Below are 57671 nucleotides of genomic sequence, written 5' to 3' on the forward strand. Positions count from 1 at the left end.
GCCCGACAAACGCTTCGTAGGTGCCTTTCAGGCGACTCCGCTTATCGGGCCGCCACATTTTGAGGTCATAGATCAGGTCCATGTCCTTCATAATGCTCATCTCCTGCGCTGCGGCGGCCGGACGCCCCTCGTAATCATCGAAAAAAGTATCGGGAAGCGGAAAGTCCAGCTCTTCGTAAAGCGCCAGATTGCAGGTGTCGGCCATCCAATTGCGGTGCTGGGCCTTATGATGCACCAGCAGGCAGAAAGGTTTCTCCGGATCACGCCCCGAACGCAGCCAATCGAGACTCTTGTCGGTAATAAGGTTGGTTATGTACCCTTCGGAACGCACCGTATCGCCCGTCTGGCGGATAAAATCGGGATTGTAGTAATCGCCCTGTCCGGGAACGATCTCCCAATGGTTGAACCCGGTGGGCAGACTTTCGAGATGCCATTTGCCGACGACAGCCGTTTCGTATCCGGCCTGTTGCAACAGCTTGGGGAAAGTCTGCTGCGTATTGTCAAAGACGCAGGTCGTGTTGTCGTAAAAACCGTTTTTGTGGGAATGCTTGCCCGTAAGCATACAGGCGCGGCTGGGACCGCTCAAGGAATTGGCGACGAAACTGTTGGTGAAACGCACGCCCTCGACGGCGATGCGGTCGAGATTGGGCGTCGAAGCGTAACGCGTATCGTAACAGCTCATCATTTGCGCCGTATGGTCGTCGGTCATGATATAGAGGATGTTCATCGGACGGGCCGGCGCTTCGGACTGCCGGGCGCATCCCGTCGCAGCGACGGCGGCCAAACCGCCGAACAGAAAGAGTCTTTTTTCCATATTCCAGTAGTTTTTATCGCTGAAAAAGCGCAGGGGCGTATTGCAGGGCCCCTGCGCTCCATTAACTCGGTTCTAAATTAGCAAAAAAGAGCGAACGGAACAAGAGTTACATATTGTCCATATCGGGCGCCCATTCCAATCCGGTCGCAGGGCCGTAAGACTGCGGGTCCCACAAGTCGCCGGCACGCGAATATTCGCATTCGGCGGTATTGCCGTTGCCAGTGGCGTCCTCAAACGTGTACCCATGGCCTTCGTTCATCTTCCAGTAGCCCAGCAGGCCTTCGCTCTTGGGATCGACGTTATTCACGTTGTTCTTGAGCTGAGTGGAGGTGCGGGCCACGTTCCACAGGCGCACTTCGCTGAACGAGATGGTCGTATTGCAGTAGCTGGGCTGCGGCAGCAGGGCAAAATACTTGAACGTAACGGTATTGCGCGGAGCCGATTTCTGTACGACCTGCTCGCCATCGAGGTAAAGGCTCGTCGCGGAGCCGTCGAAGACGATGGCCACATGCTGCCACTTCTTCGCCTCGCAGGGCGTCACGGCAGTTTGGCCGGGCTGGGCCATGGTGTTCATCTGCATCCAACGGTTCACCACATCCGAAGTGGTGGACGAAGCCTCGAAGCGGACCCACATACGGTTGTTGATATTTCCCTCGCCGTTGTCGAAACCGACGATCATGTAGTTACGGGCCGTGAACTCCTCTTTGTACATCTTGAACTCGATGGTATAGGCATTGAAGGTGATGGGCGCATCCTTCATGTTCAGCATCACACGGTTCAGTTTGCTGGAGCCTCCGGTCCGGTATTCGCTATTGAAGATCGGAACGGGAATGATCTTCTTTCGCTCGCAGACGATCAGGAAATCGGATGCATCGCCCAACATCTTCATACCGCCGCTTACACAGCGCAGCGTCACGGGCAGAGCGTAGACAGAACCCGAATCATCCATCTCTTCGGAGAAGGGCAGGATGTCGATTTGCGCAGGTGCGGCAGTCACTTCGCCGGCCGGAACTATGACAGGATCGGCAGGCAGTTCAAAACAGGTTTCCGGCAACTGTACGTATGAAGTTCCGTTAAGTGCATTATAACGCTCCAGCACGTCGGGATTCATCTCGAAGCGGAAAGCGGTCTCTGTATCGCCCTTGCCGCCCAGACGAACGGTAAGCGAAGTCTTACCGCCGTCATCCTCGACCTTGACGGTCGTACTCGACGCTTTCTGAGCCTCTTTGATATAGGCGGCATTGTCGAGCGCACCGAGATCGGCATTGTCGCAGCCGGTAACGAGCCCGGTCAGCAGCGCACCTGCGAATAAGGCCCGGCAGGTGCGGATATTCAGCATATTTTTCATAATCTCATTCGGTTTTATTATTGCTGGTCGTCAGCTTCCGTTCCGCCCTTTTCCAACTTGTCCATGGCGTTGATGGCGGCGCGGAAATATTTGTAACAGTCATTCTTGAAGTCGTTCTGCATCTGGTAAGCGCCGATGCCGCCCTTGCGAAATCCGTTGGCCGGCTGCCAGAGCGCCATGGCCTGCAGCGAATTGGTGTAGGTCCCGTCCGGAAGGCGACAGCTCGTTCCACCGTATTTCCACATCGCCTCGGGTTCGAAATTCTCGGTAACAAGAGTGCGGTTGGTGATGGTCTCCTCGTCGATTATGTCACCGAAGGCGTTGACCAGCCCGGCCAAACGGTAGGAATCCAGCGAAGACTGGGCTGTCAAAGCGTATGTCTGCAGAATATAGTAATCAAAGCATTCGATTGTCTCCTTAGGCATCGACGACACCAGTCCGTCAACGATCAGCAGTTTGCCGCTTCCCGATTTCGGACCGAGACGTTTGGAGCATTCATCGACGAACCACGTCGTACGCTGCGAGGGGGAGGTGCCGGCATAGATATCGCCCTGCTGGGACTGATTCATCACGATATTGCCGTTGTGGTAAGACCCCAAACCGGGTTCATAGTCGAGGTCGAGACCCGTATAGCCGTACTTGAGCACCTCGTCGACCAACCCGTTGGCGTATTTGCGGATGGCCGCCTCGATCTGGGCGGCATCTGCATCGTCCGTCCAGCCCCAATACTCGCGCATCAGGCGCACCTGCTCCCATGTATCCTCGACACCGGCGGTCACCTCTTCGGGCGTCGCCTTGGCGCCGACGTTGGTCAGCAGGATGGTCACGACCACGTCGGTACCTTTCAGCTTCTTGACCTGAACAACCTCTTCCATCTGTTCGGGCGTAAGGGAAAAAGTCGCCCAGTTGGCCACCAGCGAAACGCTGTCGGGAATCCCCATCAGGCTGGTCGCCGTCGTGGCCCCCGTGGGGTCCCAGCCGCCGAACCAACCGAAGGCGATGGGATGGCTCTTGTCGGCTTTCCATGCACGCAGGTTCTCGTAATAGGATGCGGGCTTGTGCTGCGTGAAGTCCCGCGCTTCGGGTTCGGTCCAGTCGCTGCACGAGACAAAGGCCCCGGCCGCGAGGACCGCTATCATCAGGGAAATTATCTTCTTTTTCATATCACACTTGGTATTTTCATTTTAAGGTCTTATTTCTTCGCCCACCACACATCGGTGCCGTGCAGGTCACTGCCGCCGAGCAATTCGACGCCCCTGAGTACGTTCTCGCGGTTGTTGTCGTACTCCGACTGGGGATAGTGCAGGCGGCGCATTCCCTTGCTGCTGTCTACATTGCCCCACATGCCGCCGCTCAGGTTGTTGACCACCTGCAACAGGCGGGGATAGCCCGTCCGGCGCACGTCAGCCCATGCTTCGTGGCCGATCATATGGTTGGCGATCCATTTCTGGGTGATGATGCGCTCCAGTTCGTTGCCGTCGTCAGCCCATTTGACCGATACGGCCGTACCGAAATCCGAAACGTTATGCTTGTTGCGCGGATCCGCATAGGAGAGCGCGGGAGCCGTTTCGGAAGCGATATAAGTCTCGTACGAAGAGCCGTTTCCCCAAAGTTCGAGCGAGGTTTTGACACCCGTGTTATAGAGGTTTTCGGCCGTGTCGCCCATCGTCCAGCCCAGCAGAGCGCCCTCGGCACGCAGGAACCAGCTTTCCGAAGCGTACATCACCGGCACGGGGTCCTTTTCGGCGAAGAGCGGATAAGAGTAGGTCGCATAGTCGGTCGGCGTCACATTCTGAATGCCCGCACGCACACCGACGTAGATCCCGTCGTAGCCCGACTTCGAAAAATAGGAAGCCCGGCGCGGATCCTCGTAGGCGTTCATGTACATCACGATGCTGGCGTTCGACCGCAGGTCCTGCCAAGAGGTGCTCGTCGCTTGCGTGTAGAACGGATTCTGACGGGAATCGGACGAGAAGCTCAGGTTCTCGGCATTGGCGTCTATCAGACCGTATGTCGCCATATCGCGCACAGCCTCTTCGGCGATGCGGCGCGCTTCCGGCTCCACACCGCTCATGCGAATGGCCATCCGCAGTTTGAGTGTATTGGCGAAGCTCACCCACAGCCGCGAATCGCCCTTGAAAGAGCTGATATCGAAATCGCGCATCAGAATGCCGTCACCGGCCGACGCGAACGTGTAGAGCGTCTCCATCGCCGTATCCAAATCGTCGATCATCGCCATGTAGACATCGCGCTGGCTGTCGTAAGGCACCGAGAAGGTGCCGTTCTGCATCTTCGAATAGGGAATCGGACCGTAGGCGTCGGTCACGCGCAGCATGGCCGCCACGCGCAGGATACGGGCCAGCTGGTAAACGGGCCCCTCGCCGCCAGTCTGGGTCTCGACCTTGAAGTAGTTGCCGTAGAAATTGGCGAATGTCTGCTCGAAAATATAGTCGTTGAATTTGTCCGACGGATTGTAGGTAGCGATGTTCTGTCCTTGGTAGGACTTCACGGCAGAGGTGTAACCGCCCAGTTCGTCGGCCACAAGCACGTCGTGCATCTGCGAAGCATTGACCTGAAAATGGGTGACGAACTCCATCATCGCGGGAAAAAGAATGCCCACGCCGACGTTGTCGCCATTCAGGTCGTCGTCCGACGGGCGGAAAGGTTTGGTATTGTAATCTTCGAAATTACCGGTGCAGGCCGCGGCGGCGAGCATGGCCACACAAGCCGCAAAACGGCCGAATCGACGAATTATAGTGTTTGCTTTCATCTTGGTCAGGATTTTAGAATTGTAACTTCACGGTAAATCCGATGTTCCGTAAGCTGGGCAGCATGAAGTAGTCCACGCCCTGCAAGAAGTTGTCGGCCGTCGAGGGCGTCAGTTCGGGGTCGAACGGAGCCTTGTTGTAAATCATCCACAGATTGCGGCCCACAAGAGAAACGGTCATTGCCATCTTCTGACGGAACCAGCGCTTGGGCAGCGTATAGGCCAGCGACAGCTCCTGCATACGTACGTTGGTCGCATCGTAAATGTAGTATGCGCCGGCACCCGTGCCGGCACCGATGGTCTGATAGTAATTCTGGGCATCGACCATGCCGTTGTTTATCCGCACGCCGCCGGCCTCACGGGCTGCCGCCGAACGTTCCGAAACGCCGTAGTAATCGAGGAACGCCTCGGTATTCGAAACGACAGAACCGCCCAGACGGGCCGCGAACATCACATTCAGGTTCAGTCCCTTCCATGCAAAACTGTTGCTCCAGCCGATATTGCCCTTGGGCAGCAGGCTGGCGACCTTGCGGCGCTCGGTGGTGGTCAGTTCTACCTTGTTGGTCTGCGGATCGACATAAATGTTTCCGTTGAGGTCGGTGCGCAGTTCGCGGTTGATGTAAAGGTCGCCCATCGTGCCGCCTTCGTAGAGGATGACCTGCGGCGAACCGGCGTCGCCGAGGGTCGCCTTCTCCAGATAGGGCATATCGATAGGCTGTCCGTCGACGGGGCTGATGACGCCGTTGGCGAGCCTGATGATCTTGTTGCGGTTCATCGTGTAGGTCACGCTCGTGTTCCATGTGAAGTCTCGCCACGTATTATGGTAGTTCAGCAGCATTTCGAGACCCGAATTGCGGACCTGACCGGCCTGCACGAGTACCGACGAATAACCCGACGTGGACGAAGGGGTCGATTCGAAGGTCTGGTTGAAGGTATCCGAGCGGTACCATGTAGCGTCGAAGTTGAGCTTGCCGCCGAAGAAACGGGCATTGAGACCTACTTCCCACGACTTGGTCTTCTCCGGCTTGAGGTTCTCGTTGGGGAAGCGGTGAAGCGAGTCCCACTCGTGCGTCTGTCCCTTGTAATCATAGTAGGGTTTGGTCAGGTAGGCCGCATAGGAAGAGCCTACGGCCGAATAGGAACCGCGCACCTTGAGGAAGGAGAACCATTCCGGCATATCGACCATCTCGGAAACGACGGCCGAAAGTCCGACCGAAGGATAGAAGAACGACTTGTATTTCGAGAAGGCGAGAGCCGATTCCCAGTCGTTGCGGCCGGTGACGGTCAGGTAAAGCATACTCTTCCACGCCAGCTCGACGTTGGCGAAGATGCTCTGCGACTGAATGTGCGAACCGTCCTCACGCTCCTTATAGTTGGTGGTCGATATATTGGTAATCGAGAAGAAGTTGGGAATCTTGCGCAGGTCGCCACCCCAGCCCATGAAATCCATGCGGACGTCCTTGAGCGACGCACCGACATTGGCGCTCAGGTGGTAGTCCCCGGCGAAGGTAAGATCGATGTTGGCGATGGCATCGGCATAGATCTGACGGTCGTTACGCTTGATGATCGAATACATACCCTTCTCGCCTGCGAAGTTGGTGTCGGTGCCGGCATAGCGCTTCTCGGTAATGTCCATATCGGCGTTATCGACCTTGACGCGGCCCGTCACGTCGAGCCAATCGGTTACGTCGTACTTGAGGTTGGCACTGAGCATATAACGACGCTTTTTAGTCTGGTTGATCATCTTATTCATGATCCAGTAGGGGTTCTGGAACGACATGTCGCCCGAACCGTAATCCCATGCCTGCGTATAGAGGTTGCGCGATTCGTCCCAACGCTGGTAGAGACGCACGTTGTCAAAGTCGTCGCCGCGCGGAAAGAGATAGAGCGCCGGCAGCGGGTTGAAGTATTTGCCCGCTGCGATCATGTTCTTGTTGTCCTGCAGGATGTAGCTCGCACTCAGATCGACGGTCAGCTTGTCTTTGAGGAACTTGGTGACGTCGCGGAACGTGAAGTTGTAGCGGTTGTAGCCGCTGTTGGGCAGGATGTTGCGGGCATTGGTCGTCGCGGCCGAAAAATAGGTCTGGTGCTTCTGCGTACCCGTCGAGAAGGTCAGGGAGTTGTTGACGTTCGACCCCGTGTTGAAGAATCCTTCGGGATCAAAGCGGCGCAAGGTTTTGTCGCCCCAGCTCTGGTAGGACCCGGAAACATTGCCGTAGGTATTCTGGAAGCGGGGCATCACGAAAGGCGACGAGAAGGTGGTGTTGTTGGAGAAGGTCACCGACGTTTTGTCGGCCTGTCCCTTCTTGGTGTTGATGAGCACCACGCCGTTGGCAGCGTCCGAACCGTAGAGAGCCGCGGCTGAAGGGCCGGTCAGTACCGAAATCGACTCGATGTCGTCGGGGTTGATGTCCGCCACGCCGTCCGACCCCATGTAATTGCCCTGCAGGCCGTCGTCATTCGAGCCGAAGCTGACGTTCGACATCGGAATACCGTCGATCACATAGAGGGCGTTGTTGTCCTTGTAGAGCGATTTGGCACCGCGCATTACCACGCGGGCCGCGCCGCCGACGCCCGCCGCCGAGGAGTTGATCTGCACACCGGCGACCTTGCCGTTGAGGGCATTCATGAAGTTGGCGTCCTTAACCGTAACGATGTCCTCGGATTTCACCTGCTGGACGTTGTACGAGAGCGCCTTTTCCTGACGTTTGATACCGAGGGCCGTCACCACCACGTTATCCAGCGCGACGGCCGATTCGACCATCGTGATACGGAAATCGGCGCGGCTTCCCACAGCGATCTCCTGCGGTTCGCAGCCCAAATAATTGACCACGAGCACCGGGTCCTTCACCGAAGCGGGAATCTGCAGTCCGAAACTGCCGTCGACATTGGTGCTGATACCGATCGTCGTACCTTTGATAACGACCGACGCGCCGATAATGGGTTGTCCGTGTGCATCGAGCACCACACCCGCGACATTGCGCAGGGATGAGGATGCCGCCGCATCCGCCGAACGCTTCGAAAGAATGATGTTCGAACTGTTGATCTCATACGTCAGATCGGTGCCTGCGAGCATTTGCGCGAGAGCCTCGGCAACCGGCTGTTCGCGCACCTGCACGCTGGCCGTGCGGTCAACGCTGATATTCTTGTCGTAAATAAACAGAAATTTGGTTTGTTTTTCGATCTCATCCATTATCTGCGTCATTTTCACCTGTTGCATATCAATAGTCACACGGCCTGCCTGCGCCCGGACGGTCCCGGCGGCAAGGCACAAAAACGCAGCAAAAAGGGAGATTATCAGGTTCTTTGATTGCCTGATACTTTTTTTCTTCATATCTTTGTAGATTAAAGGATAATAGTTTTGGTTAGTCGCAAATCATGCGAGAGACCGTTGTCCTTTCCGCCCGGAACTGCTCCAACAGTTTCGGGCTTCCTTTTCCGGGATAACGGCAAAAGACAAAATGCGGGATTATCTCATAGGCAGGCAAAGTTTTAAAGTTATACGTTCGGTCAGTATATGGTTATCGTGCTGGTTTCTTGGTCGTATGCGTAGTGGAAAGAACAACTGCGCTGCAGGATGCGCAGGGCGTGTTCGATGCCGTCCGAAATGCGGATCTTACCCATCGCTTCAATATCGGGCATACGGTCGAGCTTCACATCGAAACGCACGCCGTAACAGTGTTCGAACCGGTGGAGTATATCTGCAAAACTGCGGCCGCTCACCGAAATAAGGCCCTCGGCCCAGAGATATTCGTTGGGATCGTCCGACGTACGGAGCGACAGTTGCCCGCCGCTCAACTGCACTTTTTCGTGGGGTTTGAGCACGACCTGCTGCTGCGGGTCGGCAAGGGAACTCACCCGGACGCTGCCGCGCATGAGCGCCGTAGAGAATACATCGTGCCGCTCGTCAGCATTGACGTTGAAGCGCGTGCCGAGCACCTCAACCTTACAGGCGAACGTCTCAACCACGAACGGCCGGCGGGTGTCACGGCTGACATCGAACAGCGCCTCGCCCGAAAGCCGTACCTGCCGGGAATTTCCTGCGAAAAGCGACGGATATTCGATCTCGGCCCCCGAATTGAGCCACACATTGGTACCGTCCTGCAGCGTGAGATTGATGCGCTGTCCTTCGGGCGCAGCCACGCGGGTCATAAGATTCGCCCAGCTCCGCTCCTTATAGGAAACATATCCCCAACCGATGCCGACGGCCAATATAACGACGGCCGCCGCCTGTACGGCATACCTCGTTACACGGCGCCAATTCAGCAGACGGCCGCGCGCGGCCTTTTCCTCCGGAGCGAACAGCAGCAATGCATTGTACATTCCGCGTTCGCGGTCGAAGATACGCCGGTTTTCCTGATCGGCATCGAGCCACTCCATCAGACGCCGCTGTTCGTCGGAGGTGGCTTCGCCTTTATAAAAACGATATAAGGTTTCTTTTTCCATATTACGACACGCCCGTTCCGGGGCTTTACATTAATAAAGCACCCCGGCGGCCCGGTTTCCCGGAAAAAAGAACATTTTTTTTGATTTTATCGCAGAATGCGCTCCAGAACGCCTGCGGCAAGCACCAGTGGCAGGTAATCACGCAGGACTTCGCGCAGTTTTCCGAGCGCTTTCTCAAGCTCGGTCTCCACACGGCGCTCGGTGATCCCGCACTCGGCCGCGATTTCGCGGTAGGACTTGCCGTGGATGCGCCGGGCCGTAAAAACCTGCCGCGTCAGTTCCGGCATTTCAGCCATGCAATCACGCACCAGTTTCTCGATCTCGCCGGCAAAAAGGTGTTGAGGATCACAAAGCTCCAGCGAGCGGATATTCTCGCTCACCACGCGACGCTGAAGGTCCCCCACTTCGTTGTGGACCCGCATCCGCACCTGCAGGGCCCGCAGGTAATTCAGGCATTTGTGGCGTATGGTCGTGAGGATATAGGCCGCGGCATTGCAGTCCGCATCGAGCCGGGAGCGGTTTTCCCAATAGTAGATGAAAGCATCCGTGACGACATCCTCGGCGATGAGCCGGTCCTGCACATATCCGACGGCAAAACTTTCGAAACGGGCTTTGTAGCGTTTATAAAGCTCGCCGAACTCGGCCTCCTTATGCAGGGGGGGGGTAATGACGTTGCGGTCTTTCATCGTGGGATTGCAAAATTCAATGGAGTAAAAATAGCTTATTATTTTCAGACTAGAAAACCCGGTTCCGAAAAAGTTGCCCCCAAGAATCTCCGCCGGCCCCCTCCCCGACAGGATAAAGCGGCACGGAAGGTTCCTGATTTCCGCCTGAAATCGCTGAATGGCATGCGTCCGTCCACTTCCCCGTCCCACTCTTATATATATGATAACCGCTTCCGGTTCGTCCGGCGAAAAAAAGCTGCGGCGATCCGCAGTCAACTGCAAAATACCGGCTATAGACCCGGATTCTGCCGATAAAAAAACGCTGCGGCCGGAATACCGGAGAAAACGATATGCGGCTGCAGACGGAAGCCTACATCTGTAAAAAATTTGCGAACCGGAATAAAATAATTAAATTTGTAATTACCCTTATGCGATCTAAGGGCCGATCCATGACAAAAAAAAGTGCACAAATAGCGTTCGACGACGTTCTCCGGCAAGTCACCGAAGGGAACGAAGAGGCATTCCAGCAACTCTACCTGCACTATCACGACCGGCTTTTCCAGTTCGCACGCATGTATCTGCACCAGCAGCAGGCGGCCGAAGACGTCGTCGCCGATCTCTTTTTTCAACTGTGGAAAAGCCGCGGAATGCTCGGCGGCATCGAAAACTTCAATGCCTATATCTACCGCGCCGTGCGCAACAGTTGTACCAACTACCTGCTGAGCGGCTACCGGAACCGTATGTCCGGCTTTACACAGGTACAACTGCAGGTCAGCATCGATCCTGCGGTCCCGGCGGACGAGGCGGTTGACTTCCAACTGCTGAACAGCGCGCTGACCGACGCTGTGGAACAGCTCCCCGAACGCTGCCGCATCATCTTCAAGCTGGCCAAGGAGGACGGCATGAGCCACCGGGAGATCGCCGCGGCACTCGACATCTCCCCAAGCACCGTCGAAGGACAGCTGGCCATCGCCATGCGCCGTCTGAAGGCCGCCGCAGCCCCTTTCCTGAAAAAAATCTGAAAAAATCGCAAATCGGCTTAGTGGTTTCTCAGGTCCGTCTTGTCTTATTTGTAAACGGACAATAGACGGAACCCAATGACTGATTCGAAACATACGAACGACAACAATTCATTATTCACCCGTATTCAGGTAAAAAGTCCTTGTGCAGACGAGCGTTACAGCGCAGGGAATTCCCTCGCGCGCCTGATGACGCGCATCCACGCCGACGCAGTCAATAAGGCTCGGCCGGAGCGCAACTACACCAAAGCCTACCGCATCTGGCTGGCCGCGGCATCGCTCATGATCGTTTTCCTCACTTCCGGCTGGCTGGCGACCGCCCTGCGTCCCGCACCCGAAATGCTCATCCGCAACAACGCATGGGAAAAGGTGGAGAACCTGACGCTGGCCGACGGCACGCAGCTTACGCTCAACCGCGGCGCACAACTGATCTATCCCGAAAAATTCGCCGGCCGGACCCGCGAGATATTCCTGTCGGGAGAAGCCTATTTCGACGTGGCACACGACAAAAAACATCCTTTTATCGTTCGGGCCGGGGATCTGAAGATCAAGGTGCTGGGTACGAAATTCAATATCGAGGCCTACCCCGATTCGGAGACCATCACCACCACGCTGCTGGAGGGTTCCGTCGAAGTGGAGAGCCGGCTCAGCCGAGAGTGTATCCGCATGGTTCCCAGCCAGCAGCTCTCGTATGATATTCAGAGCGGCGAAATGAAACTCAGCACGATCTCCGACTCGAAAGAGCCCGTACGCTGGAAAGACAACGTCTGGGTGCTGCACCAGACGCCGTTCACACAAGTATGCCACCGGCTGGAACAGATGTTCAATGTCAAGATCGTGATTATGAACGACAAGTTCATCGGGAAGAAATTTACCGGAGAGTTCCGTTTCGGGGATTCGCTGGAATCGATCCTCGAAGTCATCCGAATAACCACACCGTTCACTTACGAACGCGAGGAGGATACGATCATCCTCAAATAAAAACCGAACCTACTGCAAACAACCTAAAACCCGAACCTGCCTATGAAATAAGCCTGTCATAAAAAAAACACGGGAACCTCTGCCGAAGTTCCCGCTCCCTTAATGAATCAAAAACAAACCCGGCGGGCCGCTACCCGCACGGATCTATCAATCCATCAATCAGTAAAGGTATGACAAATTTTGATAAGTTCAAGACTTATTGCCGAAAATTTTGCGTTCAGACCCGACTCGCTGTTCGCATCTGCCTGTCAATTACAGCAATAACAACTTTCGCCACACAAGCCGCCGCGCAGAATAATCCGCAGGAAATACGGCTCGACTTCAACGATGCGGCGTTGTCGCAGGTGCTGAAAAGCATCGAAACGCAAAGCCGCTACACCTTCTTCTACAACAACGACATCGACGTAACGCAGAGCGTTTCGGCGCACATCGCCAGCAGCGACATCAATTCGGTCGTCACGGCCGTCCTCAAGGGAACCGACATCGCCCATAGGATTACGGACAACCGAGTAGTCCTGTTCGTGGGGGGGGGTGACGCCGCAGACGATCAGGAGCGTTCGATCTCCGGCAAAATCACCGACGCGGCCGGGCTGCCGCTGGTCGGCGTGACGGTTCTGGTCACCGGCACTAATTTCGCCGCCGTGACCGACGTCAACGGCGGCTATACGGTCCGAGTTCCGGGCAGCGGAGCCGAAATCGTCTACTCCTATATCGGCTACCAGAGCCAGCAGCGGATCGTCGGTTCGCAGACGGTCATCAACCTTGCGCTGCAGGAAAGCACCGCAGAGATCGGCGCGGTCGTGGTAACGGCGCTCGGCATCAAGCGCGATCAGAAATCACTGACATACAACGTACAGCAGATTGCGGGCGACGACATCAGCATCGTCAAGGACGTAAGCGTGGTGAACAGTCTGGTCGGCAAGGTGGCCGGCGTGCGCATCAACCAGTCGTCGTCGGGTACCGGCGGTTCGACCCGCGTGGTAATGCGCGGCGCCAAATCGCTCTTCGGCGACAACAACGTGCTCTACGTACTCAACGGCATTCCGATGATGTCGCTCCGCTCGACCCAGTCGGACAACTATTACGAAGGTGCGGGCGTCGGCGACAGCGACGGCATTTCGAGCATCAATCCCGACGACATCGAGTCGCTGTCGGTGCTGACGGGTGCTTCGGCCGCAGCGCTCTACGGCAACCGCGGCGCCAACGGCGTGATCCTCATCACTACCAAGAAAGGCAGTGCGGACCACTCGACGCACGTCTCCTACTCCAACAACACGACCTTTTCGAATCCGTTCGTCACCCATCAGTTCCAGAACACCTACGGCCGTCAGTCGGGCGATTTCAAGAGCTGGGGCGAGAAGCTCGGCAAGCCCTCGTCGTACGACCCCAACGATTTCTTCCAGACGGGTTACAACACGCAGAACACCGTCAGCGTGGCATCGAGTTCGGAGCGCAGCCAGTCGTTCGTTTCGGCCGGTTCGGTCAATTCGCGCGGCATCATTCCCAACAACGAATATTCGCGTTACAACTTCACGATCCGCCACGGACGCGAGCTGGTCAAGGACAAACTCGAACTCGACACCGACTTCTTCTTCACCAAGAGCGAGTCGCAGAACGGCGTGGCGCAGGGACTCTACTACAATCCGCTGCTGCCCGTTTACCTCTTCCCGCCTTCGGAGAATTTCGAGCGTCTGAAGACCTACGAAATCTACGACTCAGGCCGCAACTTCGCCACGATGTATTGGCCCTACAGCAATACGGGACTCGACGCCCTGAGCCAGAACCCCTATTGGATCACCAACCGCAACATGTTCAACACCACGCAGAACCGCTATATCGTCAGCGGCTCGCTCAAGTGGAAGATCACCGACTGGATCAACCTTTCGGGCCGTATCCGCATGGACCATGCCGACACCGACTACGAGCGTAAACTCTACGCATCGACGCCGGGACTGTTCTGCCAGTCGAAAGGGCACTACCGCGAGCAGAAGATGACCAATAACGCGCTCTACGCCGACGTACTGCTCAACATCGACAAACAGCTCAGCGACGATTTCCGCCTGACGGCCAACATCGGCGCCAGCCTCTACGACGAAAAATACGACATGATGGGACAGAGCGGCAACCTGCTGCGTCTTGCCAACTTCTTCCACGTCAGCAACATCAACATGTCGGACCCGACGACCGAAATGACCCGTGAACACATCCGCCAGCAGACGCAGGCCGTCTACGGATCGGTGCAGGTAGGCTTCCGGAATTTCGTTTACGTCGATGCGTCGGTCCGCTCGGACTGGTTCTCGACGCTGGCCGGCACGCCCTCCATGTCGTCGGTCTATCCTTCGGTCGGTGCATCGCTGATCCTCTCGGAGCTGATTCCGCAGAACAAGATCCTCAACTATTGGAAAATCCGCGGCTCGTACGCCGGCGTGGGCAATCCCCCGTCGCCCTACCTGACCTACACCTACATTCCGCTGGAGGACCAAAACATCAGCACCGACGGTTTCGCTGCCGCTTCGCACCTCAAGCCGGAGCTTACCAAATCGTTCGAGATCGGTACGGAGCTGCGCATGTTCAACAACAAGCTGAGTCTCGAATTCACCTACTACAACACCAACACCCACAACCAGCTCTTCAAGTACGAGATTCCCTCGTCGTCGGGTTACTCCTATGCCTACGCCAACGCCGGCAAGGTCAATAACCGCGGTATCGAGCTGAAAGCGGGCTTCAACCAGAACATCGGTCCCGTAAAATGGGAGACGACGCTGACCTACACGCGCAACCGCAACGAGATCAAGGAACTGCTCGACGAATATGTGACCGACCCCGTAACGGGCACCACGGTCAAGGCGCCGCAGGAATTCATCGTTTCGACGGCCGAGTCGTACCGCATGGTGCTGACCAAAGGCGGCACGATGGGCGACATCTACGCCACACACCTCAAGCAGGACCCCAACGGCTACATCTATGTGAACCCAATGACCAACGGCATCGAAATCGAGCCTAACTCCTATGTCAAGGTCGGCTCGATAGACCCCAAATACACGCTGGGATGGCACAACTCCTTCTCATGGAAGGGGCTGAACCTCGGATTTTTGATCGACGCCCGCGTCGGCGGCGTGGTCGTGTCGGGCACCGAGGCGATGATGGACCAGTACGGCGTATCGAAATCGACGGCCCGCGACCGCGACAACGGCGGCGCGATCGTCAACGGCGGACGCATGGACGCCAAGACGTTCTATTCGGTAGCCGCCAGCGGCACCACGGGCGTACTTTCGAACTACGTCTACAGCGCGACCAACGTCCGCCTGCGCGAACTGTCGCTGAGCTACACGCTCCCGGCACTGGCCCGCGAACGCCTGCGCATCACCCTTTCGCTCATTGCCAACAACGTGCTGATGCTCCACAACGAGGCGCCGTTCGATCCAGAACTGACCTCTAACACCGGGACGTACTATCAGGGCTTCGACTATTTCATGCCGCCGTCGCTGCGTTCATGGGGTTTCGGCGTAAAAGTTAATTTCTAAATCAGGAGAGACAGGTTATGAAAAAATTACGCAATACGATCGCTTGCGGAGTTGCGGCACTCGCACTCTTGGCAACGGGCCTGACTTCGTGTACGGGCGACTTCGACAATATCAACACCAGCAAAGACAAACCCACCCCAGAAGACGTGGACCGCGACAACGCATGGGCGGCGTTCATCCAAACCATGCAGCGTAACGTCTTCGCCGAGGGCGCCAACGCCTACCAGCTGGCCGACAACCTGCTGGGCGACAGCTATGCCGGATATTTCGGGCAGGCGCAGGACTGGGACAGCGGCAGCAACTCGACCTGCTACGCCTTTCCCACGGCCAAATGGAAGGACGAACCCTACAAGCAGGCCTACAATAACGTGATGAGTTCATGGAACATCCTGCGCCAGAAGGTCGATTCCGCATCGGTGGTCTTCGCGCTGGGAGAGGTGGTCAAGGTGCAGGCCATGCACCGTGTGACCGACATCTACGGTCCGCTGCCCTACACCGCCTTCGGCAAAATGTCGAGCGGCCTGCCCTACGACTCGCAGGAGACCGTCTACCGCACCTTCATCAAGGAGCTGGACCATGCGCTGAAAACGCTCAAGGCCGCATACGAAGCCGATTCGGGCGCGAAGCCCATCGCCGACTTCGACGTGGTGTTCGATTCGGATCTGGAAAAGTGGATCCGCTTCGCCAACTCGCTCAAGCTGCGTCTGGCCATGCGCGCACGCTTCGCCGCTCCCGGCGATGCCCAGACTTGGGCCGAGGAGGCCGTAAATTTCCAGTTCGGAGCCTACAACATCGGCGTGATGACCGACAATACCCACTCGGCCCAGCTGCTCACCCGCACGGGCATCGGCTTCTCGTACAAACACCCGCTCGAATACCTATGGGGCGAATATAACGAATGCCGCATGGGCGCAACCATGGAGAGCTACCTGTCGGGATACGGCGATCCGCGTCTGGAAAGCTACTTCTCGCCCGCCGAAAAGGACGGCGCCTACCACGGAATCCCCAACGGCATCATCTCCAACCCCAAGGACTACCAGTCGCTGGCCAGCTGTCCCAAAGTGGGCTTCACCTCGCCGCTGACATGGATGTGCGCCGCCGAAGTCTGCTTCCTGCGGGCCGAGGGTGCACTCCTCGGCTGGAACATGGGCGGCACGGCCGAAAACCTCTACAACGAAGGTATCCGCACGTCGTTCTCCCAGTGGGGCGCGCCGAACGCCGACAAATATCTGTCCGACAGCAAAAGCACTCCGGTGAAATATCCCGGCTTGGGGCAGGTCGGCTCGATCGAGAGTCCGAGCAGCGTCACCGTCAAGTGGGCCGCCGACGGCCGTGAACTCGAACGCATCATGGTGCAGAAATGGATCGCACTCTACCCCAACGGACAGGAGGCGTGGAGCGAAATCCGCCGTACGGGTTACCCGAAGGTATTCCCCTCGCAGACCAACCGCAGCGGCGGCGTACTGCCCTCCGGCGCGACGATCCGCCGCGTGCCCCTGCCGCAGCAGGAGTACGACGGCAATGCCGAGCAGGTGGCCAAAGCTGTAAATGAATTCCTCGGCGGCAACGACAACTGCGCGCAGAAACTCTGGTGGGATGCCAAATAAATTACGAACCTCAAAAAGTCTGAAAACCATGAACAAACTCATAAAATTAGGATGTATCGCATTGGCAGGCACCCTGTTGTTCTCGTGTGAGACCGATCCCGAAAAACTGGAGATTGTCAAGCCCTACCCCAAGTCGGATCAGTACTACGCCGATCTGCGCGACTATAAGAACAGCGACCATGAAATCGTCTTCGGCTGGTTCGGAAACTGGAGCGCCACGGGAGCCTCGGCGTCCAACTACATGAAATCCCTCCCCGACAGCATCGACATGGTCGGTCTGTGGGGCGGCTGGCAGACAATCACCGAAGCCCAGCGTAAGGATATGGAGGATTCCCAGCACAAGCGCGGTCTGAAAGTGATCGCCACTTCGCTTTTCGACGGATTCGAAATGGGCGTGGCGCCCGACGGCGCGACGGCGGCCACCGAAGAGGAGATGCTGGCCTACTGGGGCTGGGAAGGTCCCTACCGCTCATACGGCAACGACAACCTCACGGAAGGCAATATCGCGGCCATCCAGCGTTTTGCGCATGCTTTCTGCCAACGCATCATCGACAACGGATACGACGGACTTGATATCGACAACGAGCCGAACATCGGCACCGGCAAGAAACCCTACGGCATATCGGGCTTCCCCAACCGCTACAAAGTCTTCATGGATGTCGTAGTCACCTATTTCGGCCGCACTTCGGGCACGGGACGCATACTGGCCATCGACGGCGAGCTGAACGCCAACATGCCCCGCGAATTCGGCAAGTGTTTCGACTACTTCATCTCGCAGGCGTACGGATGCAGCGGCGATTCGAACCTCGACGGACGTCTGCAGAGCTGTGCCAACTACTTCTCGGAGGTTCCGTTCAAGGACGTTGCCCGCAGGTTTATCGTTACCGAGAATTTCGAGAACATCACCTACCGCACCAACGGCGGTGCCAACTACACGACCCGCGACGGCGAGTCGATGAAATCGGTGGCCGGCATGGCGCAGTGGCAGCCGATCATAGACGGAGAAAAGGTGATGAAAGGCGGCTGCGGAACCTATCATATGGAGTACGAATACCGCAATCCCGAACCTTACAAGTTCCTGATCGAGGCGATACAGATTCAGAATCCCGCCCGGAAGTAATCGTTTAACGGACAAAAAAAGAAATTGCCATGAAACTGAAATATAGTTTATTCGCACTGATCGCATTGGCGGTCTCAGGCTGCCAGAAAGCTCCGGTTTACGACGATGTGGTCTACATCGCCGGAGCCGAAGGCGAAGTCCCCACCCTGTCGCTCACACTCGACGACCAGTTTCCCAAAGAGCTGAGCGTAAAGGTCTCGTCGTCGATCGTCGTCGGACACGACACCAAAGTCCGGCTCGTAACCGACCCTTCGAAAATCGAAGAGTACAACACACAGTACGGTAAGAAGGGCGTAATGCTCCCCGAAACGAACTTCGTGCTCAAGAACACCGAACTGACCATTCCAGCAGGTTCGTTTTCCACAGCCGAACCGCTCGTAGTGAGCGTAACCAAAGACGAAGGGCTTAAGGAGGGCGTCAGCTATGTCATTCCGCTGAGCATCGAGAGCGTGGACGGCGATTTGAAAGTCAAGGAGGGATTCCGGACGGTATTCGTCGAAATCGGCCGTATCATCATCGGCCCGGCTGCCGACTGTTCGGGCAGCACCTATTTCAAGGTCGATTTCGCCGAGGGCGAGCAGGACAAATACGACATCTACAACTTGGGCGAAGTCACTTACGAAGCCCGCATCAACCTGCAGCGCTGGGGCGGCTGGTGCAATACGGTGATGGGCCTCGAAGAGAACTTCTGCCTGCGTTTCGTACAGGACGACTTCAAAGGTCAGCTGCAGCTCTCCGGATGGGGCGGCACACTGATGGTTCCTACGGGCGGAATCGCCGTGAGCCTCAACAAGTGGACGCATGTGGCGGCCGTATTCGACGGTCCGAACAAGAAGGTGAGCATCTACATCGACGGCGTACTCGCCTGCTCGGCCGACACCAACAAGACTTCGCTGGACCTCACGCAGGTATATCAGGACGACTCGTTCCGCATCGCCAATTCGTGCAACGACGGCCGCCAGCTGAAGGGTTACATCAGCGAAGCCCGCGTATGGGCCAAGGCTCTCAACGGCAACGACCTGAAGAACAACATGTGCTATGTAGACCCGGCGACGGACGGCCTGCTGGCATACTGGCGCTTCAACGAAAAAGCCGACGGCAAAAAGGTGGAAGACGACCTGACCGGACACGGATACAAGGCGACCTACTCCAGCTCGGCCATGAAATGGGTGGACAACGTCCGCTGTCCCGAATGACGACCGACGTAATACGAACAACAAACAAGCTGCCTTTTCGGGCAGCTTGTTTATTTTTCCGATTTCCGGCTTCGGATTACTCGAAGCGGCCGCGCACCCGGAGGTCGCACAACGGACTGAGCGCATCGCTCACCAGCAGTTCGACATGCACGAAGTAATTCCCGCTCCCGGCCGTGCGGCCGTCCACGCGCAATACGAACGTTTTCGCCCGGCCCGCCGCAATCTCTTCGCCCGCCGCAATCTGCCCCGTCACCCCTTCGGGATATTTCACCGCATAGATCCTAAGCGGCGAACCGCCCTTGTTTTCCAACGTAAACCGGCACTCGGCCGTGCCGTCGGCGGCGCACGTTCCGAAATCCAGCAACGATTCGGCAATTTCCGCCTGCGGACGTTTCCCGCGCGGCATTTCGCGCAATTCGGCCAAGTCACCGATACCGGTTCCGCGCACCACGACCGCCCCTTCGAGCCGCCGTCCGGAAACGGTCAGATAACACGAATCAACGAACGTTCCCCACACCTCGGCAGCGGACAAGTCACAGATGAAAGCGATCTCTCCCTCCGCACCGGGCGCCAGTACGGCAGGAGCTTCGGCCCGCAGAAAGGGAAGCGGTTCAGCGAATTCCGCCCTCAGCCGCACCTCGTACGGTGACGTATTGAGACAGCGCAACGTCAGACGCCGGTCATGCCGCTGCTCCACCATGCGGAAGTTGACCTCCTTAACGCTAAGGCGGATTCCGCCGCCAAACTCCACGGGAAAGCGGTCGGCAGCCGTTTCGGGACGCGCCGCCACACTGCCGCGGATACGGAGCGGCATCATGCGGCTGCCGTCGGTATAGACGTATACCGCCTTGTCGAAAGCTCCCGGACGGTCCGCCGGATCGTAAGCTATCCCGATTTCGCCGCTGCCGCCGGGAAGGACCGGCGCCTGCGAAAAGGTCGGTTTCATACATCCGCAGGTCACGCCGACACGCTCGACGACGACGGGTTTCGTACCGCTGTTCGTGAAGCGGAACACATGCACGACAGGACCGCCCGTTTCGGGAATCGTCCCGAAATCCCACGTTTCATGGCCGAACGCCAAAGGCGGACGTGCCACCGTATCGGGCCGGATCGTCTCCGCGGAGTGATTTCCGGCATTGGCAACGATATTGGCATCGGCCGGAGTTCCACCCCGCTGCCTGCAGGCAACGGAGGTCAATAGACAAGCAATCAGCAGAAAAGTTCTAATCATAAAAACAGCCGGGAGCCGTTTTGCGCTCCAATCTTCAAAATTAGCAATTTTCCGCGTCAGACACAAGCATCCGGTCCGAATTGATCGCGCCGGGTGAGATCGAAATAGTCCGACAAGTTTTTTTCAGCCAAGGTGAGACCGTAAAACCGCCTATTCGTTCACGACCAGCAGCATCGTCAGCAAAGGCAGGTAATCCTTGAGTTTGACACGAAGGATTTTCAGACACTGCTGGATGCGGTAATCCACCGTTTTGGGCGAAACTTCCAGCACGGCGGCGATTTCTTCATAGGTTTTGCGCTGGAAACGGCTCATTTCGAACGCTTCACGGTAGGAGGCCGGGAGATCGGCCACGGCCGCCCGGATATTTTCGCGCAGTTCCTCGACGACGTCGAAGTCGGGGACTTCGAACTGCTCGCACATCTTATTGCGGATATTGCCCAGCACGCGCCGCTCGATGGACTCGTGCCCCAGATAGGTCAGGCAGTTATTGCGCACGGCGCCGAACAGATATTTTGGGAGCGAAGTGCTGATACACAATACCGTGCGGTTTTCCCACAGCCACAGCATCAGGTCCTGCACGATATTCTCGGCGGTCTCCTCCCGCTTGACATACATGCGGGCGTAGGTGCAGAGAGTCGGATAATAACGTACGAAAATCTCTTCATACGCCTTCATCTCACCATCGACCAACCGGTTCAGCAAGCAGGTGTCGGATATCTTTTTCCGTTCGGGCATGATGCGAAATTAATAAAAATTCGGATTTAGATTCCCCGGAATAAAAAAAATTGAAATTTTGTGGTTTTCGTTTAGGAACTTTTGTTTTTGAATAGTCTGTAATATAAAAAGCAGAAAAAACATGAACACCCCGAACATAGAAAAACTCCTTGTCAGATATTACAACGACGAACTGCCGTTCGACCAGACGGCCCGCGTCGCGGCGTGGATCGCCGCCAGCGAGGAGAACCGCAAAATCGCCGAACAAATCTATTACATCTGTTTCGCCGCCGAAACGCAGGAGGCGAAAGCCGCCCTCGACACCGCCGGCGCACTGCGGAAGGTCAAAGGCCGCATCCGGGCCGAAAAATGGCGCCGGACACTCCGGCAGGTCGAGCGCGCGGCCGCCGTCATGCTGCTGCCCTTGGTCGGCCTGTCGGCCTATCTGCTGATGCAGGTGGGATACAAATACAACAGCATGGTCGAAATCCGCTCCACAACGGGTATGGTCAGCTCCGTCACCCTTCCCGACGACACGCGCGTATGGCTCAACTCCAACTCCTACCTGCGCTACCCCGCCAAATTCACCGGCAAGGAGCGCCGCGTGGTGCTCTACGGCGAAGGCTACTTCGACGTGACCAAAGACCCCGAACGCAAATTCGTGGTCGAAGCGCAATCGACCGAGATAGAGGTTTACGGCACGGAGTTCAACGTGGAAGCCTATGACGACGAATACATCCGCGCGACACTCGTGTCGGGGCGCATCGGCATGAAGTACGACGACGCCAACCACCGCAGCCAATTGGTGCAGATGATGCCCGACCAGCAGATAACCTACAACGCCCGCACGGGGGTAATCTACCTCAACACGGCCAACATTCCGTGCAATACCTCGTGGAAAGAGGGCAAGATCGTCCTCAGCAACACCCCGCTCAAGGACGCCCTGCGCATGATCGGCAACAAATACAACGTCTCGTTCAACATCCGCAACGACGAACTGCTCGGAAACACCTTCACGGGTACGTTCTCGAACCAGAGTCTCGACCTGATCCTCAAACACTTCTCCATTTCGTCGAAGATCAAATTCCGACGGATCGACCAGACGGCCGGCGACAAAGCCTCGGCGGGCCGGGCCGTATTCGAAGTCTACTGAAAAACCGCACGAACCGATTTACCTACAACCATAAACCAAAAAACCGAATGACACCATGACACCGACCTGACACAAAAAAACATACGGAAAGACCTGCACGTCCTCCCGTATGCCGAATCGTTAAGATCACCCGGCCGCATGAAACGGCCGGACTAACCTAAAACTCAATTCTTACAAACTTATGAAAAAAATCTTTTCCACCCAAATTATGGGGGGGGGAAATTTACACCGTACCCCGGCAGCCGGAGTCAGCCGCTCGGTCCGGTCGTATGCACTGGCGTTGTGCATGGCGTTCGCAATCGCCGCCGTCCCCGTACAGGCTCAGGTAAAAAACATCACGCTCAAGGCTTCGAACACCCCCGTTTCGACGGTGATGCAGCAGATCGAGGAGCAGAGCGGCTACACCTTCTTCTACAACACCAAGGATATTCCGCTCGACCGGAACGTCACCCTTTCGGTCGCGAACAAGGACATCCGCGCCGCACTCGACGAACTGTTCCGCAACACCAACGTCAGCTATTCGATCGACAACAAGAGCATCATCCTCTCGGCCCGCGGGGGCGCGCAGCCGCAGCAGGCCAGCCAGATCACCGGCAGGATCGTCGATAAGAACGGCGTGCCCGTCATCGGCGCCACGATCATGATTTCGGGCACCACGCAGGGCACGACCTCCGGCGTCGACGGAACGTTCGCACTCCAGTCCAACGTCTCGCCGGCCGGCATGATCCTCGACGTTTCGTTCATCGGCTACAAGCCGCAGCGCATCTCGGTGAACAACCGCACGTCGCTCTCCGTCACGCTCGAAGAGGACGACCAGCAGATCGAAGCGGTCGTGGTGACGGCGCTGGGCATCAAACGGCAGGAGCGCGCCGTATCCTACAACGTGCAGAAGATATCGGACGAAGTATTCCTGACGCGCGACGCCAATATGGTCAACAGCCTCGCGGGCAAGATCGCCGGCGTAACCATCAACGCCAGCGCCGCAGGCGTCGGCGGCGAAACGAAGGTCGTGATGCGCGGTTCGAAATCCATCGCCGGCAGCAACAACGCCCTTTACGTGCTCGACGGCATTCCGCTGCCGTCGCTCTCGCTGACCAACCCCGGCGACGAGTTCACCATCATGCGCGAGAACAACCTCACGGGCGACGGCATCTCCAACTTCAATCCCGACGACATCGCGTCGATGGCCGCGCTGACCGGCCCTTCGGCCGCCGCGCTTTACGGTTCGCAGGCTGCCAACGGCGTGCTGATGCTCACCACACGCAGCGGAGAAGAGGGCGTCTCGGTCAATTACAGCAACAACACGACCTTCATGTCGCCGTTCCTAACCCCGGCCTTCCAGAACACCTACGGAGCCAAGGACGGTTATTACGCTTCGTGGGGTTCGAAGCTCGTCACCAAGCAGTCGTGGACGCCGACCGACTTCTACCAGACGGGATACAACACTTCGAACTCGGTGGGACTCTCCTTCGGCGGTAAGAAGAGCCAGACCTATGTTTCGGCGGGCGTGGTGACGGCCGAGGGCATCATTCCGAACAACGAATACAACCGTTACAACTTCACGGCCAACCACAGCTCGTCGTTCCTCGACGAGCGCATGCACCTGAGCGTGCTGGGCATGTACATGAACGTCAATGAGCAGAACATGCTCTCGTCGGGCCAGTACTACAACCCGATGATACCGGTTTACCTCATGTCGCCGAGCGACGACATCCGCAAATACGCCGTCTACGAGCGTTACAACGCTTCGCGCAACTTCCCGGTGCAGTACTGGCCGTGGGGATCGCAGAGCCTGCAGATGCAGAACCCCTACTGGATCACCAACCGCAACATGTTCAACACGGGCAAGGACCGTTTCCTGTTCGGCGCCTCGCTCAAATACGACGTGACCGACTGGCTCGACATCACGGGACGCGCCCGCATCGACTACACGCACATCACGGCCGAGCAGAAGAACTACGCTTCGACGCTGGGACTCTTCGCCGGCGACAAGGGCCGCTATTACAACAACACCTACACCACCTCGCAACGTTACGCCGACGTGCTGGCCAACGTCCACAAGACCTTCGCCGACGGAGCGTTCTCGCTCAACGCCACCCTCGGCGCCTCGATCGAGGACTACAAGCACCGCGCGATACTGCTCGGCGGCGACCTGACGGGCGTGCCCAACCTCTTCACGCTGGCCAACATGACCACCAACAAGAGTCAGGCGAAGGAGACCATCAACGACCAGACGCAGTCGCTTTTCGCCACACTGCAGCTGGGTTATAAGAATATGGTATTCCTCGACGTGACGGCGCGCAACGACTGGGTGACGGCGCTGGCCAATACCTCCAAGACGTCGATGTTCTACCCGTCGGTAGGTCTTTCGGCCGTGCTGACCGACATCTTCAAGGTCGATTCGCGCGTACTGTCGTTCGCCAAGATCCGCGCATCGTACGCCGAAGTGGGCAACGCCCCGATGCGCTGGATCACCATTCCGACCTACCCCGTATCGGACGGCACGCCGCAGACATCGACCTACCTCACCTCGGACGACTTCAAACCCGAACGCACCAAATCGTGGGAGGTCGGCGCCGACGTCCGTCTGTGGGGCAACAAGCTCATACTCAACGCAACCTACTACAGTTCGCGCACCTACAATCAGGTTTTCAACCCCGACATCTCATCGACATCGACCTACAGCAGCCTCTACGTCAACGCCGGCCGCGTGGACAACAAGGGCGTCGAGGTGTCGGCCGAGCTGAACCAGAACCTCGATCCCGTGAAGTGGTCTTCGAACCTCGTCTACTCGCGCAACCGCAACAAGGTGGTCGACATGCTCGACTCCTACAAACTGTCGAACGGCACGGTGATTTCGCAGGATTCGATGGTCATGGGCGGTACGACGGGCGTCAAGATGGTGCTGCGCGAAGGCGGCCAGATCGGCGACATCTACGTCAATACGCTCAAGACCGACGAGCACGGCGCAATCTGGGTATCGCCCACCGGCAGCAACGTCGCCCCGGCCAAGGACACATGGATATACGCCGGCAACAGCAATCCGAGCTACACGCTTTCGTGGCGCAACGAATTCAACTGGAAAGGTCTCTCGCTGGGCTTCATGTTCAACGCCCGCGTAGGCGGCGTAGGCGTATCGCTCACGCAGGCCGCGATGGACTACTTCGGCGTCTCGGAACGCACGGCCACGGACCGTCTGAACGGCGGCGCGCTCGTAAACGGCCAGCGCATTCCGGCCGAAAACTACTACCAGACCATCGGCGGCAACGGTGCCGACGCCATCGGCGCCTGCTATGTCTACTCGATGACCAACGTCCGGCTGGGCGAGCTGACCCTCGGCTACGACATCCCCGTCCAGAAGTGGTGCAAGTGGATCAAGGGACTCAACGTCTCGTTCATCGGCCGCAACCTCTGGATGCTCTACTGCAAAGCGCCGTTCGATCCCGAAACGGTCGCCGGTACGGGCACCTTCTCCTCCGGCATCGACTACTTCATGCAGCCGAGTACGCGCAACCTCGGATTCTCGGTAAAAGTGACCTTCTAACTTCAACATTACAGTCTTATGAAAAAAGCTAACGGCATAAAACTCCTGACGCTGGCCGGTCTTATGGCGACCGCGGCCTGCACGGGCGATTTTCTGAATAAAAACACCAACCCCGACCAAGCGACCGACGAGATGCTGTCGTGGGACAACCTCTCGACGGGTTCGGCCTTCGCGCAGATGACCAAGAACGTCATCCCCTCCTTCCAGCTGGTCGGCGACAAGGAGTACGGCAGCGCCAACTATCAAGTCATCGAGGACCTCGCGGGCAACATCTTCGCCGGCTACACCGGAGTCATCAACACCAGCTTCACGGGCAACAACCTCTACAACGTCACGGGCAAGGACTGGTACAACGCCATGTTCAACGACGCCTACACCCGCGTCATCAGCGCATGGAACCAGCTCGATCCCCAGCGCGGCGAATTCCCCGAAGTGGTCGCCCTCGCCGACATCGTGAAGGTCGCCGCGATGCACCGCGTAACCGATACCTACGGTCCCATCCCCTACCTCAACATCAGCAGCGGGGACATCAACAAGGCCTACGATCCGCAGCAGGCGGTTTACAAACGCTTCTTCGAGGAGCTGGACGCCGCCATCACGACGCTGACCGCGTTTTACGAGGCACAACCCGGCACCAAACTGCTGGAGGCTTACGACAACGTCTTTTCGGGCAACGTGAGCGGCTGGATCAAATTCGCCAATACGCTGCGCCTGCGTCTGGCCATGCGCGTGGTCTATGCCGACGCGGCGCTGGCCCAAGAGCAGGCCGCAGCCGCCATCGGCAATCCGGTCGGCCTGATGACCGGCGCCGCCGACCTCGCGGAGCTGCACAAACCCGCCACCGGTTCGTGGGAATACCCGCTTTACATGATCCAGTACAATTTCGACGACTCGCGCATCGGCGCCACGATCGAAGCCTACATGAACGGCTATCAGGACCCGCGCCGCGGCAAGTACTTCGTGGCGACGGCCAAGGGCGAGTACCACGGCGTACGCACCGGCATCACGCCGACTTCGTCCTATGCCGATTCGGAAGACCTTTCGCGCGTAAACTGCACCAACAACGACAACATTATGTGGATGACGCCCGCCGAAGCATGGTTCCTGCGTGCCGAATACGAGTTGCGCTGGGGTTCCGAGTCGGACGCGGCAACCTATTACGCCGAAGGTATCCGCACTTCGTTCTCGACGCTCGGCGCCAGCGGAGCCGAAGACTACATCGCCGACAAGGAGCTGACGCCCGGCAGTTATACCGACATGGTCACCGGCGGCAACTCGAATCAAAGCCCGCTCGCCTCGATTCCCATCTGCTGGAAAGCGGGCAGCAACTTCGAGACCCATCTCGAACAGATCATCACCCAGAAGTATCTGGCCATGTTCCCCGAAGGGCAGGAAGCTTGGTCGGAGTTCCGCCGCACGGGTTATCCGCGCATCCTGCCGGTCCTCGTCAACAACAGTGGCGGCAAGATCAGCACCTCCAAGCAGATCCGCCGCCTGAACTACCCCTCGACGGAGTACAGCACCAACGCCGAAGCCGTCGCAACGGCCACGCACACACTCAACAGCGAATCGTCGAACCCCACGGGCGACAACGGCGGCACGAGCGTATGGTGGGACAAGAACCCAAGATTATAAACCGAAAACCTGAACAACCATGAAAAAGACAATAACGACCCTTGCCGTCATATTTGCGGTATGCGCCGGATTTACGGCATGCGACACGGACGCCGAGCCGCTGAACCTGCAGCCGGCTTACAAATACTCGGAAGAATATTACGCCAACCTGCGCGCCTACAAGGATACCTTCAAGGAACGCTCGCTCTGCTTCGTATGGTTCTCGGACTACGACCAGAGCTACTCGATGGCTTACCGCTTCGCGGGGCTTCCCGACAGCGTGGACATCTGCTCGCTCTGGGGCGGCTACCCCGATCCGGTCAAGAATCCGCTGGCCTACAAGGAGATGTGGGAGATGCGCAACAAGAAGGGCACCCGGCTGGTGATGCCCACGATCATCCGAATCATGGAGAACGACAACTTCGCCAACTTCGGACTCACGTACGAAGACATGGTCAATCAGACGACCACGATCGACCCCGACGGCGTTTATCCCGACTGGTGCGTGCTCTACGGCAACCACCTGCTCAAAGACGTATGGGAGTACGGCATCGACGGGTTGGATCTCGACTACGAGCCGGAATCCTCGGACGAACGCAACTACGGAATCTACGGCGATCGCATGACCCTGTTCGTGCAGTATCTCGGCCAGTTCATCGGCCCGATGTCGCCCAACCCCGAAAAACTGCTGATCGTGGACGGACACACCCCGCCCGCAGAGACGGAGCCTTACCTCGACTACTATGTGAAACAGAACTACGGCAGCAGCAGCGTCTCCTTCACCTCGACGTTCCCCTATGAGAAGCAGGTATTCACGGAGAACATCGGCGCCTATTGGCAGACCGGCGGCGGCATGGAGGCGCAGGCGGCGGCCAAGGCCCCGGAAGGCCATTTCAAGGGCGGTTTCGGCGCATTCTTCTGCCTGCGCGACTACCACACTTCCGATTCGGGCGCCGACAAGGAGATACCCTACGGCCACCTGCGCCGCGCGATTCAGCTGCAGAACCCTGCCGTAACGAAATAACCTGAAACAGAACCTGAACCATGAAAAATATCACGAAATACATACTCGCGGCCGCAGCGGCGTTCTCGTCGCTCACGGCGTGTCAGGAGTTCGAAGACTTCGACAAGACCATCGACGGCACTCCGGGACTGGTTTACGTCCAGACCGGCACGGAAAACCTCTACACGATCCGGGTCGTACACAAGCCCACCGGCTCGACCGGCGAATTCTTCACCGAATTCCCCGTCCGCTGCAACACCACGCGCCATGCGGGCGTCAAGGCGACCTTCGTCTACGACGCTTCGCTGGTCGAGAGCTACAATGCCGAGCACAAGACCTCGTATGCGGCGCTGCCCGCCGAGTACCTGACGCTCGAAAACACGACGCTGACCGTGCCTGAAAACGCGACGGCATCGGCCGACTCGGTCAAGGTGACGCTCACGGGCAACCTCTCGCTGCTGACCGAACGCAACTACTTGGCGCCGCTGCGCATCAAGGCCGAGGGCATCGACGCCAGCGAAGTCATGGGAGCGGTCTATGTGGCCGTAGCGACCGAGATCAACCTCATCCGCGCCATCGAATCCACCGACGACATGGTCGGCTTCACCGCCACGGGCCGCAGCGCGTGGACGGCCGACTGCGGCAATTACGCCAATCTGTTCGACGGCAGCACTTCGACGTCGGTCGATTTTCCGGAACAGTACGGCAACGTGCTCAATATCGACATGAAAGAGCCGCAACTGGTGACCGGACTCTGTCTGGGATACGGCTCCGTGCCCTCGGTGTCGATCGAATACAGCGCCGACGGCGAGACGTTCTCGCAGGCCGGAACTCCCGTATCGGGCGAATACGTGACGAGCGGCTCCCGAATGTACGCCGCATTCTACGGACATATCGAAGCCCGCTACCTGCGGCTGACCATCGGCTTTTCGAGCAGCTGGAGCAAAACCCTTTCCGAAATCGACATCTACAAGATCGACAGCGAAGATCCGACCGTCTATGCCGTAACCGGCACGGAAAACCTCATCACGGGTAAAATCACGCACCGGCAGACCGGTTCGACCAGCGACGTGAACGCTTCGTTCAGCGCATATGCGACGGTAGCTTCGACGAGCGGCTACACGGTGTCGGTCGCAGCCGACAACTCGCTGGTCGCCGCTTACAACACGGCCCACGACACTTCGTACGCGGCGCTTTCAGCCGAATACCTGCAACTGGACAACAGCACGCTGACGATCGCCGCCGGGGCTTACAAATCCGAAGGCGAAGTGACGGTTTCGCTCAAGGGCGACCTGACACGGCTGGGTGACCTCAACGGTTATCTCGCGCCGCTGAAACTCTCCTCTTCGGGCGCCGGCACCAGCGCCGGCCGCGGCGTGGTCTATCTGGCCGTGAAAGTCGAGCAAAACAAGATCCGCCCCATCACGTCGGTAGACGACATGGTCGGATTCCCCGCCGCAGGCCGCACCGCATGGACGGCCGACTGCCCGGATTACGCCAACCTGTTCGACGGCAGCGCCTCGACGCGGACCAACTTCACCGACCAGAACGACAACGTGGTGACCATCGACATGAAATCGACGCATATGGTGACCGGCATCGACCTCAACAGTGCAGGCATCTCGTCCGTTTCGTTCGAATACAGCACCGACGGACAGACCTTCCTGACGGCCGGCACTCCCGCATCGAACGAATACGCGACGTCGGGTTCCGACCGCTACATCGCCTTCTACGACTACCTCGAAGCCCGCTACCTGCGCCTGACCATCAGTTTCTCAAGCAGCTGGAGCAAGTACATCAGCGAATTCAACATCTATGAGATCGAGAGCGACGAACCCACGGTCTACGCCATGTGCGGCAGCGACAACGTGCTGACGGGCGCCATAGCCCACACGCCGGGCGGTTCGTTCAACGGACTCAACGCGGCGTTCAACGTCTACTGCACGGTATCCTCGGCAAGCGGATATTCGGTATCGGCAACGGCCGACAACTCGCTGATCGCAGCCTACAACTCGGCCAACGGCACCTCTTACGCCGCACTTCCCGACGGGCATCTGCTGCTGGAGAACAACCCCTGCGCCATCGGCCCGAACAACAACAAGTCCGACGGACAAATCAAGGCCTCACTCACGGGCGACCTGACGGGCCTGACCAATGCCAAAGGCTATCTCGTGCCGCTGAAACTCTCGGCGCAAGACGCGGTGACCAGCAGCAGCCGCGGCGTGGTCTACCTCGTCATCACCCCGGCGGAAGAGCTTTTCCGCAAGAACTTCACCGTGGCCGACATCACGGGCGCGCTCGTGGCCGACCGTTCGGGCTGGAGCATCACCGGCGGCGATTACCACAGCGGAAGCTGGCCGGAGGTAATCGACGACAGCACGGACACCTTCATGCGTCCGTGGGGAAGCCCCATCATGTTTACGATAACCTTCGACAAAGAGTACGAGATGACGGGACTCCGCATCACGGCCCGCACGGACAACGCATCGTATCAGAACTACCAGCCCAACGCCATAACCATCGAATACAGTCTCAACGGCGAAGACTACACCGAACTCGGCACGGCGGCCAGCGCCGACGGCAGTCTGCTGAAAAACGTCCCCTCGTCCTATGTCGCGCTCTACGGTTCGCAGAAGATGAAGTACATCCGTATCACGGCATCGTACGGCAGCAACATGGGCGTCGGCGACTTCAACATTTACGCAAAATAAACCTAAACAGAGCTATGAAATTCAATCATATTCTTTCCGGATTGGCGCTCTCCGCGGCCGTACTGGCCGCCGGCTGCCAGAAATCGCTGGAATATTCCGACGTGGTCTATTTCACGGGCACCGAGAATTCGAACATCACCAACATGTACGTCGACGGTCCTTCGTCCATGGGCGTCACCGTCACCTCCTCGTGCAAGATGGCGGCCGACGTGCAGGTTGCGCTGGCGGTCGATGCCGCGGCCGTCGATGCCTATAACGCCCTGCACGGCACGGACTACCGGATGCTGCCCGCCGGCAGCTACCGGCTCTCCGACGACGCAGTAACCATCGCCGAAGGCACCAACGTCTCGACGCCCTCCTCGTTCGAAATCGTCTCCATGGACGATTTCGACGAAGGCGCACACTACTGCGTACCGCTGAAGATCACGGGCACCTCGAACGGCATGGGCGTTCTGGAAGCGTCGAGAACGCAGTATATCTTCATCAGCCAGATCACCACCACGCGCGGCATCAACCTGAAGAACAGCTGGTATATAACCATGGACGGCATGGTGGACGATCCCGCGCTGAAAGATCTGCCGGCCTGCACGATGGAAATCCGCATGTATGCCAACGGCTGGAGAACTTCGGGACATATGATCTCGTCGCTGATCGGCGTCGAGGAGAACTTCCTGCTGCGCGTCGGCGACGAGAGCATCAAGAATCCCGCGCAGTTGCAGCTCGCCGGACGAGGAACGTCGATCACGGCTCCGAACGCCCTGAGTCTGGGACGCTGGTACCACATCGCCGTGGTGGACAACGGCTCCGAAATGACGATCTACATCGACGGCAACGCCGAAATCAGCGTAGACTCGTCAAGCAGCAAGGCCATCAATCTCGGATTCTACTACAACAGTCCGTTCGCCATCGGCATGTCCGCCGCCGACGTCCGTTACTTCAACGGTTACGTCAGCGAGGCGCGGGTGTGGAAACGCGCCCTGACGCCCACCGAACTCAAGAACAACCAGTGCTACGTCGATCCGGCCACCGCCGAAGGGCTTATCGGCTACTGGCGTCTGGATCAGGTCGAAGACGACGGTAGGACGTTTACCGACCTCTCCGGCAACGGATACCACGGCAAGGCTTCGTCGAATCCCATCTGGACCGGCGAAATCAAGTGCCCCGTCGTAGACTAACCTAAACAGCTAACGAATCAACGGGTCGGGCGGCCGCCGGAAAAGCGGCCGCCCGCAACCCTTAAAAAACAGGAAATCCATGCGCATCCTCAAGGCGATGGCTCTCATCGCGACAATACTGGCTCCGCAGGTGGCTCCTGCCGCCAATCCGCGCCTGCTGCGCTTCGAAGAGCCGGTGAAGAATCTGGGAAAGGTAGCCGAAACGGACGGAACGGTACAACTGCGCTTCGAATACACGAACATCGCCGACAAGGAGGTGACGCTGCTCGACGTGCATACCCAATGCGGCTGTGCGCAACCCGCATTCAGCCGCAAGCCGGTAAAGCCGGGCGACAAAGGAATCGTCGAAGTGACTTTCGACCCCAAAGACCGATACGGGGATTTTTCCATCGGGCTGACGGTCATCGCGGGCAACGGCAATTACCGGAAATTCAACACGCTGGTCGTCAAGGGCTACGTAATCAGCCGGATTCCCGAAGCCGAAATCAGGTATCCCTATGCACTCTCCGCGGCGCTGCGCGCCGACAACAGGGCGATCGGCATGCGGCAGCTGAGCCGCAGCGACCCCAAACGCACACGGCAGCTCCGGCTGCTGAACACTTCCGCGAAAACCTTGCGGCTGGCTTACCGGACTGACAGCGGACACCTCGCCCTGTCGGGTCCCGGCGAAATCGCCCCCGGCAAGGAAGCGGTGCTGGAATTCACGCTCGATCCCCGAAACATGCCGGACGGACAATTCGTCCTGAAATGCACCGTCAGCACGCAGGACGAAGAGATCCCGGTAGAGGTCAAGGGACAGATCGTCGGCCGGTAGACGGCAATAAAAAACATAACAGCGCGACCGTGCTCACGGCACGGACTGCGGCCGTATGCCGCCTGACCCGCGAAGGCCGGCGCGGCTGCGTCCGCCGCATCCGCTGTATAACGACACGAATTATGAAACGCATCATCTTTCTCCCGGCAATCGCCGCGCTGCTCTGCGGCGCATGCAGTTCCGCCGTGCCGGAGGATTACACGCAATACGTCGATCCCTACATCGGCACGGGCGACCACGGACACGTCTTCATGGGCGCCAACGTCCCGTTCGGATTCGTACAGCTCGGTCCGACGAGCATCCCGCAGACATGGGACTGGTGCTCCGGCTACAATTACGCCGACACGACCGTCATCGGGTTCGGTCACACGCACCTGAGCGGCACGGGCATCGGCGACCTGAACGACATCTCGCTGATGCCGGTCGTCGGCAAAGTCACGCCGGGACGCGGCACGGCCGGCGATCCGTCGTCGGGCATGTGGTCCCGTTTCAGCCGCGCCGACGAACGGTGCGCGCCGGGCTACTATGCCACTCGCCTGCTGCGCTACGGCATCGGCGTCGAGCTGACCGCCTCGCCGCGCGTCGGAATGAGCCGCTACGCCTTCCCCGCATCGGACGACGCGGGTATCGTCCTCGACCTCGAAAACGGGCAGGGCTGGGACCGCTCCACCGACTGCGGCATCACCGCATGCAGCGACCGTACGGTCGAGGGCTGGCGATATTCGACGGGCTGGGCCGACGACCAGCGCGTCTACTTCCACGCCGAATTCTCGAAGCCCTTCGAACGGATCGTCTTCACCGGCGCGGATACGCTCTCCGCCGACGGCCGCTCGGCCCGCGGGCGGAAACTCTACGGACGCTTCGGTTTTCGGACGGAGGAGAACGAACGCATCACCGTCAAGGTCGGGCTTTCGGCCGTTTCCGCGGAAAATGCCCGGCGGAACATGCAGGCGGAGTGCCCCGGCTGGGATTTCGAAGCCGTGCGCGAAGCCACCCGCAGGGCATGGAACGGCGAGTTGTCGAAAATCCGCATCGAAACAGCCGATCCGGCGGTGCGACGGATCTTCTACACAGCGCTTTACCACACCATGATCGCGCCGTCGCTCTTCTGCGACGTGAACGGCGACTACCGCGGCGCCGACGGAGCGGTCCGCCGCGACACGACCTTCACCAATTACACCACCTTCTCGCTTTGGGACACCTACCGCGCGGCGCATCCCCTGCTGACGCTCATCCATCCCGAAAAGGTCGGCGACCTGATCAATACGATGCTGCGCATCCACGAACAGCAGGGCAAACTTCCCGTCTGGCACCTGATGGGCTGCGAAACCGACTGCATGGTCGGCAATCCGGCCATCCCCGTGGTGGCCGACGCCCTGCTGAAAGGATTCGGCGGCTTCGACCGGGCGAAAGCCTACGAAGCGATGAAGAGTTCGGCCATGCGCGACGACCGGAGGCTGGACCTCTACAAGAGGTACGGATATATTCCCTATGAGTTCAACGAATCGGTCGGATACTGTCTCGAATACGCCATCGCGGACTGGGCACTGGCGCAGGCCGCGCAGCGCGAAGGCAGACGGGAGGATTACGACTATTTCCTCGCCCGCAGCAAGGCCTACCGCCATTATTTCGACCCCTCGACCGGGTTTATCCGCGGCAGATCGGCGTCGGGCGCATGGCGCACGCCTTTCGATCCGTTCCACTCGCGCCACATGGAGCAGGACTACACCGAAGGCAACGCATGGCAGTACACATGGCTCGTGCCGCACGACATCGAAGGACTCATGGAGTGCTTCGGCGGCCGGGAACGCTTCGTCGGGAAGCTCGACTCGCTGTTCCTCGCCGAAGGCGACATGGGCGCGCACGCTTCGCCCGACATATCGGGGCTGATCGGCCAGTACGCCCACGGCAACGAGCCGAGCCACCACATAACCTATATCTACACGATGATCGGGCAACCGTGGAAATGCGCCGAGAAGGTGCGCCGCATCCTCGGCGAACTCTACCACGACCGTCCGGAAGGACTCTGCGGCAACGAGGACGTCGGGCAGATGTCGGCATGGTACGTACTCTCGGCGCTGGGCATGTATCAGACGGAGCCGGCCGGCGGACGCTATTTCTTCGGCTCGCCCGCCGTAGACGGCGCGACGCTGCGGGTCCGCGGCGGGGAATTCCGCATCACGGCTGCGGACAATTCGCCGGAGAACATCTACATACAGCGCATTACGCTCAACGGCGAAGCGTACCGAAAATATTACATCGATTACGCGGAGATCACCGCAGGCGGGGAACTCCGCTTCGAAATGGGTCCCGAACCCGCAGACTGGACAAAACAGCAACCCCTATGAAACGACTTTTACTGCTGACGGCGTGCGCGGCCGCCGCGGCATGCAGCGCCGACTGGCGCGACACAAGCCTTCCGCCGCAGAAACGGGCCGAACTGCTGACGGCCGAGATGACGCTCGACGAGAAGATCGGACAGCTGACGTCGCCTTACGGCTGGGAGATGTACGAACGGCACGGCGACTCGGTCCGTCTGACCGACGCTTTCCGCGAAGCGGTGCAAAACGGACATATCGGCATGTTGTGGGGTACGTTCCGCGCCGATCCATGGACGCAGAAAGACCTGCGGACGGGGCTGCCCCCGCAGCTGGCGGCGCGGCTGGCCAACCGAATGCAGCGCTACGCCGTGCAGCACTCGCGGCTGGGCATTCCCCTCTTCCTCGCTGAGGAAGCCCCCCACGGCCACATGGCCATCGGGGCCACGACATTCCCCACGGCGCCGGGACAGGCTTCGACATGGAACCCGGAGCTGATCGAACGCATGGGCAAGGTCATCGCCGCCGAAATCCGCCTGCAGGGCGGACATATCTGTTACGGTCCCGTGCTGGACATCGTCCGCGACCCGCGCTGGTCGCGCACCGAAGAGAGCTACGGCGAGGACTGTTACCTGACGGCGCGCATCGGTGAAGCCTATGTCCGCGGCACGGGTTCCGGCGACCTCTCACAGTCGCGGCACGCCCTCTCGACACTCAAGCACTTCATCGCCTACGGCGCATCGGAGGGCGGCCAGAACGGCGGAAGCAACCTGCTGGGCGAACGCGAACTGCGCGAGACCTACCTGCCGCCGTTCGAAGCAGCCGTAAAGGCCGGAGCGCGCTCGGTGATGACGGCCTACAACTCGGTAGACGGCATTCCCTGCACGGCCAACCGCCGCATGCTGACCGACATCCTGCGCGGCGAATGGGGCTTCGACGGCTTCGTGGTCTCCGACCTGCTGAGCATCGAAGGGCTGCACGAGACGCACGGCGTGGCCGGAAGCGTCCGGGAAGCCGCCGTGCAGGCATTGCGGGCGGGCGTGGACGCAGACCTGAAGGGCGGCGCCTTCGCCTCACTCCGCGAGGCCGCGGAAGCGGGCGACGTCGCCGAAGCGGAGATCGACCGGGCCGTGGAGCGCGTGCTGGCCCTGAAGTTCGAAATGGGACTGTTCGAGAACCCCTATATCGACGAAGCTGCCGCCGCGGAGGTCGGATGCGCCGCCCACTCGGAGCTGGCGCTCGAAGCGGCCCGGCAGTCGGTGACGCTGCTCGAAAACCGCAGCGGCACCCTGCCGCTCGATCCCCGGCGCCTGCGGCGGGTAGCCGTCATCGGTCCCAACGCCGACAACATCTACAACCAGTTAGGGGATTATACGGCCCAGCAGACAGCGGCGAACACCGTCCGGGACGGGCTGGAAAAACTGCTGGGGCGCGACCGCGTCGTCTACAGCCGCGGCTGTACGGTGCGCGGCGGCGATCGGTCGGAAATCGCGGCGGCCGTCTCCGCGGCCCGCGGCACAGATGCGGCGGTCGTGGTCATCGGCGGATCGAGCGCCCGCGACTTCGACACGGAATTCCTGCAAACGGGCGCGGCCAAAGCCGCGCACGACGAGGTGCGCGACATGGAGTGCGGCGAAGGTTTCGACCGAGCGACGCTCGCGCTGCTCGGAGAACAGGAAGAGCTGCTGCGGCGCATAAAGGCGACGGGAACGCCGCTTATCGTGGTCTGCATCGCAGGCCGTCCGCTCGACCTGCGCAGGGCCTCCGAACAGGCCGACGCCCTGCTGATGGCGTGGTATCCGGGCGCACGGGGCGGCGACGCCGTCGCCGAGACGATCTTGGGCCACAACAACCCCGCGGGCCGTCTGCCCATCACCATTCCCCGCGCCGAAGGGCAAATTCCCGTCTACTACAACAAAAAACGGCCTGCGAACCACGACTACACCGATCTCACGGCCGCGCCGCTCTATCCGTTCGGTTACGGGCTGAGTTACTCGACATTCGAATACGGCAGCCTCGAAGCGCGGCAGAGCGGCGACAACGTTCTCGAAGTCAGCTGCCGCATACGCAACACCTCGGACCGCGAAGGCGACGAAGTCGTACAGCTCTACATCTCGGACATGGTCGCCTCGACGGTACGCCCACCCAGACAGCTCGGCGGCTTCCGGCGCATCCGGCTCGCACCGGGCGAACAGCGGCAGGTAAGCTTTACGCTCGGAGACGAAGCGCTATCGCTTATCGACCCGCAGGGCCGCCGCGTGGTGGAAAAGGGCGACTTCGTCATCGCCGTCGGCTCGTCGTCGCAAGATATCCGCCTGCAAACAACCGTCACACTCGAATAACGTCATGAAACACTTTGCATACCTGCTTCCGGTCTGCTGCCTGCTCTTCGCGGCCTGCCGGAAAGACTCCCCCGCCACCGAAATCATCCCGACGCCCCGCTCCGTAAAGGCCGGACAGGGAACGTTCGACCTCGGCGGCGGCATCCGCATCGCCCCGGCCGACCCGCTGCTCCGCCCGGCGGCCGACTACCTCGCACAACTGCTCCGGGAGGAAGACGTCGCGGCGGCTCAGGACGCCGGGAACGCCAATCTTTCGCTCGAACTCGATCCCCGGCTGCCGCAGCAGGGCTACACCCTGAAAATCACCCCGGCGCGGATCGAACTGCGCGGCGGCTCCTGCGAGGGCGTCGTTTCGGCAGCGGCATCACTGCGCCAGCTCCTGTGGAGCGGAAAGGGATCGCTGCCGGCACTCGAAATCGACGACGCCCCGCGCTTCGCATGGCGCGGCTTCATGCTCGACGTCGCGCGCCACTTCTTCACCAAGGAGGAGGTCATGTCGCTGACGGACCGGCTGGCCTGCTACAAGTTCAACCGCCTGCACCTGCACCTGACCGACGACCAAGGGTGGCGGATCGAAATCAAACGCTACCCGCTCCTGACCCGGCGCGGGGCATGGCGCACTCCGAACAAACACGACAGCGTCTGCCTGCGGCGCGCGGCCGACGAGCGCGACCCGAAATTTCTCCTCCCGGCAAAAAACATACGCCGCGAACAGGGCGAAATCCGCTACGGAGGTTACTACACGCAGGACGACATCCGCGAGATAGTCGCTTACGCGGCACAACGCGGCATCGAGGTCATTCCCGAAATCGACCTGCCGGGGCACTCGCTGGCGGCCATCGGCTGTTATCCGCAGCTGGCGTGCGACGGCCGCGGCGGGTGGGGCAAACACTTTTCGACACCGCTCTGCATCGGCCGCGACAGCACGATCGCCTTCTGCAAAAACGTGCTGACAGAGCTGTTCGATCTCTTTCCGTCGCAATACGTACATATCGGAGGCGACGAAGTGGAGCGCACGCCGTGGGAGACGTGCCCGGACTGCCAGCGGCGCATCCGGGCCGAGAAGCTGGAAGGCGCAGGCGAACTGCAGGCATGGTTCATCCGTAAAACGGAGCAGTTTCTGGCGGCACACGGCAAAACGCTGCTCGGCTGGGACGAGATCACCGAAGACGGGCTGACCCCGCAGAGCGCGGTGATGTGGTGGCGCAGCTGGATGCCCTCCACCCTGACCGCGGCGCTCCAGAACGGACACCGCGTCATTGAGTCGCCTTCGGAATTTCTCTACCTCAACGGCGAACTCGACCGCAACACGCTCAGCAAGGTTTACGGCTGGGAACCCCTTCCGGAATCCCTGCGGGCATGGCAAGAGGGCCTGCTCGGCATTCAGGCCAACATGTGGACCGAGGATGTCCCGACGGCCGACGCGGCGGGCGAGCGGCTCTTCCCGCGGCTGCTGGCCGTGGCCGAGACGGCATGGAGCGCTCCGGAAAAGCGGGACTTCGCCGATTTCCGGCGCCGTCTCCCCCTGCACCTGCGTCAGCTGGAACGCGCAGGCTGGAACTACCGGCTCGACGACGTCGAGGGCGTCTGCGACGACAACGTCTTTATCGGCGCCGCTACGGTACGTCTGCTGCCGCCCGAATCGGCCGAACTGTACTACACGCTCGACGGAACGGTTCCCGACACCGCGTCGCAACGCTACACCGCGCCGTTCAGCATCACCGACAGCTGCACGCTCACGCTGCGCTGCTACAACCGACGCGGCGTCGCGGCAGAGATTCGCCGGGCCTCGTTCCGCCCCATGCGCTACGCCGAACCGAGCGCCGATGCCGGGAACCTGCAAAACGGACTGTTGGTGCGCTGGTACGATTACGACGGCGACAACTGCGCGGACATCGACGAAGCGCCCCTGCAGGCGAATTTCATCACCGACAGCGTCGTTATTCCCGACGGCGTGACGGGCAACATCGGATTGATCTGCGACGGCTATATCGACATTCCGGCCGACGGCATCTATTCGTTTTACACCTATTCCGACGACGGAAGCACGCTTGCCATCGACGGGCGAACGGTCGTCGACAACGACGGCCTGCACTCCCGCACCGAACGCAGCGGACAGGCCGCCCTGCGGCGCGGCGTGCACTCCTTCTCGCTGCGCTACTTCGACACCAACGGCGGCATACTGGAGGCCGGAATCATCGACTCCGAAGGCCGGCGCATCCCGTTTTCGAGCCGGATGCTGAAACACTGAGACAAAACCGCTTCCCGAAACCGCACGCACGGACACGCTCCCTAACGGCCGCAAAGGGCAAACGATCCGCACGGCAGGCAGTCCCGCAGAGACGGCTGCTTACCCTCCGGAAAATACAATTCACCCGCGCTGCAATGTGTTGCAGCGCGGGTGAAATCATATAGTCAGGACTCGGCTAACAGCCCCTCGGTAATCCAGAACCGGACTCAGTCATCTTTTTCGCCGGACTTCGAGCCGTTCGCAGACTTCCCGCGCTCCTCGCGGGCCTTCATCACCTCCTTGCGGGATTCGAATTTCTCGCGGCCCGACAACACGCGCTCCTCGTAGCGGCGCTGCTGGAATCGGCCGACCCAGTCGGGCGCAAGCACGATCGCCACATAGAATCCGGCCTGCATCATGCAATAGAATGCGATCTGAAGCCACAAACTGCCGTCAAGCATACCGTCGAGCAGCCAATGGCCGGGCAGCGGAAAGAAGCAGAACAGCACCAGCAGCAGGGCCGTGTCCAGCCGCTCGCTGCGCGACCAGCCCAGACGCCGCCAATAGATGAGGATGAAGAGCAGGTTGAGGCACAGCATCCAAGTGACCAGCATGCGCGGCGAAAGCGCCGCCGTTTCGGGCCTGAACAGCACGGTCCAAAGCCCCGGCACTACAGGAAGCAGCACCTGCATGCACAACAATAGAATTTTCCGACGTTTGGTTTTCATAGGCGCACAAAAATCGGCAGGTCTCCGCCTGCACGAAAAGACACCCTTAAATATATGAAAAAATACGGAACGGCACAAACATTCGGCTTTTTTTCTGCAAACTGCGGCGGCAGGAAGCTCCGACAACCGGACGGGAACAACCGAAGCCGGGCGGGGGCAACAGAGCCGGGGCGGGACAACTGAAGTCGAGGAAGGGCAACCGAAGCCGGGGCAGGAACAACCAGAGCCGAACAGGAACAACCAAACGGGAACAACCGGAAACCGCGCAGGAACAACCGAAGCCGGGCGGGAACAACCGAAGCCGGGCGGGAACAACCGAAGCCGGGCGGGAATAGCCGGCAACCGGGCGGAAACAACAGGAGCCGAACAGGAACAACCAACCGGGAACAACCAACCGGGAACACCAGAACATACGGAACCGATGAAAACACAAGTCCCGGCGACCGAAAGGCCGCCGGGACCATAGAATGTCCGTAAAGGTTTAAGTCACTGAATCCCGGACATTGCCCGTGCGTTGCACGCACGGGAGGATAATTCCGGAATACGGAGCGCCGGACGCCGCCGAAGCCTATCCCAGCTTCATCACGTCGTCGATACCCATATCCTTATAAGTGGTCGCAAGCTCCTCGCTGCGGTCCGAAATGACCAGCAGTTTGTCGCCCAGCAGCAGTTCGGTCTTGCCCTGCGGCACGAAATACTCGCCGTTGCGGCAGACCATCATCACCAGCGTATTTTCCGGCAGCGTGATGTCCTTGAGCATGTGCCCGCTTTCGAGCATCGTCTCATTGACCTCCACTTCCGTAAGGGCCGACTTCATATCCTGATGCATATCGACGCTGAAGGCCGATTCGCGCTCTTCGTAAGCCAGCCCCAGCAGGTTGGCCATACCGCTCACGGTGGTGCCCTGCACCAGCAGCGAAATGATCGTGCCGAGGAATACGACGTTGAACAGCAGTCCCGCGTTCTCCACATGCGCCATCAGGGGATAGATGGCGAAGAGAATCGGCACGGCGCCGCGCAGTCCCACCCACGACACGTAGAGCCGCGCCTTGGTGGTGAATTTGCGGAACGGGGCCATGCAGATGAAGACCGTCAGCGGGCGCGCCACCAGAATCATGAACGCCCCCACCAGTCCGCCCAGAATCAGCACACGGGGTTCGAGCAGTTCGTCGCTGTTGACGAACAGACCCAGCGTGAGGAACATCACGATCTGCATGAGCCACGTAAAACCGTCGAAGAAGACCGTCAGCGGACGTTTCTGCTGCAACTTGTAGTTTCCGACGACCAGACCCGAAAGGTAGACGGCCAGATAGCCGTTGCCCTTGATCAGGTCGGTGAAGGCGAACGAGAAAAAGATGAACGCCAGCAGCAGCACCGAGTAGAGCGAATGGTTGGCGAGGTTGATGCGGTTGATCGTCCAAACGGCCAGACGGCCGATCAGGTACCCCGACAGGGCGCCGACGATCATCTGCACGACGAAGAACACCACGCTCATGCCCATCCCCACGCTGCCAGAACTGTGCGACACCACGCTGATGAGCAGAATGGTCATCATATAGGCCATCGGGTCGTTCGAGCCGCTCTCCAGCTCCAGCAGGGGCCGCAGGTTCTGCTTCAACCCCTGCTTCTTGCTTCGCAGGATCGAGAAAACCGACGCCGAGTCGGTCGAGGACATCGTGGAGGCGAGCAGCAGCGCCAGTACGAACGGCATCTCGACACCCAGCCACGGAGCCACCAGCCACACGAACGAGGCCAGTATGAACGCCGTCATGACCACCCCCGCCGTGGCCAGCACGACGCCGGGTCCGATGATGGGTTTTATCTCCGAGAACTTCGTGTCCATACCTCCCGTGAAGAGGATGATGCACAAAGCGATCATACCGACGAACTGGGTCATCTCGACCGAACGGAACGAGATGAAATTCAAGCCGAACAACATGCCGACTCCGAGGAACAGCAACAATGCGGGGGCGCCGAAACGATACGCGACCTTACCCGCTATCACCGCCACGAAGAGCAGCAACGCACCTACCAATACTACATTTTCACCACTGATGTCTATCATTCCTTAATCTTTTTCTTTCAGGCCTGCGCTTTGCCGACAGCCTTCGGTTGCGTTTTGTCCGCGATCTTCAGCTCCGTCAGCGGCTTGTACTCCAAATCCGCATATTCGAAAGCCTGCATGGCGGCGAAGCGGTTGCCGGGCGTGCGGTAGAGGGCCACCGTCAGCGCCGGAACCTGCGCACGTTTCATGCCGAGCAGACGCTCCGCATCTCCGTCCGAGACGGCCTGCATCACGTCGCTGCGGATGCCGCGGTCGAAATAGAGCTCCTCGTAGAGCAGGAAACAACGCTCCTCCCGGTGGAAAGGCGCTCCGCCCGAACCGAACATCTGGGCCGCGGCCATAATCATGCCTGCGACGACCATAATCCCGCCGATGAACACGATCGACGAACGCAGGTTGTTCGTGAGATCGGCGCCATACATGTTATTCACTACGATCAGCGCTGCACCGGCGACAAACAGCACGGCGGGCAGCAGTTGGAACTTACGGCGTTTTACCACAACATTTCCCGACAAGGCGTACAATGCCTCGCAGATTTTATTCTTATCCATATCCTTTTCATTATCTAACGTCAGTATTTTTTCAGAGAAACCGGCAAAAATACGTAGGCTAAATAATGAGCCGGCGCAGACGGTAGACATAATAATCCACCGCATGCAGACCGACGGAAAGGTCAGAAGATTTGAATTCAGAGGTTACTTTCGTGCTTCCCCTCGCATGCCGGTCCGCGGCATAGCGGTCGGCGGCCGGACCGGATTCGGCATGGCCGCCGCGCTGGAAGACCGGAGCGGCCGGAGCTGGCGATACCTCCCCAAGCACGCGGGGCAGGTTCAGGTCGGCGTTGTATTCGCGCTCGCAAAGCCACACGGCGTCGGAGGCGCGATCGACCGAAAGCGTGACGGAGACATGCCCTGCGTCATGCGCAAGCGTCCGACCGCCGCCCCCGCAAAAGAGCAGACAGCCGAAAAGGCCCAGCAGTATGACGAGAATTTTACGCATCTCCGATTCGGTCGGCGGCAGGAACAGAGACAGCGCAGGCCGCATGCAGGCCGCATCGGATCGCCGCAGGCGAAACCGCTCTGTCCGAGCCGGAATTTACTTCGGCAAAGTTAACAATTTCCGCGGAATATCCCACTCCGGCCGGGCAAAAAGAACTTATTGCGGGATAAAAATGTACGTAATCGTCCCCTGCTGGCGCGCAGGGGCCGACTGGTCGATATTGAAGCGCGAAACCCGTGCCGCACGCAGGGCCGATTCGCGCATGCACTCGTCGCCGCCGCTCTGCACACGGGCGTTGACCACCTCGCCCGCACGGTTGACCGTGATTTCGACAACCACGTCGCCCCCGCCCTCGCAGCGGTAGGCCGGGATATTGAGGCTGCGCGAGGTGCGCACCGGATCGGTCAGCGAAAAGGAGACCGTCACGCGGCCCTTGACCTTGCGGTCCTGACGCTCCTCGTCCTTTCCCGCGCCGTTGCGCTCGCGGATGGCCCGCTCTTCGGCCAGCCCCTGCTCGTAGGCTTCGCGGTTGGCCTGCATGCGCCGCTCGGCTTCGGCCGCGGCGTCGTTCAGCGCCGCGGCGTTGGTGCCGCGGTCGTCGCGGAGTTTCTCATTCAGGGCGTTTTCGTTGGAGACCTGATTCTGAACGCTTTTCCAGTCTATCGGGTCCTGCTGCTGCCGCTCGCGGACCTGCTGTTCGAGCCGGTCGCGCTCCTTCTCCAGTTCGGCCAGCGTCTGCAGGTCGATAAACATTCCCTGCGTGTGGGGCCTGCGGCCGACGACGATCTTCGACGAAACGAAGGCGATCATCAGCACAAGATAGGCTATAATGGTCACGCACAAGCCGATGCGGTGGTCGTAGGCCCACACGCCGGCATCCTCTTTGCGGTTGTCGAACGGCAATTTGAGACGCGGACGGCGCACCGTCTTGGGTTTATTGTCGGGTATATTCTCGGCCATCGGAGGTTGTCATAATTTTGAGCAAAAATAGCGTTTTTTAACGATTTTTTCATATCTTTGGGCGCAAATATTCAGAAACACTGCTTATGTCGACAAAACAACAAACGCTGAAGGCCCCGATCTCTTTCTCCGGCAAGGGCCTCCATACGGGTGTCAAAGTGACCATGACCGTGAACCCCGCCGATGCGGACACCGGAATCGTATTCCGCCGCACGGACATCGAGGGTCAACCCATAATTCCCGCCTTGTGCGACAACGTCGTAGACACTTCGCGCGGTACGACCATCGAATCCGGCGGTCACCGCGTAAGCACGATCGAACACATCATGTCGGCGCTCTGGACGCTGGGCGTGGACAACGCCGTAATCGACATCGACGCGGGCGAAACCCCGATCATGGACGGTTCGGCCTGCGCCTATGCCAAGGCCATCACCGAAGTCGGCATCACCGACCAGCAGGCCGAGCGCAAGTTCTACCACGTGACCGAAAAGATGGTCTACACGATCCCCGAAAAGGGCGTGGCGATCATCCTCTACCCCGACGACGAATTCTCCGTCTCGCTGCACGTGGACTACAACTCGAAGGTGATCGGCAACCAATACGCCACCTTCAACCCCGGCGACAACTTCGCCGACAAAATCGCCCCGTGCCGCACGTTCGTCTTCCTGCACGAGCTGGAACCGCTGATGAAGATGAACCTCATCAAGGGCGGCGATCTGGACAACGCCATCGTCGTGGTCGAGAACCCCGTTCCGGACGAGCAGCTGGAGCACCTCAAGAAGATCTTCAACAAGCCCGACATCGAGATCAACGCAGGCTACCTGAACAACCTCGAACTGCGCTGCAACAACGAGCTGGCGCGCCACAAGCTGCTCGACCTGCTGGGCGACTTCGCACTGCTGGGCGTACGCATCAAGGGCCGCGTCTGGGCAACCCGCCCCGGCCATTACGCCAACACGGAGTTCATGAAGCAGCTCAAGCACACCATCCGCAAGGCCGGCGAGAAGCCCCGCTACCAGTACGACTGCCGCAAGCCGCCCCTCTACGACATCAACGACATCCGCCACCTGCTGCCCCACCGCCCGCCGTTCCTGCTGGTGGACCGCATTTTCCACCGCGACGCCACCGACGTGGCCGGCATCAAGAACGTCACGATGAACGAGCCGTTCTTCGTGGGACACTTCCCCGACGAACCCGTCATGCCGGGCGTGCTGATCGTCGAAGCCATGGCGCAGTGCAGCGGCATTCTGGTGCTGGGCGACGTGCCCGATCCCGAAAACTACTCGACCTACTTCATGAAGATCGACGGGGTCAAATTCAAGCGCAAAGTCGTTCCGGGCGACACGCTTCAGTTCGAAATCCACCTGCTGGAACCCATCCGCCGCGGCGTGGCCGTCGTGGAGGCCAAAGCCTTCGTGGGCGAAACGCTCGCATGCGAGGCCGTCCTGATGGCGCAGGTCGTAAAAAATAAAAAGTAAAGGAGATGATCAGCAAGCTGGCATATGTTCATCCCGACGCCAAAATCGGGAACAACGTCACGGTCGAGCCCTTCGCCTGCATCGCGGGCGACGTGGTTATCGGCGACGACTGCTGGGTAGGTCCCGGCGCGGTGATTCACGACGGCGCCCGCATCGGCAAGGGGTGCAAGATCCATACCGCCGCATCGGTCTCCTGCCTGCCGCAGGACCTGAAATTCGCAGGCGAAGTGACCACGGCCGAGATCGGCGACTACAACGACATCCGCGAATACGTGACCATCAGCCGCGGCACCGCATCGACGGGCACGACCCGCATCGGCAACCGCAACCTGCTGATGGCCTACGTCCATGTGGGCCACGACTGCGTCGTCGGCTACAACTGCGTGATCGCCAACCGCGTATCGCTCGCCGGCGAAGTGCATGTCGGCAACTGGGTGGTGATCGGCGGCCATGCGGCCGTACACCAGTGGACGCATATCGGCGACCACGTCATGATTCAGGGCGGCGCGCTGCTGGGACAGGACGTCCCGCCGTTCATCATCGTGCGCAACGACACGATGCGCTTCGCGGGCATCAACAAGATCGGGCTTTCGCGCCGCGGCTTCACGCCCGAACGCATCGCCGAGATTCACGACGCCTGCCGCATCCTCTTCCAGAGCGGACTGAACTACATGTCGGGCTGCGAAGAGGTCGAAAAGCAGATCCCGCAAAGCGCCGAGCGCGACGAACTGGTGAAATTCATCCGCGAATCGAAGCGCGGAATCATCAAACCCTATGAATCCAAGGCCAAAGAGGAGTAAAAATTTCGTATAAATATTGGTATATCGGAATTTTTCATTATATTTGCAGTGTCGAAAGACAAAGCGAAGCGGTAAGGGGACGGTAAGTCCCCTTATTTTATACCATATACGACCGAATTTCAGAAACATGATCGACACGAAAAAGATAATCGAAGCGGCTGAACGCAAACTTCAGGGCACGGATATGTTCGTCGTGGGCTGCACCTGCACGCCCGGCAACGAGATCGAACTGCTGATCGACAGCGACACGTCGGTAGCCATCGAAGCGTGCGCGGAGCTGAGCCGGGCCGTCGAAGCGGAATTCGACCGCGACGAAGAGGATTTTTCGCTCACGGTAGCCTCCGCAGGCATCGGTTCGGAGCTGAAAAGCCTGCGGCAATACCGCAAGCTGATCGGCGGCACGGTCGAGGTGCTGCTCAATTCAGGGATCAAGATGCTCGCAAAACTCGATGCTGCCGACGACGAGGGCATCACGATCTCGTACGAGGAGAAGCAGGCCGTCGAAGGCAAGAAACGCAAGCAGCTGGTGACCGTCACGCGCCGCTATGCGTTCGACGAAATCAAGTCCACGAAGGAGTGGCTGGATTTCAAATAGGCCGCCGTCCGGCAACGCAGACAGCAAACACAGGCTTAGAAGGCAGACCGGGAGCAGGACAAAAACCGGAAGCAGGACGCAGATGAGAGGCAAACGCAGCTGAGGGGCGGTACGCAGGCTTGGAGCGGCCCTCAGACAAGAAGCAGCCCCCGGAGCGGGACGCTATCCGGCATGCAGACGAAAAAAAGCCGCGGGGTACAGAAGCATAAACTAAAAACAAGATAAACGACACAATGGACAATCTCAATCTTATCAGCAACTTTGCCGAGTTCAAAGAGCTGAAAAACATTGACAAAAGTACGATGATCGGCGTGCTGGAGGACGTTTTCCGCCACGCACTGCAAAAACAGTATGAGACGGACGAGAATTTCGACGTCATCATCAACCCCGAAAAGGGCGACCTCGAAATCTGGCGCAACCGCACCGTCGTCGAAGACGGCGCGGTCGAAGATCCGAATGCGCAGATCGCCGTCTCGGAGGTCAAGGCCATCGACCCGACCTACGAGATCGGCGACGAATACGCCGACGAGATCAAACTCTCGTCGTTCGGCCGCCGCGCCGTGTTGTCGCTGCGCCAGAACCTCGCCTCGCGCATTCTCGATCTGGAGAAGGCCAGCCTTTACGAGAAGTATTCGGAAAAGGTCGGCGAAATCGTCACCGGCGAAGTTTATCAGGTATGGAAAAAAGAGGTGCTGATTCTCGACGACGAAGAGAACGAGCTGATTCTGCCCAAGGCGGAGCAGATTCCCAACGACTTCTACCGCAAGGGCGACACCATCAAGGCCATCGTCAAGTCGGTCGAGATGAACAACAACCAGCCCCGCATCATTCTTTCGCGCACGGCCAACCAGTTCCTCGAACGCCTGTTCGAGCAGGAGGTTCCCGAAATCTTCGACGGACTGATCACCATCAAGAAGATCGTCCGCATCCCCGGCGAACGCGCCAAGGTCGCCGTGGAGTCGTACGACGAGCGTATCGACCCGGTAGGCGCATGCGTCGGCATGAAGGGTTCGCGCATCTATTCGATCGTCAAGGAGCTGCGCAACGAGAACATCGACGTAGTGAACTACACGGCCAACCCGTCGCTGATGATCCAGCGCGCGCTGAATCCCGCCAAGATTTCGAGCATCACCATCGACGAGGAGAAGATGACCGCTTCGGTCTACCTCAAACCCGATCAGGTGTCGCTGGCCATCGGCAAGGGAGGTCTGAACATCCGTCTCTCGAAGATGCTGACGGGTTACGACATCGACGTATACCGCGAAGTGGAGGAAGAGGACGTGGCCCTCACCGAATTCGCCGACGAGATCGACGGCTGGATCATCGACGCCCTGAAGAGCGTCGGCTGTGACAGCGCCAAGAGCGTGCTGGAGCTGCCCGTAGAGGAGATCGCGGCCCGTGCCGACCTCGAACTGGAGCAGGCCCAGAAGGTCGTAGCGATACTGAAGGCGGAATTCGAAGAGTAATCACAAGCGAAAGAAAGGAAAACACACGATATGGGTAACGAAAGAAAATTAAGGCTCATTCAGGTTGCAAAGGAGTTCAAGGTGGGACTGAATACCATCACGGACTTCCTGCAGAAGAAGGGTATCAAGAGCGACGGATCGCCCAACACGCTGGTCGATTCGGAGACTTATGCCGTTCTGGAGAAGGAGTTCGGGGCGAACCGCGCCGCAGGCAACGCACGCGATTCGATCCGTGAGCGCATCTCCCTGAAGCAGACGACCATCACTCTCGAAGAAGCTAAAAAGCAGGAGCGCGAGGAGGAAAAAGAGGTGGTCATCAAAAGCAACGTAATCAGCGTCAAGGATGAAATCCAGCAGCCGAAGATCCTCGGCAAGATCGACCTGTCGCCCAAACCCAAGGCGGCTCCGACCCCCGCTCCCGCCCCGAAGGCGGAACCGGTGAAACCGGCCGAACAGCCCCGTGCGGCCCAGCCCGCACCCGCCAGTGCGCCCGTCGAAGCGCCGAAACCCGCGGCGAAGCCCGAACCCGCCGCAGAGAAACCGGCAGCTCCCGAAGTCAAGACGGCACCTGCGGCTCCCGCAGCACCGGCTGCGGCCGCGGCGACTGCGGCGCAGACCGAAACCGGAAAACCGGCTCCCGCGGCGGCCCCCGCTCCGGCCGCAACTCCGGCAACGACTCTGGCTGCGGCACCAGCTGCGGCTGCAGCACCGGCACCCAAGCCCGAACCCGCAGCGCCGAAAGACAATATCTTCCGCCCCGAAACCGTGACCCTGACGGGTCCGCAGGTGCTCGGCACGATGGACGTGTCGGGATTCGTCGCCGGCGGCAAGCATAAACGCAAACGTCTCCAGAAAGAGAAGGTGGACGTGAGCAAGGCCCCGAAAGGCAACACGCCGGGCGGCAACCGTCAGGGCGGCAATCAGGGCGGACAGGGAAGCCAGAACCGTCCCGGAGGTCCGGGCCAGAACCAGCCCAGACCGGGCGAAGGCCGCCGCAACAAGAACAAGGGCAAGGCGGCTCCCAAGCCGATCGTACGCCCCGAAGTGAGCGACGAGGAGGTTTCGAAGCAGGTAAAGGACACCCTTGCCCGTCTGACGGCCAAGGGCGCCAAGAGCAAGAGTGCAAAATACCGCAAGGACAAGCGCGACGCCGTAGCCGAGCGTATGAACGAGGAGTTCGAACGCGAGGAAATGGAACGTTCGACGCTCAAAGTCACCGAATTCGTGACCGTGAGCGAGTTGGCGACGATGATGAACGTCACGCCGACTCAGGTCATCACGGCCTGCATGAATCTGGGACTGATGGTGTCGATCAACCAGCGTCTCGACGCCGAAGCGCTCGTGGTCGTAGCCGAGGAGTTCGGCTACAAGGTCGAATTCGTCTCGGTGGAGATTCAGGAGGCGATCAACGACGACAACGAAGACAAGGAGGAGGACCTCGTGCCGCGTCCGCCGATCGTGACCGTCATGGGCCACGTGGACCACGGCAAGACCTCGCTACTGGACAATATCCGCAAGACCAACGTCATCGAGGGCGAGGCCGGCGGCATCACCCAGCATATCGGCGCCTACAGCGTCGAGCTGAACGGCCAGAAGATCACGTTCCTCGACACGCCGGGCCACGAAGCCTTTACGGCCATGCGTGCCCGCGGCGCCGCCGTCACCGACGTTGCGATCATCATCGTGGCGGCCGATGACAGCGTCATGCCGCAGACCGTCGAGGCCATCAACCATGCGCAGGCCGCAGGCGTGCCGATGGTTTTCGCCATCAACAAGATCGACAAACCCAACGCCAACCCCGACCACATCAAGGAACAGCTCTCGCAGATGAACTATCTGGTCGAGTCGTGGGGCGGTAAATATCAGGATCAGGAGGTTTCGGCCAAGAAGGGCATGAACCTCGACAAACTGCTCGAAAAGGTGCTGCTCGAAGCCGAGATGCTCGACCTGAAGGCCAACCCCAACAAGAAGGCGCAGGGCACCGTCATCGAATCGACGCTCGACAAGGGCCGCGGATACGTCTCGACGATCCTCGTACAGAGCGGTACGCTCCACGTGGGCGACGTGATCCTCTCCGGAACCTACACGGGCCGCGTGAAGGCCATGTTCAACGAAAACGGCAAGAAAGTGGAGTCCGCAGGCCCCTCGACACCGGTTCAGGTGCTGGGTCTGAACGGCGCCCCGCAGGCCGGCGATACGTTCAATGTCATGGAGGACGACCGTTCGGCGCGCGAAATCGCCAACAAGCGCGAGCAGCTGCAACGCATGCAGGGCATCATGACCCAGAAGCACGTGACGCTCGACGAGATCGGACGCCGCATCGCCATCGGCTCGTTCAAGGAGCTGAACATCATCGTCAAGGGCGACGTGGACGGCTCGATCGAGGCCATGTCGGGTTCGCTCATCAAGCTCTCGAAAGAGACCGTGCAGGTCAACGTCATCCACGCCGCCGTGGGTCAGATTTCGGAATCGGACGTGCTGCTGGCCGCCGCTTCGAACGCCATCATCGTCGGCTTCCAAGTACGTCCGTCGGCTTCGGCGCGCAAGCTGGCCGAGAAGGAGGAGATCGAAATCCGTCTCTACTCGATCATCTACGACGCCATCAACGACATCAAGGACGCTATCGAGGGCATGCTCGAACCGGTCATGAAGGAGGAGATCGTCGCTTCGGTCGAAGTGCTGGAGATCTTCAAAATCTCGAAGGTCGGCACCGTCGCCGGATGCGTCGTCCGCGAAGGCAGGCTCCAGCGCAACACCCCGATCCGCGTCATCCGCGACGGTATCGTCATCTACACGGGCAAGCTCGGCTCGCTCAAACGTTTCAAGGACGACGTCAAGGAGGTCACCAACGGTCAGGACTGCGGTCTGAACATCGAATCGTTCAACGACATCCGCGTCGGCGACATCGTCGAGGGATACGAACAGGTAGAAGTGAAACGCAAATAGCTACGCTATGCTGCCGAAACGTCTGATTGTTTTGCTGATGTCGCTCTGCACCCTGTGCGGAGCGGCATCGGCCGTTCAGCCCCGGACCGACCTCACGCAGAAGGAGCAGAAGGCGCTGCAGAAGGCTCAGAAGAAGAAGATCCGTCAGGAAGCCCGCCGCTTCGAGAGCCTGCGCAACGACGCCGTAGTGCAGTTCGCCCGCGAGCACCAGCCCTCGGACATCAGCACCCCTTCGTTCGTGAACGACTTCCGGATCTCGAACGTCATCTGCGCCGGAGACAACATCTCCGGCACCGTCATGCTGCATTTCGACATCACGCCGCTTTACGGCGGCTTCCGGCTTTACATGGGCGGCGAGCGCAACGGCACCTACGCCTTTGCCAAAGGTCTCGCCTACCCTTCGTCGGACCATTACGGCCGCATCTACACGATGCGCAGCGGCCAGCCCGAACATATCGTGGTGACGTTCTACAACATCGCGCCGGGCGTGGAGCGGCTCGACCGCGTGGACGTCAGCATGGGTCTGGCGCTCAACGCGCTGAACATCATTTCGATGCGTAACGTGCCGATCTTCTGGACCTACTCCGACAAAGCCATCAAAAACTACGTACAGGAAAACGCAAACAAGGTACCAGCTAACTAAAACCAATACAAACTTAAAGTAAAAATGACTACCCAGATCAAATTTACCACTGCCGAAGAAGCCGTCAAGGTTATCAAATCGGGCGACCACGTACACCTGAGTTCCGTGGCTTCGGCTCCCCAGTGCCTTATCAACGCCATGTGCGCGCGCGGCGAGGCCGGTGAACTGAAGGATGTACACATCCACCACCTGCACACCGAAGGCCCGGCGCCCTATGCCGACGAGAAATTCGAAGGCGTGTTCCAGCTCGACTCGTTCTTCGTGGGCGGCAACGTCCGCAAAGTGACGCAGAGCGGCTACGCCGACTACATTCCGATTTTCCTGAGCGAGACGCAGCGTCTGTACCGCTGCGGCGCGGTTCCCTGCAACGTGGCGATGATTCAGGTATCGACGCCCGACAAACACGGCTTCGTATCGCTCGGTACCTCGGTAGACGCGACGCTGGCTGCCGTGGAGACCGCCGATTACGTGCTCGCCGTGGTGAACAAGCACGTTCCCCGCGCCTTCGGACAAGCCATGATCCACTCGTCGAAGATCGACTACTTCGTGCAGGACGACACTCCGCTGATGGAGGCGCACTTCTCCGAGCCGAACGAGACCGAGACGGCCATCGGCAAGCACTGCGCAGCCCTGATCGAGGACGGCGCGACGCTGCAGATGGGCATCGGCGCCATTCCCAACGCCGTGCTGGCGCAGCTGGGCGGCCACAAGAACCTCGGCATCCATACCGAGATGTTCGCCGACGGCGTGCTTCCGCTGGTGGAGAGCGGCGTAATCAACGGCGAAGCCAAGAATATCGACAAGGGCAAGATGGTCTCGACGTTCCTGATGGGTTCGCAGCGCGTCTACGACTTCATCGACGACAACCCGGCCGTATTGATGATGGACGTGGGCTACACCAACGATCCCTACATCATCTCGAAGAACGACCGCGTGACGGCCATCAACTCGGCCCTGCAGGTAGACATCACGGGGCAGGTATGCGCCGACTCGCTGGGCACGAAGTTCTATTCGGGCGTCGGCGGCCAGATCGACTTCGTATACGGCGCATCGCTCTCGAAGGGCGGCAAAGCCATCATCGCCATGCCTTCGGTCACCAACAAGGGCATTTCGAAGATCGCTCCCGTGCTCACGCCGGGCGCAGGCGTCGTCACGACCCGCAACCACATCCACTGGTTCGTAACCGAGCACGGCGCCGTAGACCTCTACGGCAAGACGCTGCAGGAGCGTGCCCGCCTGATTATCTCGGTGGCCGATCCTTCGGCTCAGGAGGAGCTGGACCGCGCCGCTTTCGAGCGTTTCGGCCAGCACCACCACTACGTAAAGAACTACATGAGCAAGTAATAAATTATTACGCAATCGAGAAGCGCCCCTGTTACAGCGGGCGCTTTTTTTGTATCTTTACGCAAACAAAAACACCCCGAAATGAAACGATACGCCTGTATACTGCTTGCACTCCTGTTCGCCGGATGCGCCGCGTCCCGCAGGAGCGCCGTCGCAACCGCTCCGCAGGAGAAACAATACGCCGTCATTCTTTCGATGGACGCATTCCGCTGGGACCTCGCAGGCCGCAGCCACACGCCGACGCTCGATTCGCTCGCCCGCGTCGGCACCTATGCCGAAATCTACCCAGTCTATCCCTCGAACACCTTTCCGAGCCATTACGCCATGGCCACGGGCCTGCACCCCGACCACCACGGGGTCGTGAACAACGGCTTCTACGACCGCACGCAGGGACGCCGGCTCTCGGTTTTCGACTCGCTGGACGTCCGCACGCCGGGATTCTGGGGCGGAGAGCCGATCTGGAATACGGCGGAACGGCAGGGGCTTACGGCCAACATCTTCATGTGGCCGGGCAGCGAAGTCCCGATCGGCGGCCGTCAGGCGACCGTCTGGACCCGCTACTCGTCCAAACCGGACTACTACCAGCGCGCCGACTGGGTGATCGACGCCATGACGCGCCCCGAAGCGGAGATCCCTGAGCTGGTGATGTGGTACTTCGAAGAACCCGACGCCGCGATGCACACCTACGGCCCCGAATCGCCCGAAGCCGTGGGCCGCGCCGAGCATATCGACTCGGTGCTCCGCTACTTCTTCCGCGAAATACGCCGCTCGCCCGTCTTCGACCGCATCAACTTCATCGTCACGGCCGACCACGGCATGGCCGGGCTTTCGCCCGACCGCTACATCAACCTGCTGCCGCTGCTCGACACGGCGCAGGTCGTGCGTGTCGTTCCGGGCACGCCGTTCGGTCTCGAAGTCAAGGAAGAGTATGCGGACCAAGCCGTGCGCACACTGCGCCGCACGGGCCATATGAAGGCATGGCGGCGCGAGCGGATGCCCCGCCGGTTCCACTACGGCACCCACCCCACGCGCCTGACGAACGTCATCGTCATTCCCGAAACGGGCTGGACGCTCGACTACGCCCCGCAGGACCGTCCCGTGCGCAAACGCGGCACGCACGGCTTCAACAACCGCGACCGGGATATGCACATGGTATTTTACGGCTCCGGCCCCGCCTTCCGCAAGGGCTACCGACAGCGATCGTTCCAGAACCAGAATATGTATCTTATCCTCTGCCGGCTGCTGGGCATCGAACCGGCCCCCAACGACGGGGAGTGGCGCGACATAAAACGCATGTTCAACGAAAATTAGAAATTATTTTTCTATATTTGCATACAAGACAAAAAACTGATGCCTATGGAGAGATAATTGCACAATTTTTTCTGTTTACCAGATTTACACGTGCCGATCCGCACTAAAAGCGCCGGTACATACATATAAAAAGCGCCAGCTTTTATTCATACATCTTGAAACTTAGGACACTTCAAACGGTAGTTGTGAATAAAACGGACGCTCACGTTACTGCGTGGGCTATACTGTTTTATTTGACTACCAAGGTATCCTAAGACCGCAAGATGCAAATAAAAGTGTAGTCCCACGTTTTTTATATGTCCAGCACAATGAAACCGCCGAGGGACTGGCACTTCAATACCAGCAAGAAACATGAAAAAAATTTATTTCTGCCTTCCGGCAATCCTGACAGGCGTCTTACAGCTTTCAGCACAGGACATCATCACCAAATGTAACGGCGAAGAAATCGCAGCGAAAGTCGCCGAAATAGGCGACACGCAAATCAAGTACCGGAAATATGAAAATGCGCAGGGACCGCTCTACACTCTCCCGGCATCAGAAGTTTTCCTTATCCGATTCGAAGACGGAACCCGCGAGGTCGTAACGCCGCTGGACGCCCCGGCAGTCTCACCGGCCACGGCTGCGGAAACGACCGGGACGGAGAGCAGCACAACAGCTCCTGCGGCTGCGAATGAAAATTACGCACAGATCAACCGGAGCGTAAAGAGGACGAAGGAGCCGCTTCGAGACAAACATTTCTATATCGGACCGCGTGCCGAATTCGGATATGCGGCAATAACGTCCAAAAGCGGAAATATATCGGGCCCCGTCTGCTCGGCCGGAGTGATTGCCGAGTATATGTTCGACAAAATGAGTCCGCACGGTGCGGGTGCGGGAATCAGCTACGACATGTATATGTTCGAAGAGGATTTTGACCTGAACTGCATGAATATAGATTTGTATTACGTCTATCGGCCGCGCGGCCGCTGGAATTGCTTTGCAGGGTTCAAATTCGGAATCCCGGTCAAATCCGAAGCGTCAGGCGCCGACCTGAAAACAGTGACGAATACGGCCGTCGGTATCGAGATGGGCGCCGGATGGGCCACGCGGCATTTCGATCTCGGCGCGGCAATCTTCATGAACTTCAATAGTACGCTTGATATATCCGAAAGCAATCGGATGGTAGGTGTCAAACTCCGGATAGCATATCGCTTTTAAGCCATGAAACAGTTACTGTCATTCATCGTATGCTGTCTGATCGGAGCAAGTTCGGCAGCACAGGATATCATCCTGAAACGAAATGCCGAGCAGATCGAAGCCGTCGTGAAAGAGATTACCGACACCGACGTCAAATACAGGAAATTCACGCATACCGAGGGCGTCACCTATTCCATAAGACGCAGCGAAGTGTTCTCGATCACCTATGAAAACGGCACCAAGGATCTTTTCGCAGATGAAAAACCGCAGGCTGTCGCCGCGAGCTATCCCTACCCACCCGTTTCCCGCAGCTATTCGCTCGGAGAGCTGTTCGATGAGGGCGGTATCCGGGGCATTGTCATCCGGGTCTCAGAAGATGGCAGGCACGGACTGCTCCTGTCGCTCGTGGAAGGAAAAGCAGCATGGGGTTTTATTAACAAAAACCCATTGAAAGAAAAAGGCTTTGCGAGCGGCTGCACCGATATCGAAGACGGATGGAAAAATATGCTGGCCATACGGGAATTAATCGCAAACACGGACTTATTGTGGTCGAACCTGCCTGCATTTTCGTGGTGCAAGGACCTCGGTCCGGGCTGGTATCTTCCGGCACAAAAAGAACTGGAGTCCATATGGAATTTCGGGAGAAGTAATCCGGCTTACTCGTATAAGGAGCATAAAGAGGCCATAGAAAACCTGAATTTACGGCTTGCGGAATACGGCCAGCCGGAACTCGGCCGTATGCGCGACTATTGGAATTCGACGGAAGCAGATGCGAAGAGGGCGCATATATTGGTCTTTACCAATGCACCCTTCAAAAGCTACAC

General features: G+C 59.0%; 40 protein-coding genes (2 of these 40 cut by a window edge). 26 read left to right on the top strand and 14 right to left on the bottom strand.

Translation table 11 applies throughout. The features are described 5' to 3' along the window. The 7 genes from ALFI_RS00300 to ALFI_RS00330 form a co-directional block, all read right to left on the bottom strand. Positions 1–814 carry the 5' portion of a sulfatase family protein gene (locus tag ALFI_RS00300; protein ID WP_014774314.1) on the bottom strand. It extends 761 nt beyond the left edge of the window, so 814 of the gene's 1575 nt are visible here — the first part of the coding sequence; the start codon lies at positions 812–814; the stop codon falls past the left edge of the window. Between the two features lie 106 nt (positions 815–920). Further along, positions 921–2162 carry a BT_3987 domain-containing protein gene (locus ALFI_RS00305; protein ID WP_014774315.1) on the bottom strand — a complete coding sequence of 414 codons (1242 nt, stop codon included), beginning with the start codon at positions 2160–2162 and terminating at the stop codon, positions 921–923. 17 nt (positions 2163–2179) lie between these two features. Then, positions 2180–3325 (bottom strand): glycoside hydrolase family 18, encoded by a 1146-nt coding sequence (locus ALFI_RS00310; protein ID WP_009597295.1) that lies wholly within the window; start codon positions 3323–3325, stop codon positions 2180–2182. Positions 3326–3354: 29 nt separating this feature from the next. Next, entirely contained in the window at positions 3355–4932 is a 1578-nt protein-coding gene (locus ALFI_RS00315; protein ID WP_014774316.1) for a SusD/RagB family nutrient-binding outer membrane lipoprotein, read from the bottom strand. A 13-nt stretch (positions 4933–4945) separates the two neighbouring features. After that, positions 4946–8263, bottom strand: a complete 3318-nt coding sequence (locus tag ALFI_RS00320; RefSeq protein ID WP_014774317.1) for a TonB-dependent receptor — start codon at positions 8261–8263, stop codon at positions 4946–4948. Between the two features lie 176 nt (positions 8264–8439). Continuing rightward, positions 8440–9375, bottom strand: a complete 936-nt coding sequence (locus ALFI_RS00325) for a FecR family protein (protein WP_014774318.1) — start codon at positions 9373–9375, stop codon at positions 8440–8442. Positions 9376–9461: 86 nt separating this feature from the next. Beyond that, positions 9462–10061 carry an RNA polymerase sigma-70 factor gene (locus ALFI_RS00330; protein WP_009597299.1) on the bottom strand — a complete coding sequence of 200 codons (600 nt, stop codon included), beginning with the start codon at positions 10059–10061 and terminating at the stop codon, positions 9462–9464. A gap of 428 nt (positions 10062–10489) precedes the next feature. Between ALFI_RS00330 and ALFI_RS00335 the strand changes: the two genes are divergently transcribed. From ALFI_RS00335 to ALFI_RS00360, 6 genes are all read left to right on the top strand, one after another. Next, entirely contained in the window at positions 10490–11062 is a 573-nt protein-coding gene (locus ALFI_RS00335; RefSeq protein WP_229027657.1) for an RNA polymerase sigma-70 factor, read from the top strand. 75 nt (positions 11063–11137) lie between these two features. Continuing rightward, entirely contained in the window at positions 11138–12040 is a 903-nt protein-coding gene (locus ALFI_RS00340) for a FecR family protein (protein WP_014774320.1), read from the top strand. A gap of 170 nt (positions 12041–12210) precedes the next feature. Next, positions 12211–15564 carry a SusC/RagA family TonB-linked outer membrane protein gene (locus ALFI_RS00345; protein ID WP_014774321.1) on the top strand — a complete coding sequence of 1118 codons (3354 nt, stop codon included), beginning with the start codon at positions 12211–12213 and terminating at the stop codon, positions 15562–15564. 17 nt (positions 15565–15581) lie between these two features. Next, a complete protein-coding gene (locus ALFI_RS00350; protein ID WP_014774322.1) occupies positions 15582–17171 on the top strand; it encodes a RagB/SusD family nutrient uptake outer membrane protein in 1590 nt (529 codons plus the stop codon). Positions 17172–17199: 28 nt separating this feature from the next. Next, complete coding sequence (locus ALFI_RS00355) at positions 17200–18291, top strand: glycoside hydrolase family 18 (protein ID WP_009597289.1); 1092 nt, start codon at positions 17200–17202, stop codon at positions 18289–18291. A 29-nt stretch (positions 18292–18320) separates the two neighbouring features. Beyond that, positions 18321–19487 carry a DUF1735 and LamG domain-containing protein gene (locus tag ALFI_RS00360; protein ID WP_014774323.1) on the top strand — a complete coding sequence of 389 codons (1167 nt, stop codon included), beginning with the start codon at positions 18321–18323 and terminating at the stop codon, positions 19485–19487. Positions 19488–19563: 76 nt separating this feature from the next. Here the strand turns inward: ALFI_RS00360 and ALFI_RS00365 are convergent, their stop codons facing one another. After that, the gene (locus ALFI_RS00365) at positions 19564–20718 is read right to left on the bottom strand and encodes a DUF1573 domain-containing protein (RefSeq protein ID WP_014774324.1); all 1155 of its coding nucleotides are present in this window, start codon (positions 20716–20718) and stop codon (positions 19564–19566) included. Positions 20719–20868: 150 nt separating this feature from the next. Next, entirely contained in the window at positions 20869–21453 is a 585-nt protein-coding gene (locus ALFI_RS00370) for an RNA polymerase sigma-70 factor (protein WP_009597302.1), read from the bottom strand. A gap of 121 nt (positions 21454–21574) precedes the next feature. Between ALFI_RS00370 and ALFI_RS00375 the strand changes: the two genes are divergently transcribed. From ALFI_RS00375 to ALFI_RS00420, 10 genes are all read left to right on the top strand, one after another. Next, positions 21575–22585, top strand: coding sequence for a FecR domain-containing protein (locus ALFI_RS00375; protein ID WP_014774325.1), 1011 nt, complete (start codon positions 21575–21577; stop codon positions 22583–22585). A gap of 181 nt (positions 22586–22766) precedes the next feature. Next, positions 22767–26129, top strand: coding sequence for a SusC/RagA family TonB-linked outer membrane protein (locus tag ALFI_RS00380; protein WP_014774326.1), 3363 nt, complete (start codon positions 22767–22769; stop codon positions 26127–26129). A gap of 18 nt (positions 26130–26147) precedes the next feature. Further along, entirely contained in the window at positions 26148–27764 is a 1617-nt protein-coding gene (locus tag ALFI_RS00385) for a SusD/RagB family nutrient-binding outer membrane lipoprotein (RefSeq protein WP_009597263.1), read from the top strand. A gap of 19 nt (positions 27765–27783) precedes the next feature. Continuing rightward, complete coding sequence (locus tag ALFI_RS00390) at positions 27784–28767, top strand: glycoside hydrolase family 18 (RefSeq protein ID WP_009597267.1); 984 nt, start codon at positions 27784–27786, stop codon at positions 28765–28767. A gap of 20 nt (positions 28768–28787) precedes the next feature. After that, complete coding sequence (locus tag ALFI_RS00395) at positions 28788–31457, top strand: BT_3987 domain-containing protein (protein WP_014774327.1); 2670 nt, start codon at positions 28788–28790, stop codon at positions 31455–31457. Between the two features lie 14 nt (positions 31458–31471). After that, on the top strand, positions 31472–32632 hold the full coding sequence (locus ALFI_RS00400; RefSeq protein WP_014774328.1) for a DUF1735 and LamG domain-containing protein: 1161 nt from the start codon (positions 31472–31474) through the stop codon (positions 32630–32632). A 79-nt stretch (positions 32633–32711) separates the two neighbouring features. Further along, a complete protein-coding gene (locus tag ALFI_RS00405; protein WP_014774329.1) occupies positions 32712–33446 on the top strand; it encodes a DUF1573 domain-containing protein in 735 nt (244 codons plus the stop codon). Positions 33447–33568: 122 nt separating this feature from the next. Then, on the top strand, positions 33569–35794 hold the full coding sequence (locus tag ALFI_RS00410) for a GH92 family glycosyl hydrolase (RefSeq protein ID WP_421721558.1): 2226 nt from the start codon (positions 33569–33571) through the stop codon (positions 35792–35794). Beyond that, complete coding sequence (locus ALFI_RS00415) at positions 35791–38106, top strand: glycoside hydrolase family 3 N-terminal domain-containing protein (RefSeq protein WP_014774331.1); 2316 nt, start codon at positions 35791–35793, stop codon at positions 38104–38106. The genes ALFI_RS00410 and ALFI_RS00415 overlap by 4 nt, the downstream gene beginning before the upstream one ends. 4 nt (positions 38107–38110) lie before the next feature. Beyond that, positions 38111–40357, top strand: a complete 2247-nt coding sequence (locus ALFI_RS00420) for a family 20 glycosylhydrolase (RefSeq protein ID WP_014774332.1) — start codon at positions 38111–38113, stop codon at positions 40355–40357. 206 nt (positions 40358–40563) lie between these two features. On the opposite strand, the gene ALFI_RS00425 is transcribed toward ALFI_RS00420, so the two are convergent. The 5 genes from ALFI_RS00425 to ALFI_RS00445 all read right to left on the bottom strand — a co-directional run bounded on the left by ALFI_RS00425 (position 40564) and on the right by ALFI_RS00445 (position 45088). After that, positions 40564–41064 carry a hypothetical protein gene (locus ALFI_RS00425; RefSeq protein ID WP_009597276.1) on the bottom strand — a complete coding sequence of 167 codons (501 nt, stop codon included), beginning with the start codon at positions 41062–41064 and terminating at the stop codon, positions 40564–40566. Between the two features lie 568 nt (positions 41065–41632). Next, positions 41633–43129, bottom strand: coding sequence for a potassium/proton antiporter (locus tag ALFI_RS00430; RefSeq protein WP_009597256.1), 1497 nt, complete (start codon positions 43127–43129; stop codon positions 41633–41635). A 17-nt stretch (positions 43130–43146) separates the two neighbouring features. Further along, on the bottom strand, positions 43147–43680 hold the full coding sequence (locus ALFI_RS00435; RefSeq protein WP_014774334.1) for a hypothetical protein: 534 nt from the start codon (positions 43678–43680) through the stop codon (positions 43147–43149). Positions 43681–43738: 58 nt separating this feature from the next. Further along, the gene (locus ALFI_RS00440; RefSeq protein WP_042493868.1) at positions 43739–44128 is read right to left on the bottom strand and encodes a hypothetical protein; all 390 of its coding nucleotides are present in this window, start codon (positions 44126–44128) and stop codon (positions 43739–43741) included. Positions 44129–44284: 156 nt separating this feature from the next. Next, positions 44285–45088 carry an energy transducer TonB family protein gene (locus tag ALFI_RS00445; protein WP_009597254.1) on the bottom strand — a complete coding sequence of 268 codons (804 nt, stop codon included), beginning with the start codon at positions 45086–45088 and terminating at the stop codon, positions 44285–44287. An 86-nt stretch (positions 45089–45174) separates the two neighbouring features. On the opposite strand from ALFI_RS00445, the gene ALFI_RS00450 reads away from it, so the two are divergent. The 10 genes from ALFI_RS00450 to ALFI_RS00495 all read left to right on the top strand — a co-directional run. Continuing rightward, on the top strand, positions 45175–46566 hold the full coding sequence (locus tag ALFI_RS00450) for a bifunctional UDP-3-O-[3-hydroxymyristoyl] N-acetylglucosamine deacetylase/3-hydroxyacyl-ACP dehydratase (protein ID WP_014774336.1): 1392 nt from the start codon (positions 45175–45177) through the stop codon (positions 46564–46566). Positions 46567–46571: 5 nt separating this feature from the next. After that, on the top strand, positions 46572–47366 hold the full coding sequence (gene lpxA / locus ALFI_RS00455; protein WP_014774337.1) for an acyl-ACP--UDP-N-acetylglucosamine O-acyltransferase: 795 nt from the start codon (positions 46572–46574) through the stop codon (positions 47364–47366). 127 nt (positions 47367–47493) lie between these two features. Further along, on the top strand, positions 47494–47961 hold the full coding sequence (gene rimP / locus ALFI_RS00460) for a ribosome assembly cofactor RimP (protein ID WP_014774338.1): 468 nt from the start codon (positions 47494–47496) through the stop codon (positions 47959–47961). A gap of 233 nt (positions 47962–48194) precedes the next feature. Further along, positions 48195–49427 carry a transcription termination factor NusA gene (nusA, locus tag ALFI_RS00465; protein ID WP_009597272.1) on the top strand — a complete coding sequence of 411 codons (1233 nt, stop codon included), beginning with the start codon at positions 48195–48197 and terminating at the stop codon, positions 49425–49427. A 30-nt stretch (positions 49428–49457) separates the two neighbouring features. Next, positions 49458–52373, top strand: coding sequence for a translation initiation factor IF-2 (infB, locus tag ALFI_RS00470; RefSeq protein WP_014774339.1), 2916 nt, complete (start codon positions 49458–49460; stop codon positions 52371–52373). Between the two features lie 7 nt (positions 52374–52380). After that, the gene (locus tag ALFI_RS00475; protein ID WP_009597301.1) at positions 52381–53016 is read left to right on the top strand and encodes a hypothetical protein; all 636 of its coding nucleotides are present in this window, start codon (positions 52381–52383) and stop codon (positions 53014–53016) included. A 24-nt stretch (positions 53017–53040) separates the two neighbouring features. Then, positions 53041–54360 carry an acetyl-CoA hydrolase/transferase family protein gene (locus ALFI_RS00480; RefSeq protein ID WP_009597260.1) on the top strand — a complete coding sequence of 440 codons (1320 nt, stop codon included), beginning with the start codon at positions 53041–53043 and terminating at the stop codon, positions 54358–54360. Between the two features lie 81 nt (positions 54361–54441). Then, positions 54442–55671: an alkaline phosphatase family protein gene (locus tag ALFI_RS00485; RefSeq protein ID WP_014774340.1), complete on the top strand. Its 1230-nt coding sequence runs from the start codon at positions 54442–54444 to the stop codon at positions 55669–55671. 351 nt (positions 55672–56022) lie between these two features. After that, on the top strand, positions 56023–56868 hold the full coding sequence (locus ALFI_RS00490) for a porin family protein (protein ID WP_014774341.1): 846 nt from the start codon (positions 56023–56025) through the stop codon (positions 56866–56868). Between the two features lie 3 nt (positions 56869–56871). Next, positions 56872–57671, top strand: the 5' portion of a protein-coding gene (locus ALFI_RS00495) for a hypothetical protein (RefSeq protein WP_014774342.1). The gene runs 55 nt beyond the window's last position; 800 of the gene's 855 nt are visible here — the first part of the coding sequence; its start codon is at positions 56872–56874; its stop codon lies beyond the right edge, outside the window.

This window comes from Alistipes finegoldii DSM 17242, from assembly GCF_000265365.1.
Lineage (GTDB): Bacteria > Bacteroidota > Bacteroidia > Bacteroidales > Rikenellaceae > Alistipes > Alistipes finegoldii.

What these genes read in the sequence shown, in the direction of transcription:
- ALFI_RS00305 (WP_014774315.1), bottom strand. Translation starts at nt 2,162, where the DNA reads ATGAAAAATATGCTGAATATCCGCACCTGCCGGGCCTTATTCGCAGGT.
- ALFI_RS00310 (WP_009597295.1), bottom strand. Translation starts at nt 3,325, where the DNA reads ATGAAAAAGAAGATAATTTCCCTGATGATAGCGGTCCTCGCGGCCGGG.
- ALFI_RS00315 (WP_014774316.1), bottom strand. Translation starts at nt 4,932, where the DNA reads ATGAAAGCAAACACTATAATTCGTCGATTCGGCCGTTTTGCGGCTTGT.
- ALFI_RS00320 (WP_014774317.1), bottom strand. Translation starts at nt 8,263, where the DNA reads ATGAAGAAAAAAAGTATCAGGCAATCAAAGAACCTGATAATCTCCCTT.
- ALFI_RS00325 (WP_014774318.1), bottom strand. Translation starts at nt 9,375, where the DNA reads ATGGAAAAAGAAACCTTATATCGTTTTTATAAAGGCGAAGCCACCTCC.
- ALFI_RS00330 (WP_009597299.1), bottom strand. Translation starts at nt 10,061, where the DNA reads ATGAAAGACCGCAACGTCATTACCCCCCCCCTGCATAAGGAGGCCGAG.
- ALFI_RS00335 (WP_229027657.1), top strand. Translation starts at nt 10,490, where the DNA reads ATGACAAAAAAAAGTGCACAAATAGCGTTCGACGACGTTCTCCGGCAA.
- ALFI_RS00340 (WP_014774320.1), top strand. Translation starts at nt 11,138, where the DNA reads ATGACTGATTCGAAACATACGAACGACAACAATTCATTATTCACCCGT.
- ALFI_RS00345 (WP_014774321.1), top strand. Translation starts at nt 12,211, where the DNA reads ATGACAAATTTTGATAAGTTCAAGACTTATTGCCGAAAATTTTGCGTT.
- ALFI_RS00350 (WP_014774322.1), top strand. Translation starts at nt 15,582, where the DNA reads ATGAAAAAATTACGCAATACGATCGCTTGCGGAGTTGCGGCACTCGCA.
- ALFI_RS00355 (WP_009597289.1), top strand. Translation starts at nt 17,200, where the DNA reads ATGAACAAACTCATAAAATTAGGATGTATCGCATTGGCAGGCACCCTG.
- ALFI_RS00360 (WP_014774323.1), top strand. Translation starts at nt 18,321, where the DNA reads ATGAAACTGAAATATAGTTTATTCGCACTGATCGCATTGGCGGTCTCA.
- ALFI_RS00365 (WP_014774324.1), bottom strand. Translation starts at nt 20,718, where the DNA reads ATGATTAGAACTTTTCTGCTGATTGCTTGTCTATTGACCTCCGTTGCC.
- ALFI_RS00370 (WP_009597302.1), bottom strand. Translation starts at nt 21,453, where the DNA reads ATGCCCGAACGGAAAAAGATATCCGACACCTGCTTGCTGAACCGGTTG.
- ALFI_RS00375 (WP_014774325.1), top strand. Translation starts at nt 21,575, where the DNA reads ATGAACACCCCGAACATAGAAAAACTCCTTGTCAGATATTACAACGAC.
- ALFI_RS00380 (WP_014774326.1), top strand. Translation starts at nt 22,767, where the DNA reads ATGAAAAAAATCTTTTCCACCCAAATTATGGGGGGGGGAAATTTACAC.
- ALFI_RS00385 (WP_009597263.1), top strand. Translation starts at nt 26,148, where the DNA reads ATGAAAAAAGCTAACGGCATAAAACTCCTGACGCTGGCCGGTCTTATG.
- ALFI_RS00390 (WP_009597267.1), top strand. Translation starts at nt 27,784, where the DNA reads ATGAAAAAGACAATAACGACCCTTGCCGTCATATTTGCGGTATGCGCC.
- ALFI_RS00395 (WP_014774327.1), top strand. Translation starts at nt 28,788, where the DNA reads ATGAAAAATATCACGAAATACATACTCGCGGCCGCAGCGGCGTTCTCG.
- ALFI_RS00400 (WP_014774328.1), top strand. Translation starts at nt 31,472, where the DNA reads ATGAAATTCAATCATATTCTTTCCGGATTGGCGCTCTCCGCGGCCGTA.
- ALFI_RS00405 (WP_014774329.1), top strand. Translation starts at nt 32,712, where the DNA reads ATGCGCATCCTCAAGGCGATGGCTCTCATCGCGACAATACTGGCTCCG.
- ALFI_RS00410 (WP_421721558.1), top strand. Translation starts at nt 33,569, where the DNA reads ATGAAACGCATCATCTTTCTCCCGGCAATCGCCGCGCTGCTCTGCGGC.
- ALFI_RS00415 (WP_014774331.1), top strand. Translation starts at nt 35,791, where the DNA reads ATGAAACGACTTTTACTGCTGACGGCGTGCGCGGCCGCCGCGGCATGC.
- ALFI_RS00420 (WP_014774332.1), top strand. Translation starts at nt 38,111, where the DNA reads ATGAAACACTTTGCATACCTGCTTCCGGTCTGCTGCCTGCTCTTCGCG.
- ALFI_RS00425 (WP_009597276.1), bottom strand. Translation starts at nt 41,064, where the DNA reads ATGAAAACCAAACGTCGGAAAATTCTATTGTTGTGCATGCAGGTGCTG.
- ALFI_RS00430 (WP_009597256.1), bottom strand. Translation starts at nt 43,129, where the DNA reads ATGATAGACATCAGTGGTGAAAATGTAGTATTGGTAGGTGCGTTGCTG.
- ALFI_RS00435 (WP_014774334.1), bottom strand. Translation starts at nt 43,680, where the DNA reads ATGGATAAGAATAAAATCTGCGAGGCATTGTACGCCTTGTCGGGAAAT.
- ALFI_RS00440 (WP_042493868.1), bottom strand. Translation starts at nt 44,128, where the DNA reads ATGCGTAAAATTCTCGTCATACTGCTGGGCCTTTTCGGCTGTCTGCTC.
- ALFI_RS00445 (WP_009597254.1), bottom strand. Translation starts at nt 45,088, where the DNA reads ATGGCCGAGAATATACCCGACAATAAACCCAAGACGGTGCGCCGTCCG.
- ALFI_RS00450 (WP_014774336.1), top strand. Translation starts at nt 45,175, where the DNA reads ATGTCGACAAAACAACAAACGCTGAAGGCCCCGATCTCTTTCTCCGGC.
- lpxA (WP_014774337.1), top strand. Translation starts at nt 46,572, where the DNA reads ATGATCAGCAAGCTGGCATATGTTCATCCCGACGCCAAAATCGGGAAC.
- rimP (WP_014774338.1), top strand. Translation starts at nt 47,494, where the DNA reads ATGATCGACACGAAAAAGATAATCGAAGCGGCTGAACGCAAACTTCAG.
- nusA (WP_009597272.1), top strand. Translation starts at nt 48,195, where the DNA reads ATGGACAATCTCAATCTTATCAGCAACTTTGCCGAGTTCAAAGAGCTG.
- infB (WP_014774339.1), top strand. Translation starts at nt 49,458, where the DNA reads ATGGGTAACGAAAGAAAATTAAGGCTCATTCAGGTTGCAAAGGAGTTC.
- ALFI_RS00475 (WP_009597301.1), top strand. Translation starts at nt 52,381, where the DNA reads ATGCTGCCGAAACGTCTGATTGTTTTGCTGATGTCGCTCTGCACCCTG.
- ALFI_RS00480 (WP_009597260.1), top strand. Translation starts at nt 53,041, where the DNA reads ATGACTACCCAGATCAAATTTACCACTGCCGAAGAAGCCGTCAAGGTT.
- ALFI_RS00485 (WP_014774340.1), top strand. Translation starts at nt 54,442, where the DNA reads ATGAAACGATACGCCTGTATACTGCTTGCACTCCTGTTCGCCGGATGC.
- ALFI_RS00490 (WP_014774341.1), top strand. Translation starts at nt 56,023, where the DNA reads ATGAAAAAAATTTATTTCTGCCTTCCGGCAATCCTGACAGGCGTCTTA.